The sequence below is a fragment of the Streptomyces pilosus genome (genome assembly GCF_014649835.1).
Lineage (GTDB): Bacteria > Actinomycetota > Actinomycetes > Streptomycetales > Streptomycetaceae > Streptomyces > Streptomyces pilosus.
Genome location: NZ_BMTU01000011.1, coordinates 114,708 through 171,233 on the forward strand (window position 1 = coordinate 114,708; position 56,526 = coordinate 171,233).

Annotated in this window: 54 protein-coding genes and 7 tRNA genes (2 of these 61 running past the window's edge); 14 read left to right on the top strand and 47 right to left on the bottom strand. The window is 71.4% G+C overall.

Going from position 1 to position 56,526, the window contains the following annotated elements; all coding sequences use genetic code 11:
* From mltG to IE118_RS24790, 10 genes are all read right to left on the bottom strand, one after another.
* A protein-coding gene (mltG, locus tag IE118_RS24745; protein ID WP_189560240.1) for an endolytic transglycosylase MltG crosses the window boundary here: on the bottom strand, positions 1-872 show its 5' portion. 823 nt of this gene lie to the left of the window's left edge; only the first 872 of its 1,695 coding nucleotides appear in the window; its start codon is at positions 870-872; its stop codon lies off the left edge, out of view.
* A gap of 127 nt (positions 873-999) precedes the next feature.
* Positions 1,000-1,464 (bottom strand): Holliday junction resolvase RuvX, encoded by a 465-nt coding sequence (gene ruvX, locus IE118_RS24750; protein WP_189560372.1) that lies wholly within the window; start codon positions 1,462-1,464, stop codon positions 1,000-1,002.
* A gap of 35 nt (positions 1,465-1,499) precedes the next feature.
* Complete coding sequence (gene alaS / locus IE118_RS24755) at positions 1,500-4,169, bottom strand: alanine--tRNA ligase (protein WP_189560241.1); 2,670 nt, start codon at positions 4,167-4,169, stop codon at positions 1,500-1,502.
* A complete protein-coding gene (locus tag IE118_RS24760) occupies positions 4,169-4,540 on the bottom strand; it encodes a hypothetical protein (RefSeq protein WP_189560242.1) in 372 nt (123 codons plus the stop codon). Before IE118_RS24760 ends, alaS begins: the two co-directional genes overlap by 1 nt.
* 7 nt (positions 4,541-4,547) lie before the next feature.
* Entirely contained in the window at positions 4,548-5,000 is a 453-nt protein-coding gene (locus IE118_RS24765; protein WP_189560243.1) for a DUF948 domain-containing protein, read from the bottom strand.
* A 217-nt stretch (positions 5,001-5,217) separates the two neighbouring features.
* Positions 5,218-5,832, bottom strand: coding sequence for a 30S ribosomal protein S4 (gene rpsD, locus IE118_RS24770; protein ID WP_189560244.1), 615 nt, complete (start codon positions 5,830-5,832; stop codon positions 5,218-5,220).
* Positions 5,833-6,132: 300 nt separating this feature from the next.
* A complete protein-coding gene (locus tag IE118_RS24775) occupies positions 6,133-7,488 on the bottom strand; it encodes a replication-associated recombination protein A (protein WP_189560245.1) in 1,356 nt (451 codons plus the stop codon).
* 43 nt (positions 7,489-7,531) lie between these two features.
* Positions 7,532-8,200, bottom strand: coding sequence for a vitamin K epoxide reductase family protein (locus IE118_RS24780; protein ID WP_189560246.1), 669 nt, complete (start codon positions 8,198-8,200; stop codon positions 7,532-7,534).
* Positions 8,201-8,451: 251 nt separating this feature from the next.
* Positions 8,452-9,714 (bottom strand): histidine--tRNA ligase, encoded by a 1,263-nt coding sequence (gene hisS / locus IE118_RS24785; RefSeq protein ID WP_189560247.1) that lies wholly within the window; start codon positions 9,712-9,714, stop codon positions 8,452-8,454.
* Positions 9,715-9,726: 12 nt separating this feature from the next.
* Complete coding sequence (locus tag IE118_RS24790; protein ID WP_189560248.1) at positions 9,727-10,443, bottom strand: MBL fold metallo-hydrolase; 717 nt, start codon at positions 10,441-10,443, stop codon at positions 9,727-9,729.
* Positions 10,444-10,627: 184 nt separating this feature from the next.
* On the opposite strand from IE118_RS24790, the gene IE118_RS24795 reads away from it, so the two are divergent.
* The gene (locus IE118_RS24795; RefSeq protein ID WP_189560249.1) at positions 10,628-11,449 is read left to right on the top strand and encodes a peptidylprolyl isomerase; all 822 of its coding nucleotides are present in this window, start codon (positions 10,628-10,630) and stop codon (positions 11,447-11,449) included.
* A 138-nt stretch (positions 11,450-11,587) separates the two neighbouring features.
* Positions 11,588-12,817, top strand: coding sequence for a DUF349 domain-containing protein (locus tag IE118_RS24800; protein ID WP_189560250.1), 1,230 nt, complete (start codon positions 11,588-11,590; stop codon positions 12,815-12,817).
* A gap of 77 nt (positions 12,818-12,894) precedes the next feature.
* Here the strand turns inward: IE118_RS24800 and relA are convergent, their stop codons facing one another.
* From relA to pgsA, 15 genes are all read right to left on the bottom strand, one after another.
* On the bottom strand, positions 12,895-15,423 hold the full coding sequence (gene relA, locus IE118_RS24805) for a GTP pyrophosphokinase (protein ID WP_189560251.1): 2,529 nt from the start codon (positions 15,421-15,423) through the stop codon (positions 12,895-12,897).
* A 307-nt stretch (positions 15,424-15,730) separates the two neighbouring features.
* Entirely contained in the window at positions 15,731-16,279 is a 549-nt protein-coding gene (locus IE118_RS24810; protein WP_189560252.1) for an adenine phosphoribosyltransferase, read from the bottom strand.
* The gene (gene secF, locus IE118_RS24815) at positions 16,276-17,397 is read right to left on the bottom strand and encodes a protein translocase subunit SecF (RefSeq protein WP_189560253.1); all 1,122 of its coding nucleotides are present in this window, start codon (positions 17,395-17,397) and stop codon (positions 16,276-16,278) included. Before secF ends, IE118_RS24810 begins: the two co-directional genes overlap by 4 nt.
* 3 nt (positions 17,398-17,400) lie before the next feature.
* Entirely contained in the window at positions 17,401-19,176 is a 1,776-nt protein-coding gene (gene secD, locus IE118_RS24820) for a protein translocase subunit SecD (RefSeq protein WP_189560254.1), read from the bottom strand.
* Between the two features lie 132 nt (positions 19,177-19,308).
* Positions 19,309-19,797: a preprotein translocase subunit YajC gene (yajC, locus tag IE118_RS24825; protein ID WP_189560255.1), complete on the bottom strand. Its 489-nt coding sequence runs from the start codon at positions 19,795-19,797 to the stop codon at positions 19,309-19,311.
* Positions 19,798-19,962: 165 nt separating this feature from the next.
* Entirely contained in the window at positions 19,963-21,036 is a 1,074-nt protein-coding gene (gene ruvB, locus IE118_RS24830) for a Holliday junction branch migration DNA helicase RuvB (RefSeq protein WP_189560256.1), read from the bottom strand.
* A 27-nt stretch (positions 21,037-21,063) separates the two neighbouring features.
* Entirely contained in the window at positions 21,064-21,669 is a 606-nt protein-coding gene (ruvA, locus tag IE118_RS24835) for a Holliday junction branch migration protein RuvA (RefSeq protein ID WP_189560257.1), read from the bottom strand.
* On the bottom strand, positions 21,666-22,250 hold the full coding sequence (gene ruvC, locus IE118_RS24840) for a crossover junction endodeoxyribonuclease RuvC (RefSeq protein ID WP_189560258.1): 585 nt from the start codon (positions 22,248-22,250) through the stop codon (positions 21,666-21,668). Before ruvC ends, ruvA begins: the two co-directional genes overlap by 4 nt.
* Before the next feature lie 107 nt (positions 22,251-22,357).
* On the bottom strand, positions 22,358-23,110 hold the full coding sequence (locus IE118_RS24845) for a YebC/PmpR family DNA-binding transcriptional regulator (RefSeq protein ID WP_189560259.1): 753 nt from the start codon (positions 23,108-23,110) through the stop codon (positions 22,358-22,360).
* A gap of 48 nt (positions 23,111-23,158) precedes the next feature.
* Positions 23,159-23,767 carry a pyridoxal 5'-phosphate synthase glutaminase subunit PdxT gene (pdxT, locus tag IE118_RS24850; protein ID WP_189560260.1) on the bottom strand — a complete coding sequence of 203 codons (609 nt, stop codon included), beginning with the start codon at positions 23,765-23,767 and terminating at the stop codon, positions 23,159-23,161.
* 7 nt (positions 23,768-23,774) lie between these two features.
* Entirely contained in the window at positions 23,775-24,686 is a 912-nt protein-coding gene (pdxS, locus tag IE118_RS24855; protein WP_189560261.1) for a pyridoxal 5'-phosphate synthase lyase subunit PdxS, read from the bottom strand.
* Between the two features lie 141 nt (positions 24,687-24,827).
* Positions 24,828-25,370, bottom strand: a complete 543-nt coding sequence (locus IE118_RS24860; RefSeq protein ID WP_189560262.1) for a LemA family protein — start codon at positions 25,368-25,370, stop codon at positions 24,828-24,830.
* A gap of 154 nt (positions 25,371-25,524) precedes the next feature.
* Positions 25,525-26,688: a glycosyltransferase family 4 protein gene (locus tag IE118_RS24865; protein WP_189560263.1), complete on the bottom strand. Its 1,164-nt coding sequence runs from the start codon at positions 26,686-26,688 to the stop codon at positions 25,525-25,527.
* A complete protein-coding gene (locus IE118_RS24870; RefSeq protein WP_189560264.1) occupies positions 26,685-27,629 on the bottom strand; it encodes a phosphatidylinositol mannoside acyltransferase in 945 nt (314 codons plus the stop codon). The genes IE118_RS24865 and IE118_RS24870 overlap by 4 nt, the downstream gene beginning before the upstream one ends.
* On the bottom strand, positions 27,626-28,408 hold the full coding sequence (gene pgsA, locus IE118_RS24875) for a phosphatidylinositol phosphate synthase (RefSeq protein WP_373298428.1): 783 nt from the start codon (positions 28,406-28,408) through the stop codon (positions 27,626-27,628). The genes IE118_RS24870 and pgsA overlap by 4 nt, the downstream gene beginning before the upstream one ends.
* A gap of 213 nt (positions 28,409-28,621) precedes the next feature.
* Between pgsA and IE118_RS24880 the strand changes: the two genes are divergently transcribed.
* Both IE118_RS24880 and IE118_RS24885 read left to right on the top strand, forming a co-directional pair.
* Positions 28,622-30,820 carry an elongation factor G-like protein EF-G2 gene (locus IE118_RS24880; protein WP_189560265.1) on the top strand — a complete coding sequence of 733 codons (2,199 nt, stop codon included), beginning with the start codon at positions 28,622-28,624 and terminating at the stop codon, positions 30,818-30,820.
* 219 nt (positions 30,821-31,039) lie between these two features.
* On the top strand, positions 31,040-32,695 hold the full coding sequence (locus IE118_RS24885; RefSeq protein ID WP_189560266.1) for an AbeC-like domain-containing protein: 1,656 nt from the start codon (positions 31,040-31,042) through the stop codon (positions 32,693-32,695).
* Between the two features lie 132 nt (positions 32,696-32,827).
* Here the strand turns inward: IE118_RS24885 and IE118_RS24890 are convergent, their stop codons facing one another.
* The 4 genes from IE118_RS24890 to IE118_RS24905 form a co-directional block, all read right to left on the bottom strand.
* Entirely contained in the window at positions 32,828-33,376 is a 549-nt protein-coding gene (locus IE118_RS24890; RefSeq protein WP_189560267.1) for an HIT family protein, read from the bottom strand.
* Between the two features lie 82 nt (positions 33,377-33,458).
* Positions 33,459-35,435: a threonine--tRNA ligase gene (gene thrS, locus IE118_RS24895; protein WP_189560268.1), complete on the bottom strand. Its 1,977-nt coding sequence runs from the start codon at positions 35,433-35,435 to the stop codon at positions 33,459-33,461.
* A gap of 93 nt (positions 35,436-35,528) precedes the next feature.
* On the bottom strand, positions 35,529-36,764 hold the full coding sequence (locus IE118_RS24900; protein ID WP_189560269.1) for a hypothetical protein: 1,236 nt from the start codon (positions 36,762-36,764) through the stop codon (positions 35,529-35,531).
* Entirely contained in the window at positions 36,761-37,327 is a 567-nt protein-coding gene (locus IE118_RS24905) for a DUF4365 domain-containing protein (protein ID WP_189560270.1), read from the bottom strand. Before IE118_RS24905 ends, IE118_RS24900 begins: the two co-directional genes overlap by 4 nt.
* Before the next feature lie 167 nt (positions 37,328-37,494).
* On the opposite strand from IE118_RS24905, the gene IE118_RS24910 reads away from it, so the two are divergent.
* Positions 37,495-38,220, top strand: a complete 726-nt coding sequence (locus IE118_RS24910) for a 3'-5' exonuclease (protein ID WP_189560271.1) — start codon at positions 37,495-37,497, stop codon at positions 38,218-38,220.
* 58 nt (positions 38,221-38,278) lie between these two features.
* Here IE118_RS24910 and IE118_RS24915 read toward each other — a convergent pair.
* From IE118_RS24915 to IE118_RS24955, 9 genes are all read right to left on the bottom strand, one after another.
* Positions 38,279-38,350 (bottom strand) — tRNA-Val (locus IE118_RS24915).
* A gap of 39 nt (positions 38,351-38,389) precedes the next feature.
* Positions 38,390-38,839 carry an SRPBCC family protein gene (locus tag IE118_RS24920; RefSeq protein WP_189560272.1) on the bottom strand — a complete coding sequence of 150 codons (450 nt, stop codon included), beginning with the start codon at positions 38,837-38,839 and terminating at the stop codon, positions 38,390-38,392.
* Between the two features lie 36 nt (positions 38,840-38,875).
* On the bottom strand, positions 38,876-41,614 hold the full coding sequence (locus IE118_RS24925) for an exo-rhamnogalacturonan lyase family protein (RefSeq protein ID WP_189560273.1): 2,739 nt from the start codon (positions 41,612-41,614) through the stop codon (positions 38,876-38,878).
* A 95-nt stretch (positions 41,615-41,709) separates the two neighbouring features.
* Positions 41,710-42,309 (bottom strand): hypothetical protein, encoded by a 600-nt coding sequence (locus IE118_RS24930; protein WP_189560274.1) that lies wholly within the window; start codon positions 42,307-42,309, stop codon positions 41,710-41,712.
* A 10-nt stretch (positions 42,310-42,319) separates the two neighbouring features.
* A complete protein-coding gene (locus tag IE118_RS24935) occupies positions 42,320-43,195 on the bottom strand; it encodes a carbohydrate ABC transporter permease (protein ID WP_189560275.1) in 876 nt (291 codons plus the stop codon).
* Positions 43,192-44,148 carry a carbohydrate ABC transporter permease gene (locus tag IE118_RS24940; protein ID WP_189560276.1) on the bottom strand — a complete coding sequence of 319 codons (957 nt, stop codon included), beginning with the start codon at positions 44,146-44,148 and terminating at the stop codon, positions 43,192-43,194. Before IE118_RS24940 ends, IE118_RS24935 begins: the two co-directional genes overlap by 4 nt.
* A 14-nt stretch (positions 44,149-44,162) precedes the next feature.
* Entirely contained in the window at positions 44,163-45,452 is a 1,290-nt protein-coding gene (locus tag IE118_RS24945; protein ID WP_189560277.1) for an ABC transporter substrate-binding protein, read from the bottom strand.
* A gap of 367 nt (positions 45,453-45,819) precedes the next feature.
* Positions 45,820-45,891: transfer RNA gene (locus IE118_RS24950), tRNA-Val, on the bottom strand.
* A gap of 79 nt (positions 45,892-45,970) precedes the next feature.
* Positions 45,971-46,429 (bottom strand): TIGR02611 family protein, encoded by a 459-nt coding sequence (locus tag IE118_RS24955; protein ID WP_189560278.1) that lies wholly within the window; start codon positions 46,427-46,429, stop codon positions 45,971-45,973.
* Positions 46,430-46,620: 191 nt separating this feature from the next.
* On the opposite strand from IE118_RS24955, the gene IE118_RS24960 reads away from it, so the two are divergent.
* The gene (locus IE118_RS24960; RefSeq protein ID WP_004002642.1) at positions 46,621-47,034 is read left to right on the top strand and encodes an SsgA family sporulation/cell division regulator; all 414 of its coding nucleotides are present in this window, start codon (positions 46,621-46,623) and stop codon (positions 47,032-47,034) included.
* 378 nt (positions 47,035-47,412) lie between these two features.
* Positions 47,413-47,973: a CGNR zinc finger domain-containing protein gene (locus tag IE118_RS24965; protein ID WP_189560279.1), complete on the top strand. Its 561-nt coding sequence runs from the start codon at positions 47,413-47,415 to the stop codon at positions 47,971-47,973.
* A 69-nt stretch (positions 47,974-48,042) separates the two neighbouring features.
* Here IE118_RS24965 and IE118_RS24970 read toward each other — a convergent pair whose 3' ends face one another.
* Both IE118_RS24970 and IE118_RS24975 read right to left on the bottom strand, forming a co-directional pair.
* A complete protein-coding gene (locus IE118_RS24970) occupies positions 48,043-48,216 on the bottom strand; it encodes a hypothetical protein (protein ID WP_156698612.1) in 174 nt (57 codons plus the stop codon).
* A gap of 131 nt (positions 48,217-48,347) precedes the next feature.
* Positions 48,348-48,794, bottom strand: coding sequence for a hypothetical protein (locus IE118_RS24975; RefSeq protein ID WP_189560280.1), 447 nt, complete (start codon positions 48,792-48,794; stop codon positions 48,348-48,350).
* A 195-nt stretch (positions 48,795-48,989) separates the two neighbouring features.
* On the opposite strand from IE118_RS24975, the gene IE118_RS24980 reads away from it, so the two are divergent.
* The gene (locus IE118_RS24980) at positions 48,990-49,508 is read left to right on the top strand and encodes a DsbA family protein (RefSeq protein ID WP_189560281.1); all 519 of its coding nucleotides are present in this window, start codon (positions 48,990-48,992) and stop codon (positions 49,506-49,508) included.
* A gap of 24 nt (positions 49,509-49,532) precedes the next feature.
* Here IE118_RS24980 and IE118_RS24985 read toward each other — a convergent pair whose 3' ends face one another.
* The 3 genes from IE118_RS24985 to IE118_RS24995 all read right to left on the bottom strand — a co-directional run bounded on the left by IE118_RS24985 (position 49,533) and on the right by IE118_RS24995 (position 52,324).
* Positions 49,533-50,357, bottom strand: coding sequence for a GNAT family N-acetyltransferase (locus IE118_RS24985; RefSeq protein WP_189560282.1), 825 nt, complete (start codon positions 50,355-50,357; stop codon positions 49,533-49,535).
* A gap of 96 nt (positions 50,358-50,453) precedes the next feature.
* Positions 50,454-51,275, bottom strand: a complete 822-nt coding sequence (locus IE118_RS24990) for an aminotransferase class IV (RefSeq protein ID WP_189560283.1) — start codon at positions 51,273-51,275, stop codon at positions 50,454-50,456.
* On the bottom strand, positions 51,272-52,324 hold the full coding sequence (locus IE118_RS24995) for a chorismate-binding protein (protein WP_189560284.1): 1,053 nt from the start codon (positions 52,322-52,324) through the stop codon (positions 51,272-51,274). Before IE118_RS24995 ends, IE118_RS24990 begins: the two co-directional genes overlap by 4 nt.
* 177 nt (positions 52,325-52,501) lie before the next feature.
* On the opposite strand from IE118_RS24995, the gene IE118_RS25000 reads away from it, so the two are divergent.
* From IE118_RS25000 to IE118_RS25020, 5 genes are all read left to right on the top strand, one after another.
* Positions 52,502-52,574: transfer RNA gene (locus tag IE118_RS25000), tRNA-Gly, on the top strand.
* Positions 52,575-52,611: 37 nt separating this feature from the next.
* Positions 52,612-52,685 (top strand) — tRNA-Cys (locus IE118_RS25005).
* Between the two features lies 1 nt (position 52,686).
* Positions 52,687-52,758: transfer RNA gene (locus IE118_RS25010), tRNA-Val, on the top strand.
* 19 nt (positions 52,759-52,777) lie between these two features.
* A tRNA-Val gene (locus tag IE118_RS25015) sits at positions 52,778-52,849 on the top strand.
* Between the two features lie 43 nt (positions 52,850-52,892).
* Positions 52,893-52,964 (top strand) — tRNA-Val (locus IE118_RS25020).
* Between the two features lie 47 nt (positions 52,965-53,011).
* Here IE118_RS25020 and IE118_RS25025 read toward each other — a convergent pair.
* From IE118_RS25025 to IE118_RS25040, 4 genes are all read right to left on the bottom strand, one after another.
* Positions 53,012-53,311 carry a TFIIB-type zinc ribbon-containing protein gene (locus IE118_RS25025; RefSeq protein ID WP_189560285.1) on the bottom strand — a complete coding sequence of 100 codons (300 nt, stop codon included), beginning with the start codon at positions 53,309-53,311 and terminating at the stop codon, positions 53,012-53,014.
* A gap of 101 nt (positions 53,312-53,412) precedes the next feature.
* Positions 53,413-54,411: a phosphotransferase gene (locus IE118_RS25030; protein WP_189560286.1), complete on the bottom strand. Its 999-nt coding sequence runs from the start codon at positions 54,409-54,411 to the stop codon at positions 53,413-53,415.
* A gap of 410 nt (positions 54,412-54,821) precedes the next feature.
* A complete protein-coding gene (locus IE118_RS25035) occupies positions 54,822-55,001 on the bottom strand; it encodes a hypothetical protein (protein WP_189560287.1) in 180 nt (59 codons plus the stop codon).
* A 197-nt stretch (positions 55,002-55,198) separates the two neighbouring features.
* Positions 55,199-55,474: a DUF8836 family protein gene (locus IE118_RS25040; RefSeq protein WP_189560288.1), complete on the bottom strand. Its 276-nt coding sequence runs from the start codon at positions 55,472-55,474 to the stop codon at positions 55,199-55,201.
* Between the two features lie 195 nt (positions 55,475-55,669).
* On the opposite strand from IE118_RS25040, the gene IE118_RS25045 reads away from it, so the two are divergent.
* A protein-coding gene (locus tag IE118_RS25045) for a serine/threonine-protein kinase (RefSeq protein WP_189560289.1) crosses the window boundary here: on the top strand, positions 55,670-56,526 show its 5' portion. It continues 424 nt past the right edge of the window; only the first 857 of its 1,281 coding nucleotides appear in the window; its start codon is at positions 55,670-55,672; its stop codon lies beyond the right edge, outside the window.

The window sequence follows — 56,526 nt, forward strand, 5'->3', positions numbered from 1 at the left end:
GGGTTGGACGCCTGGGCCGCGACGAACGCGTCGACGCTCTTGATGACGCCGGCCTTCTTGAGCTCCTGGCCGATGGCGTAGCCGCCGGAGCCCTTGGGGATCGTGACGGTCACCTGCGTGCCGTTGCCGCCGCCCGCGTAGTCCTCGGGGCTGCCGAAACGATCCTGGTAGAACTGGTAGCCGAAGTAGCTGACACCGGCCAGGCCACCACCGAAGACCACGACCACCACGAGGCAGGCCAGACCGCTGCGTCGTTTCTTCTCCTTGCCGCCGCGGCGGTCACCGCGTCCGCGCCGGTCGGCCGGTTCGTCGTCGTCGTCGCCACCACCCGCGAAGAAGGCGTGTTCGCCCTGGTCGGGGCCCGGGTCCCAGTCGCCGTCCGGCTCGGGTTCGGGTTCGGCGCGGCGGCGGTTGGGCGGTTCGGGCGGCGGATAGGCCTCGGGGGTGCCGTAGTAGTCGTTCGCGTCGCCGCCGTAGCCCCCGGCCTGCTGCCCGTACGGGTGCGCCGGATCGGCGGCATAGGGGTCCTGCGGGTGCTGCGCGCCGACGGGCCAGCCGTTCTGGTCGTACTGCTGCTGCGGCTGCTGGTGCTGGTGCTGCTGCTGGGGGGCGTACTGCTGGTCGTACTGCGGGTACTGCTCCTGGTGCCCGTAGCCCTGCTGGTCGTGCTGCTGCCCGTAACCCTGCTGCTCACCGGTGCCCCAGTCGCCGTACTGCTGCGCCTGCGGCTGCTGCGGGTACTGCTGCGGCTGGCCGCCGTAGGGGGACGGCTGACCCTGCTGGGCCTGCTGTCCTCCCCATCCGCCGTCCCCGTACAACGGATCGTCCGGATGCCACGGTTCGGAGCCTTGGCCCCGGCCATACTCAGTCATCGATCCCCTAGAGCCGCGAGGCGGCGGTCGCCCGGCCACCTGAAGACCACGGCTTCCGTCCCGTCTCTCTCTGTGCGCCGGCTGTTCGAACACCGCCCGCATCGCGCGGAACGTTACCGTATCGCGATCAGATGACCACTTCGACGCCCTCGCCGGGTGGTCTGCCTGACACCCGTTCGGATTCCAGTGCCTGCTGGAGGATGATCACCGCGGCCGCCTGGTCGATGACGGAGCGGCCCTTCCTGGACTTCACACCGGAGGCGCGCAACCCCTGACTGGCCGTCACCGTCGTCATGCGTTCGTCGACCAGGCGCACCGGAACGGGCGCGATCAGGCGGGCCAGTTCGAGGACGAAGCCGCGGACCTTCGCCGCGGCGGGCCCCTCGCCCCCCTTGAGGGAGCGGGGCAGGCCGACGACCACCTCGATGGGCTCGTACTCCTCGACGAGCTGCCTCAGTCTGCGGTGCGCGGCCGGTACGTCCCGGCCGGGCACGGTCTCGACCGGTGTGGCGAGGATCCCGTCGGGGTCGCAGGAGGCGACCCCGATACGGGCGTCCCCGACGTCGACCGCGAGACGGCGGCCGCGGCGCATCGCCGGGCCGTCCGTCCGCTCGTTCGCCGGTCCGTTCACTTGGCGGTGTCCGCCACGAGGCGCTCGACGGCGTCGACGGCCTCGCCCACGGCGGCCGGGTTCTGGCCGCCGCCCTGGGCGACGTCCGGCTTGCCGCCGCCACCGCCGCCGAGCGTCTTGGCGGCGGTGCGGACCAGGTCACCGGCCTTGAGGCCGCGCTCGCGGGCGGCCTCGTTGGTGGCGATGACGGTGAGCGGCTTGCCGTTGCTGACCGCGAAGAGGGCGACGACGGCGGCCCGTCCGCCCTGGATGCGGCCGCGCACGTCGAGGACCAGCTTGCGCAGGTCGTCGGCGGCGGTGCCGTCCGGGACCTGGCCGGTGACCAGCGCGACGCCCTTGACGTCCTTGGCGGACTCGGCGAGACCGGCGGCGGCCTGGAGGACCTTCTCGGCGCGGAACTTCTCGATCTCCTTCTCGGCGTCCTTCAGCTTGCCGAGCATGGCGGAGACCTTCTCCGGAAGTTCCTCCGAGCGGCCCTTGAGCAGTTCGGTGAGCTGGTTGACCACCGTGTGCTCACGGGCGAGGAAGTTGTAGGCGTCCACGCCGACCAGGGCCTCGATGCGGCGCACCCCGGAACCGATGGACGACTCGCCGAGCAGCTTCACCAGGCCCAGCTGGGCGGTGTTGTGCACGTGGGTGCCGCCGCACAGCTCCTTGGAGAAGTCGCCGATGGTGACGACGCGGACGCGCTCGCCGTACTTCTCGCCGAACTCGGCGATGGCGCCCTGCTTCTTGGCCTCGTCGATGCCCATGACGTCGGCGCGCACGTCGAGGTCGCGGGCGAGCACCTCGTTGATCTTCTGCTCCACGTCGAGCATGACCGTCTGCGGTACGGCGGACGGGGAGCCGAAGTCGAAGCGGAAGCGGCCGGGCTGGTTCTCGGAGCCGGCCTGGGCGGCCGTCGGGCCGAGGGCGTCGCGCAGCGCCTGGTGGGTGAGGTGGGTGGCCGAGTGGGCGCGGGCGATGGCCTTGCGCCGGCGGTCGTCGATCGAGGCGTGGGCCCTGGCACCGACGGTGATCTCGCCGACCTGGACGACACCCTTGTGGACGTAGACGCCGGGGACCGGCTTCTGGCAGTCGCGGATCTCGATGACGGCGCCGGAGTCGGCCCTGATCCGGCCGGTGTCGCCGATCTGGCCGCCGCCCTCGGCGTAGAAGGGGGTGCGGTCGAGGACGATCTCGACCTCGTCGCCCTCGGTGGCGGCGGGCGAGGAGACACCGTCGACGAGGATGCCGACGACCGTGGACTCGCCCTCGGTGTCGGAGTAGCCGATGAAGTCGGTGGCCCCGGCCCGGTCGGCGATCTCGCGGTAGGCGCCGAGGTCGGCGTGGCCGGTCTTCTTGGACAGGGCGTCGGCCTTGGCCTTCTCCCGCTGCTCCTTCATCAGGCGGCGGAAGCCGTCCTCGTCCACGGAGAGCCCCTGCTCGGCGGCCATCTCCAGGGTGAGGTCGATCGGGAAGCCCCACGTGTCGTGGAGCAGGAAGGCCTTGTCGCCGGGCAGCACGGTGGAGCCGGCGGACTTGGTGTCGGTGATGGCCGTGTCGAGGATGTTGGTGCCGGCCTTCAGCGTCTTCAGGAAGGCGTTCTCCTCGGCGAGGGCGACCTTCTCGATCCGCTCGCGGTCGGTGACCAGCTCGGGGTACTGCTGCCCCATCATGCGGATGACGACGTCGATCAGGTCCCTGACGACCGGGCCGGTGGCACCGAGCAGGCGCATGTTGCGGATGGCGCGGCGCATGATGCGGCGCAGCACGTAGCCGCGGCCCTCGTTGCCCGGGGTGACGCCGTCACCGATGAGCATCACGGAGGTGCGCATGTGGTCCGTGACCACGCGCAGGGAGACGTCCGAGGCCTGGGCGTCGCCGTAGCGGACGCCGGTCAGCTCGGTGGCCTTGTCGATCACGGCCATGGAGGTGTCGATCTCGTACATGTTCTGCACGTCCTGCAGAATCATGGCGAGCCGCTCGAGGCCGAGACCGGTGTCGATGTTCTTGCTCGGCAGGTCCCCGAGGATCGGGTAGTCCTTGCCCGGGCCCTCGCCCCGCTCGTACTGCATGAAGACGAGGTTCCAGATCTCCACGTACCGCTCGTCGTTGACGGCGGGGCCGCCCTCGGCGCCGAACTCGGGGCCGCGGTCGTAGTTGATCTCGGAGCAGGGACCGCAGGGTCCGGGGACGCCCATGTCCCAGAAGTTGTCCTTCTTGCCCAGGCGCTGGATGCGTTCGGCGGGCACGCCGACGACGTCGCGCCAGATCTGCTCGGCCTCGTCGTCGTCCTGGTAGACGGTGATCCACAGGCGCTCGGGGTCGAGGCCGTAACCGCCCTTGTCCTGGGCGCCGGTGAGCAGCTCCCAGGCGAGCTTGATGGCGCCTTCCTTGAAGTAGTCGCCGAAGGAGAAGTTGCCGCACATCTGGAAGAACGTGCCGTGGCGGGTGGTCTTGCCGACCTCTTCGATGTCGGGGGTGCGCACGCACTTCTGCACGCTGGTGGCACGCTCGAAGGGCGGCTTGACCTCGCCCAGGAAGTACGGCTTGAAGGGCACCATGCCGGCCGGGACGAGCAGCAGAGTCGGGTCGTCCGCGATGAGCGACGCCGAAGGGACGACGGTGTGCCCGCGCTCCTCGAAGAAGCTCAGCCAGCGGCGGCGGATCTCGGCCGACTCCATCAGTGGTCCTCATTCCGGTTGTACGGGTACGTCGTGTACGTCGGCTTGTGCGCGGGGCCCTCGACGTACTTGGGGCTGGTGCGGTTCTCGATGACGGCGTAGCCCCGGGGCGGGGGGAGTTCGCGGTCGACGGGGGCGTTGAGCCCGAGCGCGTCGCTCAGTTCGGCCTCGCGCCGGGCCATGTTGTCGCGGACCTCGAGCGCGAAGTCGACCGCGCGGTCCCGGAGCCGGCCGCCGGCCTCGATCGCCTTGTTCGCCGCGGTGACGGCGAGGTGCTCGGGCGTCAGCTGCTTGATCTTGCGGTTGACCTTGGTGGTGGCCCACACTCCGGCGGCGACGCCGCTGGTGAACCAGAACGTTCGGCGGAACATCGCTGGGTCAGTCCCTCTTTCCCCGGGTCCGCTTGTCACGCCGCGCGCCCGGGACGGTGCGGCCCACGATCACGGAACGCCGCGGCTCCCCGGCCGGGGCGTCGTCCTTGCGGCCGCTGACGGCCCGGCGCACGCCGTAGCCGAAGGCGGCGACCTTGACCAGCGGGCCGCCGAAGGTGGAGGCCACGGTGGTCGACAGCGCGGAGGCGTTGGAGGTGACCTCCTGGACGTCGGAGGCGATCGCGTCGACCCGCTCGATCTGGGTCTGCGCGGACCGCACCGCCGTGGAGGCGTCCGCCAGCAGCGGGACCGCCTGGTCGGTCACCTCCGCCACGAGCCTGGTGGTCGCCCGGAGCGTCTGGGCCAGCCTCGCCAGCGCGACGGCGAGGAAGGAGACCAGGATCGCCCAGAACACGGCCACCAGGATTCCGGCCACCTCGCCACCGGACACTGTGTGCACCCGCTCCCTTTTCACGCGCCTGAACATCGAGAAAGTCGTGTACCCGAGCCTATCGCGCCGAAGACACCCCTCCGTACCGGATTACCGCGCGCCACCGGCCGGCTCGTCCGGGGAGGTCCCGGGCGGCGACCAGCCCGGGCGAAGACGAGCCCGCCGCCTCGTCCGCCCGGAGGGGGCGGGGAGACGGCGGGCTCGGGATACCGCGTGCCTGCTGGGATCAGCGGGCGTAGTACTCGACGACGAGCTGCTCGTCGCAGATCACCGGGATCTCCTTGCGGTTCGGCTCACGGTCCAGGCGGAACGCCAGGGCCTTGAGGTTCACCTGGAGGTAGCGCGGGATCTCACCGTCGGGGGCGAAGCCACCCTCACGAGCGATCGTGAAGAGGGTCTTCTCCTTGCTGCGCTCACGGACCTGCACGACGTCGTCCGGGCGGACACGGAAGGAGGGCTTGTCGACCTTCTTGCCGTTGACCTGGATGTGGCCGTGCGTGACCATCTGGCGGGCCTGGTAGATCGTGCGGGCGATGCCCGAACGCAGGACCAGCGCGTCGAGACGGCGCTCGAGCTCGATGACGAGGGCCTCGCCGGTCTTCATCGAGGTCTTGGAGGCGCGCTCGTAGGCGCGGACCAGCTGGCGCTCGGAGAGGTCGTACTGCGCGCGCAGACGCTGCTTCTCCAGCAGACGGACCTTGTAGTCCGAGTTCTGCTTGCGGCCACGGCCGTGCTCACCCGGCGGGTAGGGGCGGGCCTCGAAGTACTTGACGGCCTTCGGGGTCAGCGCGATGCCGAGGGCACGCGACTTCTTGACCTTGGGGCGGGACTGGTTCGCCACTTCTTTTCCTTTTCCTTTTCGGCTGCCTCAGGGTTACGGGAGGTCGCATCCGCAGCCGGGGATTCCCATCGGGTCCGGTGGGACCTGGTGGGCAGCCGCTCCCCTGGTCTGGGCACATACGTGCAGCACACGAACGGCCCACCGACCGGTCCCCTTGACGTGCGGGTGGTGGTGGGCTGCCCGCGACACCTACGACGGTGCGCGACGCTCCTGGATCGAAGATCCGGCTGGGTGTCCCGCCTGAGGCGCCGACCGGAGCCGGACACGGGACTCAGCACTGGGCCCGAGTCTACAGGGTGGTCAGGAGCGCTTCCGACCTAGGTGCTTCCTGGTCCACTCCACCGCGTCCGCGTAGCGCGCCTCCGCGCCGTGCCGGGTGGGCTCGTAGTACTCGCGGTCCTTCAGCGCGTCCGGCGCGTACTGCTGGGCGGCGATCCCCTCGGGCAGGTCGTGCGGGTAGGTGTAGCCCTTCCCGTGCCCCAGCTTCGTCGCGCCCTTGTAGTGGCTGTCGCGCAGGTGGGACGGCACCGGCCCGGCCAGGCCCTTGCGCACGTCGTCCAGGGCGGCGCCGATGGCGGTGGTCGCCGCGTTGGACTTGGGGGCGAGGGCGAGGGCGATGGTGGCGTGGCTGAGGGTGAGGGCGGCCTCGGGGAAGCCGATCATGGCGACGGCCTGGGCGGCGGCGACCGCGATCGGCAGGGCGTTCGGATCGGCGAGGCCGATGTCCTCGCTGGCGGAGATCATCAGCCGCCGGGCGATGAAGCGGGGGTCCTCGCCGGCCTCGATCATCCGGGCCAGGTAGTGCAGGGCGGCGTCCACGTCGGAGCCGCGGATCGACTTGATCAGTGCGCTGGCGACGTCGTAGTGCTGGTCGCCGTCCCGGTCGTACTTCACCGCGGCCCGGTCGACCGTCTCCTCCAGCGTGGCCAGGGTGATCTCGGCCTCGCCCTTGTCGAGGGCGGCGCCCGCAGCGGCCTCCAGGGCGGTGAGCGCGCGCCGGGCGTCGCCGCCCGCGATCCGCTGGAGGTGGTCCGCGGTGTCCTCGGGGAGCGTCAGGGCGCCCTTGAGGCCCCGCTCGTCGGTGAGGGCCCGCCGGAGCAGGTCCCGGATGTCGTCGTCGGTGAGCGGTTCGAGGGTGAGCAGCAGGGACCGGGAGAGCAGCGGGGAGATGACCGAGAAGTAGGGGTTCTCGGTGGTCGCGGCGATCAGGGTGACCCAGCGGTTCTCCACGGCCGGGAGCAGGGAGTCCTGCTGGGCCTTGCTGAAGCGGTGGATCTCGTCGAGGAAGAGGACGGTCTCCTGGCCGTAGCCCCCGGAGGCGCGGCGGGCTCCGTCGATGACGGCGCGGACCTCCTTGACGCCCGCGGTGATCGCCGACAGTTCGACGAAGCGCTTGTTCGTGGCCTTGGAGACGACGTAGGCGAGGGTCGTCTTGCCGGTGCCGGGCGGGCCCCAGAGGATCACCGAGGAGGGTCCCGCGGGGCCCGAGGCGCCCTCCCCGACCAGTCTGCGCAGCGGGGCGCCCGGCTTCAGCAGGTGCTGCTGGCCCACCACCTCGTCGAGGGTGCGCGGGCGCATCCGGACCGCCAGGGGGCTGCCGGTCGGGTCCTTCTCCTGGCGTTCTTCTGCTGCGGCGGTGAACAGGTCGGGCTCCACGCTGAAACCCTAAGGCACCGCGCCGACAGCCCGGGGCGGGCGGTCAGCTGGTCCAGAACTCCCACCAGCGGGTCAGGATCAGCATGCCGATGATGCCGATGTGCAGGACCGGCAGGACCCAGGTGAACTCGCCGAAGAAGCCCTTCAGCCAGCCCGGCGCGGGCAGGAAGCCCTTGCGGACGTTGAACGACGTCACGTACCAGAACATGACGATCGTGGCGACCCAGGCCAGGCAGCACCACAGGCACAGGGCGTTGATCCGGTACAGCGACTGGAACGTCAGCCAGGCGCAGAAGACGACGCCGAAGAGCATGCCGGCGTTGAGGGTGAGCCAGTACCAGCGGGGGAAGCGGGCGCGGGCGAGCAGGCTCATGCCGACGCAGACCACGATGCCGTAGGTGACGAGGCCGAGCATCGGGTTGGGGAAGCCGAAGACGGAGGCCTGGTCGCTCTCCATGACGCTGCCGCAGGAGACCACGGGGTTGAGGCTGCACCCGGGGACGAACGTCTCGCCCGCGACCTTGGCCTCGAGCAGCTTGAACTTGTCGAGTGTGATCACCCACGCGGCGAGCACACCGGCGGCGCCGGTGATCACCAGGAGCAGGGCCAGGGCCCGGCTCGCGCCTTCGGTGCGGAGCGCGGAGGCGGGGCGCTCCGGCGAGGCCGGGGGTTCGGGCTCCATGTCGACGTCCCTGACTGTCGTCTTGCTCATCACGCCGATTCCGTCACTAGAGAGTGTGGACCTGCTTCGGGCTGGGGGCCATTGTGCCGTACGGGGCTGTGGATGTGCCGTTGAGCGGACACATGGCCATACCGGTGTTCGCCCGGAAGCGTCGCGTTCCGGCCGACGCGTGTCGGGGCGTCGTACAGGTGCTCGCCGCCGGTTCCCCCGCCGGGGTGCCGCGCGGCCGACGCGACGGGCGCCGGACACCCCGGAGGGCACCCGGCGCCCGTCGCGCGCGGTCAGCCGAGCCGCGACTCCAGCTCGGCCACGATCTCGTTCACGCCGACCGCCGTCTGCTCGCCGGACTGCATGTCCTTGAGCTGGACGACGCCTTCGGCGAGGTCGCGTTCGCCGGCCACGATCGTGTAGCGGGCGCCGCTGCGGTTGGCGTTCTTCATGGCGCCCTTGAGGCCCTTGCCGCCGTAGGCGAAGTCCGCGGCCACGCCGTTCTTGCGCAGCTCGGTGACCTTCGCGAACAGCACCCGGCGGGCCTCCTCGCCGAGCGGCACGGCGAACACGCTGGTGGTGGCGGGGAGTTCGAGCTGCACGCCCTCCGCCTCCAGGGCCAGCACCGTGCGGTCGACGCCGAGGGCCCAGCCGACCGACGGCAGCGCCGGGCCGCCGATCATCTCGGACAGGCCGTCGTAGCGGCCCCCGCCGCCCACCGCGGACTGCGAGCCCAGACCGTCGTGGACGAACTCGAAGGTGGTCCGCGTGTAGTAGTCCAGGCCGCGCACCAGCTTGGCGTCGTCCTCGAAGGTGACGCCCGCCGCCGTGATCAGCTCGCGCACCTCCTCGTGGTACGCCTTGCAGGCGTCGCAGAGGTAGTCGCGCAGCAGCGGCGCCCCGGTGAGCTGCTTCTGCACCGACTCCCGCTTGTCGTCCAGGACGCGCAGCGGGTTGATCTCCGCACGGCGCAGGGTGTCCTCGTCGAGGTCGAGGCCGCGCAGGAAGTCCTGCAGCGCGGCCCGGTACACCGGGCGGCACTCCTGGTCGCCGAGGCTGTTGAGCAGGATGCGGAAGTCTCGCAGGCCCAGCGAGCGGTACGCCTGGTCGGCGAGGATGATCAGCTCGGCGTCCAGCGCCGGGTCCTCGGCGCCGATCGCCTCGGCGCCGACCTGGGAGAAGTGGCGGTAACGGCCCTTCTGGGGGCGCTCGTAGCGGTAGTAGGAGCCCGAGTACCAGAGCTTGACCGGGAGGTTGCCGACCTTGTGCAGGTTGGCCTCCAGGGCGGCGCGCAGCACGGAGGCGGTGCCCTCGGGGCGCAGGGCGAGCCGGTCGCCGCCCTTGGTCTCGAAGGCGTACATCTCCTTGGTGACGATGTCGGTCGACTCACCGACACCGCGGGCGAACAGTTCGACGTTCTCGAAGCCGGGCGTCTCGATGTAGCCGTAGCCCGAGCCGCGCAGCGGGGCCGCGATGGCCTCGCGGACGGCGAGGTACTGGGCGCTGTCCGGCGGGATCAGGTCGTACGTGCCCTTGGGGGCCTTGAAGGTGCTCACGGAAGTCTCTCGTCACATTCCTCGTCGGGGAGCCTCGGCGGCGCCGCGTCCTTGGCGGTCCGCCGCCACCTGCCGCAGGTAGGGGTTGGTGGCGCGCTCCTGGCCGATGGTCGTCTGGGGGCCGTGGCCGGACAGCACCACGGTCGAGTCGTCGAGCGGCAGGCACACGCGGGCCAGCGAGTCGAGCATCTCGGCCATGTCACCGCCGGGCAGGTCGGTGCGTCCGACGGAGCCGGCGAACAGCAGGTCGCCCGAGAACATGACCGGCGGGATGTCCGCCGCCTCGGGCAGCCCGAAGGTCACCGACCCCTTGGTATGGCCCGGCGCGTGCGCGACGGAGAACTCCAGGCCCGCCAGGGCCAGCCGGGAGCCGTCGGTGAGTTCCCTGACGTCGTCCGGCTCGCCCACGGTCAGCTCGCCCATGAGCGGCATGCCGATGGCGCGGCCTATGCCCTTCTCGGGGTCGCTCATCATGTAGCGGTCCTCGGGGTGGATCCAGGCCGGTACGTCGTGCGCCCCGCACACGGGGACGACGGAGGCGACGTGGTCGATGTGGCCGTGGGTGAGGACGACGGCCACGGGCTTGAGCCGGTGCTTGGCGACCGCCTCCGCGACGCCGTCGGCGGCCTGGTGGCCGGGGTCGATGATCACGCACTCCTCACCGGCGGCGGGGGCGACGAGATAACAGTTCGTCCCCCAGGCCCCGGCGGGGAACCCGGCAATGAGCACGATCGTCCTTCGTTGTGTCGGTAAGGGAGGGCTTGCGACGGGGCTGCGCCCGTGGTCAGAGCCTACCGGCGCTGCCGATTCCTCAGCGAACCCATATACGGTACGGGGCACACGCAGGCGGTCGGCTCACCGCACGCTCGCACGCGTACCGGCCGGCACACGAGACGCATGAGGAGAGAACCCGGTGGTCAGCCAGGAACAGCGGCGGCGTCAGCTCGCCCGGGAGAAGTTCTTGCGGCAGCAGCAGCGGCGCACCGAGGCGCGCCGCAAGTCGCGGACGCGCAACTCGGTGATCGCGGCCGTGCTCGGTGTGGTCCTCGTGGGCGGCCTCGGCCTGTACACGACCGGGGCGCTCGAGGGGGACGACGACAAGAGCAACGCGAACGCGGAGGCCACGCCCAGCACGCCGCCGACCAGCAAGGCTCCGGACCCGTGCGACAAGCCCGCCGAGGGCGCGGTCAAGTCGCAGACGTGGAAGAAGGAGCCGGCCCTGTCGATCGACAAGTCGGCGAAGTACACCATGAAGCTGGACACCACCTGCGGGGCGATCGACGTGGCGCTGAAGGCGTCGGCGGCGCCGCACACCGTCAACTCCTTCGCGTTCCTCGCGGACAAGGGCTACCTCGACCACACCAAGTGCCACCGGCTCACCACCAACGGCATCTACGTGCTGCAGTGCGGTGACCCGACGGGCACCGGCACCGGCGGCCCCGGGTACACCATCCCGGACGAGAACCTGAAGGACGCGAGCCTGAAGGACAACACCTACCCGGCGGGCACGGTCGCGATGGCCAACACCGGGCAGAAGAACAGTGGTGGCAGCCAGTTCTTCCTGGTCTACCAGGACAGTCAGCTGCCGCCCAACTACACACCGTTCGGCACCGTGTCGGAGGCCGGCATGGCGGTGCTGAAGAAGATCGCGGGAGCCGGGGAGAACACCGGAGCGGGTGACGGGGCGCCCAACGCGACGGTCGTGATCGACAAGGCGACCGTCACCGAATCCTGAGCCCCAACTGCGTAATTTCGGTCGCGCGGGATGCGGACAGGCATCCCGTCGGTCGCCTATGTTGGCCGTGACGAAACTGTGGACGATGCCCGGGGGAGCTCGCAGGCCCCTTCGGCGGCATCATGTGGAGGAGGCGCTGTGAGCAGCGACCCGTGGGGCCGCGTCGACGAGACGGGGACCGTGTACGTGCGTACGGCCGACGGCGAGCAGGTCGTCGGTTCCTGGCAGGCAGGCTCCCCCGAGGAGGCGCTGGCCTACTTCGAGCGCAAGTACGAGGGCCTGGTTGTCGAGATCGGCCTCCTCGAGAAGCGAGTGAAGACCACCGACCTGTCGTCCAAGGACGCCCGGACCGCGATCGACCACCTGCGCGAGCAGGTCGACGCCCATCACGCGGTCGGTGACCTGGACGCCCTCAGGGCCCGGCTGGACAAGCTCGTGGAGCTGGTGGAAGCGCGTCGTGAGGAGCGCAAGGCGCAGCGGGCCCGGCAGTCCGACGAGGCGCGCCACGCCAAGGAGGCGCTGGTCGCCGAGGCGGAGGAGCTGGCGCGGTCGGACCAGTGGCGGGCGGCCGGTGAGCGGCTGCGCGCGCTGGTGGACACCTGGAAGGGCCTGCCGCGGCTGGACCGCAAGTCCGACGACGAACTGTGGCACCGGTTCTCGCACGCGCGGTCGGCGTTCTCCAAGCGGCGCAAGCAGCACTTCGCGCAGCTGGACGCACAGCGCGAGGAGGCCCGCAGGACCAAGGAACGGCTGGTCGCGGAGGCCGAGTCGCTGTCGGGCTCGACGGACTGGGGTCCGACGGCCGCCCGCTACCGCGATCTGATGACGGAGTGGAAGGCCGCGGGCCGCGCCCAGCGGGAGCACGAGGACGACCTGTGGAACCGCTTCCGCGGCGCCCAGGACGTCTTCTTCGCCGCCCGCAGCTCGGTCTTCGCCGAGCGGGACGCCGAGCAGGCCGAGAACCTCAAGCTCAAGGAGGAACTGGCCGGGGAGGCGGAGAAGCTGCTGCCGATCACCGACCTGAAGGCCTCCCGGGCCGCCTTCCGTGCGATCAACGAGCGCTGGGAGGCCATCGGCCACGTGCCGCGGGACGCCCGCCCGAAGGTCGAGGGGCGGATGCACGCCGTGGAGCGGGCCCTGCAGGAGGCCGAGGAGGCCGAGTGGCGCCGGACGAACCCGGAGGCACGCGCGCGTGCGGCGGGTCTGACCGGTCAGCTCCAGGCGGCCGTGGACAAGCTGAAGGGCCAGATCGAGCAGGCGCGCGCGCAGGGCAACACCGCCAAGGCGGAGAAGCTCGAGCGTGAGCTGGCGGGCCGCCAGGCCCTGCTGGACCAGGCGCTGAAGGGTCTGCAGGAGTTCGGCGGCTGAGACCGCCTCAGGAGACCGCCTCAGGTGAAGGAGGGGCCGCCGTACCTCGGGTACGGCGGCCCCTCCTTCATGTGTCCCTACGTGCGGTTGCGGGCCGAGGTGACGCGGTAGACGTCGTACACGCCCTCCACGCCGCGTACGGCCTTCAGGACGTGACCGAGGTGCTTGGGGTCGCCCATCTCGAAGGTGAAGCGGGAGGTGGCGACGCGGTCCCGGGAGGTCTGCACCGCCGCGGAGAGGATGTTGACGTGCTGGTCGGACAGGACACGGGTCACGTCCGACAGCAGCCGGGAACGGTCCAGGGCCTCGACCTGGATGGCGACCAGGAACACCGACGACTGGGTGGGCGCCCACTCGACCTCGAGGATCCGCTCGGGCTCGCGGGAGAGCGAGTCGACGTTGACGCAGTCGCTGCGGTGCACGGACACACCGCTGCCCCGGGTGACGAAGCCGATGATGGGGTCCCCGGGGACCGGGGTGCAGCAGCGGGCGAGCTTGACCCAGACGTCCTCGACGCCCTTGACGATGACACCCGGGTCGGAGCCCGCGCGGCGCTTGCGGCTGCGGCCGCGGGCCGGCGGGACGCTCTCGTCGATCTCCTCGGTGGCCGCCTCCTCGCCGCCGAGGGCCTGGACGAGCTTCTGCACGATGTTCTGCGCGGAGACGTGGCCCTCACCGATCGCCGCGTACAGGGCGGAGATGTCCGAGTAGCGCATCTCGTGCGCGAGGGTGACCAGCGAGTCGCCGGTGAGGATGCGCTGGATGGGCAGGTTCTGCTTGCGCATCGCGCGGACGATGGAGTCCTTGCCGTGCTCGATCGCCTCGTCCCGGCGCTCCTTGGAGAACCAGGCGCGGATCTTGTTGCGGGCCCGCGGTGACTTGACGAAGCCGAGCCAGTCGCGGGAGGGGCCGGCCCCGGCCGCCTTGGAGGTGAAGACCTCCACCAGGTCGCCGTTGTCGAGGGTGGACTCCAGCGGTACGAGACGGCCGTTGACGCGTGCCCCTATGGTGCGGTGGCCGACCTCGGTGTGGACGGCGTAGGCGAAGTCCACGGGGGTGGCACCGGCGGGCAGCGCTATGACGTCGCCCTTGGGGGTGAAGACGAAGACCTCGTTGCGGGAGAGGTCGAAGCGCAGGGACTCCAGGAACTCGCCCGGGTCCTCGGTCTCCTTCTGCCAGTCCAGGAGCTGCCGCAGCCACGCCATGTCGTTGACGGCGTCCTTGTCCTTGCCGGAGCCCTTGGGCACGTCGGTGCGGACCTTGGAGGCGCCGGCGACGGCCTCCTGCTTGTACTTCCAGTGCGCGGCGATGCCGTACTCGGCGCGGCGGTGCATGTCGAAGGTGCGGATCTGCAGCTCGACGGGCTTGCCGCCGGGCCCGATGACCGTGGTGTGCAGCGACTGGTACATGTTGAACTTGGGCATCGCGATGTAGTCCTTGAACCGGCCGGGGACCGGGTTCCATCGCGCGTGCACGGTGCCGAGGGCCGCGTAGCAGTCGCGGACGGTGTCCACGAGGACGCGGATGCCCACCAGGTCGTAGATCTCCGCGAAGTCACGGCCGCGGACGATCATCTTCTGGTAGACGCTGTAGTAGTGCTTGGGGCGGCCGGTGACGGTGGCCTTGATGCGGGCGGCCCGCAGGTCCTGCTGCACCTCGTCGGTGACGATGGCGAGGTACTCGTCGCGCTTGGGGGCGCGCTCGGCGACCAGGCGGACGATCTCGTCGTACATCTTGGGGTAGAGGATCGCGAAGGCGAGGTCCTCCAGCTCCCACTTGATGGTGTTCATGCCCAGCCGGTGGGCGAGCGGCGCGTAGATCTCCAGGGTCTCGCGCGCCTTCTTCTCCTGCTTCTCGCGCTTGAGGTAGCGCATGGTGCGCATGTTGTGCAGGCGGTCAGCGAGCTTGATGACCAGGACGCGCGGGTCCTTGGCCATGGCGACGACCATCTTGCGGACGGTCTCGGCCTGGGCGGCCTCGCCGAACTTGACCTTGTCGAGCTTGGTGACGCCGTCGACGAGGAGGGTGACCACGTCACCGAAGTCGCGGCGGAGGTCCTCCAGGCCGTACTCGGTGTCCTCGACGGTGTCGTGCAGCAGTCCGGCCATGAGTGTGGCCGGGTCCATGCCGAGCTCGGCGAGGATGGTGGTGACCGCGAGCGGGTGCGTGATGTACGGGTCGCCGCTCTTGCGCTTCTGGCCCCGGTGCCAGCGCTCGGCGACCTGGTAGGCGCGCTCGATCTGGCGCAGCGTGGCGTTCTCGATCTTGGGGTCGTTGCTGCGGACGATGCGCAGCAGCGGCTCCAGGACCGGGTTGTAGGGGTTGGCGCGCTGGACGCCGAGCCGGGCGAGGCGGGCCCGTACGCGGTTGGAGGAGCCGGAACGGGCGGGCTGGCCGGTGTTGGGGCGGGCCACGGCGGCCGAGCGGTCGGGCGGGGAAGGCTTGGGGCGCGTCTGCTCGGGCTTGTCGACGGGAGCGGACTGGGCGTGCTGGACCGGCCCACGCGCGTCGTTCTTCGCGTGGGGCGCGCTCGGCGCGGGCTTCGCCGCGGCCGCCGAGGCGGACTCGGGCTTGGCGGCGGTCAGGTGCTGGGCCTCGTCTGGCAAGAGGACTCCTCGTGCGCGATCCGGGTCCCCCGGTCAGGCTCCGGAGACCCCATGGTAGCGATCCCCTGCCCACGGATCGCCTGCGGAGCGGTGTGAGGACCGTCTACCCGGGAAACGCACGGGACGGACACCGGATTCCTCCGGAACCGGCCCATGCCGCACACGGGACCCGTCCGGCCCAGGCCCCACGCCGCGCACCGGGCCCGTCCGGTCGGTGCCCCGTGCCGCGCCCCGGGCCCGGGGCGGGCGACGCAAAGGGCGCCCCGGAACGGGTTCCGGGGCGCCCTTTCGTGTCCCGGGTGATCTGTCACACGGCGATGAGGGCTTCCAGCGGTGCCGCGCCCAGCGCGGTCTCCAGCCGCTGCCGTCCGCCGAGGAACGTCAGCTCCATCAGGACCGCGAGACCCGCGACCTCGGCGCCCGCCCTGCGGATGAGCTGCACCGACGCCTCGGCGGTGCCGCCGGTGGCGAGGACGTCGTCGATCACCAGGACGCGGTCGTCAGCGGTCAGGTCCTCCGCGTGGACCTCGATCTCGGCGGAGCCGTACTCCAGGTCGTACGCCTGGCTCAGGGTGGCTCCGGGGAGCTTGCCCGCCTTGCGCACGGGGATGAAGCCCAGGCCCGCCCGGACGGCCACCGGGGCGCCGAGGATGAAGCCCCGGGCCTCCAGGCCGACGATCTTGGTGGCACCGGTGCTCCGGGCGATGCCCGCGAGGACGTCGCTGAGGGCGGAGAACGCCTCGGGGTCCGCCAGGAGCGGGGTGATGTCCTTGAACATCACGCCCGGCTCCGGGTAGTCCGCCACGTCCCGGATGCGGCTGAGCAGCAGCGCCGGGACGTCCGTCAGCTCGGTCATCGTCGCCTCCCCGAGGGACGGCCCCGGCCGCGGTTGCGGGCCGCGGCCTGGCGCGGTCCGACCACCGCCGCGGCGCCGTCGTCGTCCCCGGGGTCGTCCCCGTGATCCCCTGCGGCGACCGTGGCCATCTGCGGGTCGCCCGGGTCCGCGCCCTGGGCACGCTTGGCCAGGACCCTCTTCCTGAGGGACTTCATCCCCGGCTCCAGCTCCTTCAGGTCGGCGACGAGCGGCGTCGCGATGAAGATCGAGGAGTACGCACCGGCGGCGAGACCGACGAACAGCGACAGCGAGATGTCGTTGAGCATGCCCGCGCCGAGGACGCCGCCGCCGATGAACAGCAGACCCGCCACCGGCAGCAGCGCGACCACCGTGGTGTTGATGGAACGGACCAGGGTGCTGTTGATGGAACGGTTGGCGATCTCGCTGTAGGTCCAGCGGGTCTGCTTGGTGATGTCCTTGGTCTGTTCCTTGAGGCTGTCGAAGACGACGACCGTGTCGTACAGCGAGTAGCCGAGGATGGTCAGCAGACCGATCACCGTGCCGGGTGTGACCTCGAAGCCGACGAGGGCGTAGATCCCGACGGTGATCGTGATGTCGTGGATCAGCGCGACGAACGCGGCGACCGCCATGCGCCACTCGAAGGCGATCGCCAGGTAGATCACCACGAGGATCATGAAGATGGCGAGGCCCTGCCACGCCTTGTTGGCGATCTGTTCGCCCCAGCTGGGCCCGACCAGTTCGGCGTTGATCTGCTCGGCGTTGACCTCGAGGTCCTCGGCGAGCGTGTCCTTGATCTTGTCCGAGGTGCCGGTGTCGATGCCGGCGACCTGGATGCGCAGGCTGCCGTCACCGAGCTTCTGGACGATGGCGTCGTGACCGGAGGCCTCCTCCGCGTACTCCTCGGCCGTGGAGACCGAGACGCTCATGTTCTTCGGGGTGGTGAAGACCGCTCCGCCCTGGAACTCGATGCCCATGTGCAGGCCGCGCACCGCCAGGCCGACGATGGCCAGGATGGTGATCAGGATGGAGACGCCGTACCAGATCTTGCGGTTCTTGACGAAGTCGTAGCCGACCTCGCCGTGGTGGAGCCGGGCTCCGAGGGTGCCGAGTTTCGACATCGCTCACGCCTCCTTCGACAGCGCGGGGGCGGCGGGACGGCGGGTGCGGCGCAGCGGTGGTTTGGCGCCCAGCGCCTTCGGGTCGAGCCCGGACCACTTGTGACCGCTCGCGAAGAACTTCCGGCGGGCCATCAGCGTCAGCAGCGGCTTGGTGAAGAAGAAGACCACCACGACGTCCAGCACGGTGGTCAGCCCGAGGGTGAAGGCGAATCCCTGCACCTTGCCGACGGTGACGACGAAGAGCACGGCGGCGGCGAGGAACGACACGAAGTCGGAGACCAGGATGGTGCGCCGGGCGCGCGGCCAGGCCCGCTCCACGGAGGGGCGCAGCGTGCGGCCCTCGCGGATCTCGTCCCGGACCCGTTCGAAGAACACGATGAACGAGTCCGCCGTGATGCCGATCGCGACGATGGCACCGCACACGGCCGGCAGGTTCAGCGCGAAGCCGATGGTCGGGCCGAGCAGCGACATGATCACGTAGGTGAGGGCCGCGGAGATCAGCAGGGAGGCGATGGCGATGAAGGACAGGCCCCGGTAGTAGACCAGCAGGTAGAGGACGACCAGGGCGAGGCCGATCGCACCGGCGATCAGGCCGGCCTCGAGCTGCTCACCTCCGAGGGCTGCGGTGACGGTGGTGACGCTGTCCTCGCGGAAGGTCAGCGGCAGGGCGCCGTAGGACAGCATGTTGGCCAGTTCCTGGGCCGACTGCTGATTGAAGTTGCCGGAGATCTCGGCGTTGCCGCCGGTCAGCGCCTGGCTCACGTACGGGTCGGAGACGACCTCGTTGTCCAGGACGATGGCGAACTGGTTCTGGGGCGACTGCTGCTGGGCGAGCCGGCCGGTGATGTCGGCGAACTTCTTGGAGCCGGCGTCGCTGAACTTCATGGTGACGGTCCAGCCGGCACCGGTCTGGGTGTTCAGGACGGCGTCGGCCTCGTCGACGTCCGTGCCGTCGACCGCGGCGGGGCCGAGGATGTACTTCTGCCACTGGCCCTGGGAGTTCTGGCCGCAGGCGACGGTGGAGTCGGTGGCCTTGGCGCCGTCACCGGCCTTGGCGCGGACGCTCTCCTTGGTGCAGTCGAGTGCCGCGTACTGGGCCTGGAGCTTGCTGTCGTCGCCGGAGGGGCCGCCGGTCGCGGACGGGGCGGGCTCGGCGGTGTCGCCGGCCTTGCCGCTCGGGGACGCGGAGGGGGTCTCGTCGGCCTTCAGGGCGTCGGTGACCGCGCGGCCCTGGGTGGTGGCGCTCGCCGAGGGGCTGCCGGAGGCGGACGGGGACGCGCCGTCGGTGGCCTTCTCGGTGGCCTCGTCCTTGCCGGAGTCCTGCTCCGAGCCGTCGCCGGTGGCGCTGGGCGTCGGAGCGGCGCCGCCGGCGGCGAGCTCGGTGGCGACGACGGGGCGGAAGTAGAGCTTGGCGGTGGTGCCGACCTGTTCCCGGGCCTGCTTGGAATTCGTGCCCTTGGGAATGTTGACGATGATGTTGCGGGTGCCCTGCGTCTGGACCTCGGCCTCGGAGACACCGAGACCGTTGACACGCCGCTCCATGATGGAGACCGCGGTGTCCATGTTGGTCTTGTTGATCGCGGACTCCTGGCCGGCCTCGGGGACCGCGGCCAGGGTGATGCTCGTGCCGCCGGCCAGGTCGATGCCGAGACGCGGAGTGGTGTGCCCTGAGGCGAACATTCCCCCGGTGAGCGCCACGATGGCGATAAGGATCAGAGCCAGCGAGCGCCACGGCTTACTCGTGGCGCTCGCGTTCTTTCCCTTTTTGAGTGCTGCCACCTTCTCGTACTCCCTCTCGGGCCGCCCCGCTCCCGGTCGAGGTGCGGGCGGCCATGACGTGGTGTCGGGATTCCGTGCGAGCTGGGCATGTCCCGGCGCGCGCGGGCAGCACCCGCGCGCCCCGGGACATGACTACTTCGCGTCGGAGTCGCCGTCGGACTTCTTCGGCTGCGCGTCCGCCGTGGCCTCGTCGGCGGTGTCGGCCGGCTTGTCGGCCGCGTCCTTCTTGCCGAGGTCGACAGGCGTGTCGTCGGAGGCGGCGGCAGCGTCGGAGGAGTCGTCGGTCTCGGTGAGGGAGGAGGCGTCGTCGGGGACGACGTCGGACTTCAGGTCGTGCTCGATCCCGTGGACGATGCGGTTGTACTCGTCGTCGGACAGGACGGCACCGATCGAGTTCTTGGCGAACAGCAGCTCGACGCCCGGGCCGGCGTCGAGGAGGACCGTGTCCTCGTTGACCTCCTTGACCGTGGCGTACATGCCCCCGATGGTGCGGACGCCGGAACCGGGCTGCATCTGGTTCCGCATCTCGATGGCCTCTTGCTGCTTCTTCTTGGCCGACCGGGTCATCAGGAACATGGCCCCGATGAGCACAATGAACGGGAGGAGGGTCAGGAGACTCACGGGTCGGAACTTCCTTCACACGACCGCGCTGGTGAACGGCCTGATGGTTGGGGGTATGTGATGCCGCCGGCAACGGTGGCATCGGCGGAGTCTAAGCGAGTCCGCGTCAACGGAACAACGCTCAGCATGGCACCCAGGTTCCTGCCTGGGCCAACGCCCTCGCCGTCACGTCCCGAACAGGTCCCCTTGTCCGTTTCCAGGGGTCTGTGAGCGGGGCGGTGCGAGGCCGAGGTGCGCCCACGCCGCCGGGGTGGCGACCCGTCCGCGGGGGGTGCGGGCGAGCAGTCCCTCCCGAACCAGGAAGGGCTCGGCCACCTCTTCCACGGTCTCACGCTCCTCCCCCACCGCGACAGCGAGCGTGGACAGGCCGACCGGTCCGCCGCCGAAGAGTTTGAGCAGTGCCTCCAGCACCGACCGGTCCAGCCGGTCCAGGCCCCGGGCGTCGACCTCGTAGACGGCGAGGGCCGCCGCGGCGATGTCCCGGGTGATCCGGCCGTCGGCCTTGACCTGTGCGTAGTCCCGGACGCGGCGCAGCAGCCGGTTGGCGATCCGGGGCGTGCCGCGGGAGCGGCCGGCGATCTCCGCGGCGCCGTCGGTGTCGATCTCCACGTCGAGCAGGCTCGCCGAACGGTGGACGACCCGCTCCAGCTCGGCGGGCTCGTAGAACTCCATGTGCGCGGTGAAGCCGAAGCGGTCGCGCAGCGGGGGCGGCAGCAGGCCGGCCCGGGTGGTGGCGCCGACCAGGGTGAAGGGGGGCAGTTCGAGGGGGATGGCGGTGGCGCCGGGGCCCTTGCCGACGATGACGTCGACGCGGAAGTCCTCCATGGCCATGTAGAGCATCTCCTCGGCGGGCCGGGACATGCGGTGGATCTCGTCGAGGAAGAGGACCTCGCCCTCCTGGAGGGAGGAGAGGATCGCCGCGAGGTCGCCGGCGTGCTGGATGGCGGGGCCCGAGGTGATGCGGATGGGGGCTTCCATCTCGGCGGCGATGATCATCGAGAGGGTGGTCTTGCCGAGGCCGGGGGCGCCGGAGAGCAGGACGTGGTCGGCGGTGGCGCCGCGTGCCCGGGCGGCGCGCAGGACGAGGTCGAGCTGTTCACGGACCTTCTCCTGGCCGATGAACTCGCCGAGGTCCTTGGGGCGCAGGGCGGCCTCGACGGCCTGGTCCTCGTGGTCGGCGACAGGGCCCACCAGCCGCTCGCCGGTGGCGTCGGTGTCGGTGGTGTCGTCCCAGTTCATGTGCGTTGCCTCGGCTCTCGGTGCGGGCTATCGGGCGCGGTTCAGCGTCTGGAGGGCGGCCTTGAGGAGCCGGCCCACCTGCGGGGTCCCCCCGGCGGCCTCCGCCTGCGGCGCGACCGCGGACACGGCCTCGTCGGCCTCGCGGGTGGCGTAGCCGAGGCCGATCAGGGCGGCGTGCAGCTGGTCGCGCCAGCCGGCGGTGACCGGTGCGCCGACGGCGGGGGCGCCGACCGGCTCGCCGAGGCGGTCCTTCAGTTCCAGCAGCAGCTTCTGGGCGCCCTTCTTGCCGATGCCGGGAACGGCGGTCAGCGCCTTCTCGTCGCCGGTGGAGACGGCTCTGCGCAGGGCGTCGGGGGCGTGCACGGCGAGCATCGCCTGGGCCAGCCGGGGGCCGACGCCGCTGGCGGTCTGGAGCAGCTCGAAGACCTGGCGCTCGTCGTCGTCGGCGAAGCCGTACAGGGTCAGGGAGTCCTCACGGACGACGAGCGAGGTGGCGAGCTTCGCGGGCCGGCCCACGCGGAGCGTGGACAGCGTGTTCGGCGTGCACTGCACGGCCATGCCGACACCGCCCACCTCGACCACCGCGGTGTCGGGGGCGAGGGCGGCGACCGTGCCGCTGACGAAGGCGATCATGTCGTACGGCCTTTCGATGCGTGCGGGGAGCGGGGCGTGCGGGCCGTCCCCGGCACCCGGGCGGTGGCGGCGGCGTGCCGGGCGGCGGCCTGCTGGAGCCGGTTCTGGGCGGGGGCGCGCCAGATGTGGCAGATGGCGAGCGCGAGGGCGTCGGCGGCGTCGGCGGGCTTCGGCGGCGCGTCGAGCCGCAGCAGCCGGGTGACCATGGCGCCGACCTGGGCCTTGTCGGCGCGGCCCGATCCGGTGACGGCGGCCTTGACCTCGCTGGGCGTGTGCAGGGCCACGGGGATGCCGCGGCGGGAGGCGCACAGGATGGCCACCGCGCTGGCCTGTGCGGTGCCCATCACGGTCCGCACGTTGTGCTGGCTGAAGACGCGCTCCACGGCGACGAACTCGGGCCGGTGCTCGTCCAGCCACTGTTCGAGGCCCTGCTCGACGGCGACGAGCCGGTGGCCGAGGTCGGCGTCCGCCGGCGTGCGGACGACGCCCACGCCGATCATGGTGAGGGGCCTGCCCGCGACCCCCTCGACGACGCCCACACCGCACCGGGTCAGTCCCGGGTCCACCCCCAGTACGCGCACGCGCCGGCCCTCTCCCTCGATCACCTGTTTGTGCAGGCTATCGGGTGCCACTGACAGAGCGACGGGCCGGCGGAGGTGTCCCGCCGGCCCGCTGGGCAGTGGACGCGTTACGCGTCGACCTTCTCCATGATCTCGTCGCTCACGTCGAAGTTGGCGAAGACGTTCTGCACGTCGTCGCTGTCCTCCAGGGCGTCGATGAGCTTGAAGATCTTCCTGGCGCCCTCCTCGTCCAGCTCGACCTGCATGGTCGGGACGAAGTTGGCCTCGGCGGAGTCGTAGTCGATCCCGGCGTCCTGGAGGGCGGTGCGCACGGCGACGAGGTCGGTGGCCTCGCTGAGCACCTCGAAGGACTCACCGAGGTCGTTGACCTCCTCGGCGCCGGCGTCCAGGACGGCGGCGAGGACGTCGTCCTCGGTCAGCTCGCCCTTGGGGACGATCACCACGCCCTTGCGGTGGAACAGGTACGACACCGAGCCCGGGTCGGCCATGGAGCCGCCGTTGCGGGTCATGGCGACGCGCACGTCGGAGGCGGCACGGTTGCGGTTGTCGGTGAGGCACTCGATGAGCACCGCGACACCGTTGGGACCGTAGCCCTCGTACATGATCGTCTCGTAGTCCGCGCCACCGGCCTCGAGACCGCCACCGCGCTTGATGGCGGAGTCGATGTTCTTGTTCGGTACCGACTGCTTCTTGGCCTTCTGGACGGCGTCGTAGAGCGTGGGGTTGCCGTCCAGGTCGACGCCGCCCATACGCGCGGCGACCTCGATGTTCTTGATCAGCTTCGCGAAGAGCTTGCCGCGCTTGGCATCGATCACGGCCTTCTTGTGCTTCGTCGTGGCCCATTTAGAGTGGCCGGACATCTGCCTGTCTCCTTCGCGTAACCCATCTCTGCAACGAACGCAGGAATCCTACAAGGACTCGGCCGCCCGCTTCGCCCTCGTCATGTCGACGAAGAGGGCGTGCACGCGGTGGTCGCCGGTCAGTTCCGGGTGGAACGACGTGGCCAGCGCGTTGCCCTGGCGGACCGCGACGATGTGACCGGCGTGTTCGGCGAGCACCTCGGCCCCGGCTCCGACGGACTCCACCCAGGGTGCCCGGATGAAGACGCCCTCGACAGGGTCGCCGGGGACGCCCTCGACGTCGACCGCCGCCTCGAAGGACTCGTTCTGCCGTCCGAAGGCGTTGCGGCGCACGATCATGTCGATGCCGCCGACGGTCTCCTGGCCCGAGCGCGGGTCGAGGATCTTGTCAGCCAGCATGATCATGCCCGCGCAGGTGCCGTAGACCGGCATGCCGTCGCGCACGCGCGCGCGGAGGGGCTCCATCAGGCCGAAGAGGACGGCCAGCTTGGAGATCGTGGTCGACTCGCCGCCGGGGATGACCAGGCCGTCGACCTCGGCGAGTTCCCCGGGCCGCCTGACCGGCCTGGCCACGGCGCCGGCCGCGGCCAGGGCGGTCAGGTGCTCCCGTACGTCGCCCTGGAGTGCCAGGACGCCGATGACAAGGGCGTCGCTCATCAGCGGACTACCAGCCGCGGTTGGCGTAGCGCTCGGTCTCGGGGAGGGTGTCGCAGTTGATGCCGACCATGGCCTCGCCGAGGTTGCGGGACGCGTCCGCGATGATCTTCGGGTCGTCGTAGAAGGTGGTCGCCTTGACGATGGCGGCGGCACGCTTGGCCGGGTCGCCGGACTTGAAGATGCCGGAGCCGACGAAGACGCCCTCGGCGCCGAGCTGGCGCATCAGAGCGGCGTCGGCCGGGGTGGCCACACCGCCGGCGGAGAACAGCACGACGGGCAGTTTGCCCAGCTCGGCGACCTCCTTGACCAGTTCGTAGGGGGCGCGCAGTTCCTTGGCGGCGGCGTACAGCTCGTTGTTGTCGTAGCCGCGCAGGCGGGCGATCTCGTTCTTGATCTGGCGCAGGTGGCGCACGGCCTCGACGACGTTGCCGGTGCCGGCCTCGCCCTTGGAGCGGATCATCGCGGCGCCCTCGGCGACGCGGCGCAGCGCCTCGCCCAGGTTGGTGGCACCGCACACGAAGGGGGTGGTGAAGGCCCACTTGTCGGAGTGGTTGACCTCGTCGGCCGGGGTGAGGACCTCGGACTCGTCGATGTAGTCGACGCCGAGCGACTGGAGCACCTGGGCCTCGACGAAGTGGCCGATGCGGGACTTGGCCATGACGGGGATGGAGACCGCGTCGATGATGCCCTCGATCATGTCCGGGTCGGACATGCGGGCCACGCCGCCGTCCTTGCGGATGTCGGCCGGGACCCGCTCCAGGGCCATGACGGCGACGGCTCCGGCGTCCTCGGCGATCTTCGCCTGCTCCGGAGTGACGACGTCCATGATCACGCCGCCCTTGAGCTGCTCGGCCATGCCGCGCTTCACACGGGCGGTGCCGGTCTCGGGACCCTGGTTTTCGGAGAGCGTGCTGGACACGAATGACCTCGCTGAGGGGGAAGGGGGGGTTTCTGCAGCACTGAGGAAACGTGAACGGAGCAGGCCACAGCAAGGGCCAATGAGAAGCCGGTGGATCGTTTTCGAGCGGAGCGGTGCCCGGTGCGGGGCGGACAAGGGCCGTCAGGCGGCCCGCTCGATCAGGGCGGCCGGGGGCTCGTCGTCCATCTCGAAAGCCATGGGGAAGGGCGCGTGCCCGGCCAGCCGGAACCAGCGCACCTTGCGGTGGCGGCGCAGGGCGCGTGCGGCGCGTACGGCGTCGTTGTGGAAGCGGCGGGCCATCGGCACCCTGCGCACCGCTTCGGCGAGTTCCAGGGTCGCGTCCTCCCCTCCGGGCACCTCCCTGACCGCGTCCACCTGCTGCGGCTCGGCGAACACCGCGCGCAGGGCCTGGGTCAGCTCGCTCTCGGCCACCTCGCGCTGTTCCTCCACCGCCTGCCGCGCGGCGTGCGCGGCCTCGTACAGGACGATCGAGGCAGCGGGGTCGAGCACCCCGGAGGTGGCCAGTTCCTGGGCCACGGAGGCGCGGCGCAGCAACTGGGCGTCGAGCGCGGCGCGGGCGGCGTCGATGCGGGCGTGCAGCCGGTCCAGCCTCCCCGCCGTCCAGCTCAGGTAGAGACCGATGGCGACGAGGGCGACGAGGATCCAGATGAGGGTTGCGGTCACGGGCGGCAAGGCTAGTACCGCCGGCGCCGGCCGCCGTCCCTGGGGCGCGCCCCGTCCCCCTCGGCCCGGAGCTCCGCGGCCCGGCGCCCGGATCCCCCGGCTCCGGACGGGCCGTCACCCGCCCGCCCTCCGGGCGGGCCGTGCGGGCCCGCGCTCAGTCCCTGGCCAGGCCCAGGCGGGCCCTGAGCCCGGTCGCGCGGTCGTCCGCCGCGACCGCCGCCGCCCCGGCCGTCACCGTCTCGTAGACGGACAGGATGTCCGCGCCGACCGTCGACCAGTCGAAGCGGCGGACGTGGGCGCTGCCGCGCCCGCTCAGCTCCGCGCGGCGCCCGGGGTCGCCGAGGAGCCGCAGCGCGGCCCCGGCGAGCGCGTCCGCGTCCTCGTTGGCGAACAGCTCGCCCGCCGCGCCCCGGTCGAGGACCTGGGCGAAGGCGTCGAGGTCGGAGGCGAGCACCGGCGCGCCCGCGGACATCGCCTCGACCAGGATGATGCCGAAGCTCTCCCCGCCGGTGTTGGGTGCCACGTACACGTCGACGCTGCGCAGCAGGCGGGCCTTGTCCTCGTCGCTGATCATGCCGAGGAACTCCACACGCGGCCGGAGCTCCGCGGGCAGCGACTCGACGGCCTCCTCCTCGTCGCCCCGGCCCGCCACCAGCAGCCGCGTCTGCGGACGGGCGGCGAGGATCTTCGGCAGCGCCTTCATCAGCACCGGCAGGCCCTTGCGGGGCTCGTCGATGCGGCCGATGAAGCCGATGGTGTCCCCCTGCCACTCCGGTCTGGGCTCGGCCCCGGCGAAGAAGTCGACGTCGACGCCGTTGGGGATGACCACCGCGTCGCCACCCAGGTGCTCGACGAGGGTGCGGCGGGCGTACTCGCTCACCGCGATCCGCGCGCTGATCTTCTCCAGGGCGGCCTGCAGGATCGCGTACGCGGCGATCATCGCGCGGGAGCGCGGGTTGGACGTGTGGAAGGTGGCGACGATCGGCCCCTCGGCCGCCCAGCAGGTCAGCAGGCCGAGCGAGGGCGAGGTCGGCTCGTGGATGTGGACGACGTCGAAGGCGCCCTCGTGCAGCCAGCGCCGCACCCGCGCGGCCGACAGGAAACCGAAGTTGAGCCGGGCCACCGAGCCGTTGTAGGGCACGGGCACCGCGCGGCCCGCCGAGACCACGTACGGCGGCAGGGGGGTGTCGTCGTCGGCCGGGGCGAGGACGGACACGTCGTGGCCGAGGCGGATGAAGTACTCCGCCAGGTCCCGGATGTGGAACTGGACGCCACCCGGCACGTCCCAGGAGTACGGGCAGACGATGCCGATCCTCACGACGTGGTCCCCTCCTGGCCCGCGGCCGGGGACGTCGCGGGGTCCCGCGCGGGGTCGAGGTCCTTCAGCCACAAGCGCTGCAGCATGTGCCAGTCCTCCGGATGGTCGGCGATCCCCGTGGCGAAGGCGTCGGCCAGCGCCTGTGTCATGACGGACGTCTTCTCGGCGCGCGTGCCCGACGGCGGCACCTCGACCGGCGGATGGACCCGCCCCCGCATCACCGGCGAGTCGTCGTACCAGAGCGTGACCGGCAGCAGCCGGGCCCCGGTGTGCTGGGCCAGCAGGGCGGGACCGGCCGGCATGCGGGCGGTCTCGCCGAAGAAGCCGACCTCGACGCCGGAGGAGGACAGGTCGCGGTCGGCGACCAGGCAGACCAATCCGCCGTCGCGCAGCCGCCGCGCCAGGGTGCCGAAGGCGGTGCCGCCGGTGTGCGGGAGCACCTCCATGCCGAGGCCCTCGCGGTAGGCGACGAACCGGTCGTACAGCGTCTCGGGCTTCAGCCGCTCGGCGACGGTGGTGAACGGTATGCCCAGCTTCGTGGTGACCCAGGCTCCGGCGAGGTCCCAGTTGGCGAGGTGCGGCAGCGCGAGGACGACGCCCTTGCCGGCCGCCATGCCGTCGGTCAGATGATGGAGGTCCTTGACGTCGAGGCCGGACGCGATGCGCTCGGCGCTCCAGGCGGGCAGCCGGAACGACTCCATCCAGTAGCGCAGGTACGACCGCATGCCCGCACGGGACAGCTCCGCGAGCCGCTCCGGTCCGGCGTCCGGCACCACGCGCGCGTAGTTGCTCTCCAGCCGCAGCACGCCCTTGCCGCGCTGCTTCCACGCGACATCGGCGATGGTCCTCCCCAGGCGCACGGCGACCGGCTCGGGGAGCTTCTTGACGGTGCCCCAGCCGGCGCCGTACAGGGCGTCGGTGAGCCGCTCCTGGGCGCTCATTTCGCGGCCTCGCTCCCCCGGGTCTCCGGCGACTCCGCGCCGGCCGCGTCCGCCTCGGCCGCCTCGGCCGCCTCGGCGTCGGCGGCCTCCGCCTCGGCGGACTCCCGGCGCACGGTGACGACCCGCTGGATCAGCGTGACGAGGCTGCCGACGGCGACGATCCACAGGGCGACGGGCAGCAGGTACTGGATTCCCGGCACGCCGAAGGCGTGCAGCCCGGCGAGGCCGGCCGCGACCAGCGAGATCACCAGCCGCTCGGCCCGTTCGACCAGGCCGTTGACGGCGACCGGCAGCCCGATCGACTCGCCGCGCGCCTTGGTGTACGACACCACCTGGCCGCTGGCCAGGCAGAAGATCGACACCGCGCACAGGACGTTGTTGTCGCCCTCTCCCGCGTACCACAGGGCGAAGCCGCCGAAGACGGCCCCGTCCGCGACCCGGTCGAGGGTGGAGTCCAGGAAGGCCCCCCAGCGGCTGGACCGGCCGAGCTGGCGGGCCATGTTGCCGTCGACGAGGTCGGAGAAGACGAACAGCGTGATGACGATCGTGCCCCAGAAGAACTCGCCCATGGGGTAGAAGACCAGCGCCCCCGCGACCACACCGGCGGTGCCGATGAGCGTGACCGTGTCGGGGCTGACCCCCCGCCGGATGAGAAACGCGGCGAACGGTGTGAGGACACGCGTGAAGAATGCACGCGCGTACTTGTTCAGCATGGCCTTCCCGACGGTCGGTGTGGCCGCGCGGCCCTGCTGGCCACCGGCGGGCCCAATCGTAGCCACGCGCACGGGTGGGCGACGGGCGTACCCCCGCGGCGGGGGCGGCGTCCCCGCCCACCGCGGGCGGGGACGCCGCCGGGATCGCGTCGTTCGTATGGACGCACCGTGGCGGGAGTGGAAAGCTCGAATGACCGCGGGCGTCGCCGGAGCCGCACCGCACGCGGATTCCGCGGGTCCGCGCCCACAGTGACCTCACCGTGCACGGGAGGCAGGATCATGGGCGACAAGGCGCATGCACACCCCGGGGCCGCCGGCAGGGCGCGAGCGGCCGACCACCCCACGTCCATACGGAATGTGGTGCTGGTCGGCCACTCCGGATCGGGCAAGACGACACTGGTGGAGGCCCTCGCGCTGGCCGCGGGGGCGGTGAACCGGGCGGGCCGTGTGGAGGACGGCACCGCCGTCTCCGACTACGACGACATCGAGCACCGCCAGCAGCGCTCGGTACAGCTCTCGCTGGTGCCGGTCGAATGGGACGGCATCAAGGTCAACCTGCTGGACACCCCCGGGTACGCCGACTTCGTCGGGGACCTCAGGGCCGGTCTGCGAGCGGCGGACGCGGCCCTCTTCGTCGTCTCCGCCTCGGACGGCGTGGACGGCTCGACCCGCATGGTGTGGGACGAGTGCGCGGCGGTCGGCATGCCGCGCGCCATCGTCGTCACGCACCTGGAGGCCGCCCGGGCGGACTTCGACGAGATGACCCGCGTCTGCGCGGAGGCGTTCGGCGGGGACGACCCCGACGCCGTGCTGCCGCTGTACCTGCCGCTGCACGGACCGGAGGGGCCCGACGGGCACGCGCCCGTGCACGGTCTGATCGGCCTGCTCACCCGGAAGCTGTTCGACTACTCCGGCGGCGAGCGCAAGGAGTCCGAGCCCGGCGAGGAGCAGCTGCCCCTCATCGAGGAGGCCCGCGGCCGGCTCATCGAGGGGATCATCTCCGAGAGCGAGGACGAGACCCTCATGGACCGCTACCTCGGCGGTGAGGAGGTCGACGTCGGGACGCTGATCGAGGACCTGGAGCGGGCCGTCGCACGGGGGGTGTTCTTCCCCGTGCTGGCCGCCGCCCCCGCCGCCGAGGGCGCCCGCCAGGGGCTCGGCACGGTCGAGCTGCTGGAGTTGATCACCGGCGGCTTCCCGACCCCCCTGGAGCACGGTACGCCGACGGTGACCACGGTCGACGGCAGGCCCCGCGAGCTGAAGCCGTGCGACCCGGACGCCCCGCTGGTCGCCGAGGTGGTGAAGACGTCGTCCGACCCCTACGTCGGACGGATCTCCCTGATCCGTGTCTTCTCCGGCACGCTGCGCGCCGACCAGACCGTCCACGTCTCCGGGCACGGGCTGGGCGACCGGGGTCACGAGGACCACGACGTGGACGAGCGGATCGGCAACCTGTCCACCCCGTTCGGGAAGCAGCAGCGGCCCGTGTCGCACGTCATCGCCGGGGACCTCGCGTGCGTGGCGAAGCTGAGCCGCGCGGAGACCGGCGACACGCTGTCCGCCAAGGACGACCCGCTGCTCGTGGAGCCCTGGGAGATGCCCGATCCGCTGCTGCCGCTCGCCATCGAGGCGCACAGCAAGCCGGACGAGGACAAGTTGTCCCAGGGCCTGGCGCGGCTGGTCGCCGAGGATCCGACGATGCGGCTGGAGCAGAACCAGGACACCCACCAGGTGGTGCTGTGGTGTCTGGGCGAGGCGCACGCCGACGTGGCCCTGGAGCGGCTGCGCAGCCGCTACGGCGTCCAGGTCGACGTCGTACCGCACCGGGTGTCGCTCAGGGAGACCTTCGGCGGCAAGGCGGCCGGGCGCGGCCGGCACGTCAAGCAGTCGGGCGGGCACGGGCAGTTCGCCATCTGCGAGATCGAGGTGGAGCCGCTGCCGAACGGCTCGGGCATCGAGTTCGTGGACAAGGTGGTCGGCGGCGCCGTCCCCCGGCAGTTCATCCCCTCGGTCGAGAAGGGCGTCCGGGCGCAGGCCGTCAAGGGTGTCGCGGCGGGTCACCCGCTCATCGACGTGCGGGTGACGCTGCTGGACGGCAAGGCGCACTCGGTGGACTCCTCCGACGCCGCGTTCCAGACGGCGGGCGCGCTGGCGCTGCGCGAGGCCGCCTCCGGGACGAGGATCCACCTGCTGGAGCCGGTGGCCGAGGTGAGCGTCCTGGTGGGCGACGAGTACGTCGGCCCCGTGATGAGCGACCTCTCCGGCCGGCGCGGCAGGGTGCTGGGCACCGAGCAGTCCGCCGGGGGGCGCACCCTGATCAGGGCCGAGGTCCCGGAGATCGAGATCGACCGCTACTCCGTCGACCTGCGCTCCCTCTCCCACGGCACCGCCCGCTTCAGCCGCCGGTACGCGCGGCACGAGCCCATGCCGCCGCAGGTCGCGGAGCGGGTCACGGAGGAGGCGCGCACGGCCTCGTAGTCCGCGCCGGGCGCTCGCCGGACGAGCCGGTGGGCGCCCGCGTACGCCGTCCGTGCCGCGACGGGCCGGGAGTGCTTCACTCCGTGCCGGTGGGCAGCTCCCGCGGTCCGGCCACGGATGTCCGCGGCTGCGGATACGCTGAAGACCTGATCAACAGGTGTGCGGAGCAAGGAAGTCGGGAAGGCCGCAAGACGACAGTCGCGGCGATCGGGGGCGGGAATGACCGTGGAGAGCGGCTACGCGGATTTCTTCGGTCCGCAGGTGCCGCGCACCGGCGACGAAGGACAGACGCCGACGTTCGCGCTGGCCTCGGCGGCCTACCGGGACAACGAGGCCGACGAGATCCTCAAGGCCAACAACGAGTGGCACAAGTCGGAGGTCGGCAGGCCCCGCATCAAGCTGTTCCGGCCCAATCTGGGTGAGGCGTTCTCCCGGGCGGTCATCGACCGCATGCTGGGATCCGGCCGCGCGCCGCTCATCCAGTCCTTCGGCACCCAGCCGCAGGTCGTGGTCGAGCACGCGCTGGCGGCGCACCGCATCCGCCGTGAGCGGGACAACTGGCTGAGCGCCGTGATGGTCCTGTGCGGGCTGCTCTTCCTGCCCGGTCTGATCGTATGGCTGCTGGTCTTCCAGATCCGTACGACGATGACCCGGCGCGAGGACAAGCGGGCCGGCGCGCTCGCCACCGTCCTGCTGGTCGGGGTGGCCGCGCTCGCCGTGCTCTTCCTGCTGCGCATGCCGTTCGACGGGTTCTGGGGCTGGTACGCGCGCGCATCGGTGATCGCCCCGGTGGTGGGCTGGTTCTGGGCCAAGCGGATCTGCGAGCGCACGGCGAGGGATCTGCGCGAGCGGTGGAGCAGTCTGCTCTCCGGTGGCAGCGTCGGCGCCAAGGTGCCCGAGGCGGTCCCCTCCAGCCCCGGCGAGACGGCGGCCGAGCAGCTGCGCCAGTCCCTGGCCCGGCTCAGCGCCGAGCAGCAGTCCAACTCCGTGTTCTACGCCGGTCCCAAGGGCATACTCGGCATGGGTACGCGCTGGGGCAGCTGGCAGCTCGCCGAGGAGCTGGTGCCGGCCGACGCCGGCCGGGAGATCAACCCGTTCCGCAGCTGGGACGTCGTCAGGGCCATCCACGACCGGCTGCGGATGCTGGAACGCGGCCCGCTGCACACCGGGGGCTTCCCCAAGCCGTCGGTACGGCACTGGATCGTCACGCCGATCGGGGAGAACGCCACGGCGGTGTCCCGTCCGGAGGGCACGGACGTCGAGGCGTACCAGATCAAGTCGCACGCCATACAGGACATCTGCAACAAGCAGCAGTTCGGCGCCGGTGACCGGCACTACCTGGGCGTGCAGTGGACGCTGTGGGACGGCCAGCTGGTGATCACCATGCTGATCACCGTGACGGTGCTCCACGAGACGCTGCGCATCGAGGTGACCGGCCACGCGCTGGGCCCGGTGCACTCCCTGTTCACCAGCGCGCCCGCGGCCAAGGAGAAGGAGGTCCAGAAGTCGATCAGGTTCTGGGAGACCCGGAAGGTGAAGCTCCCGCTGGTCGACGCGGACGAGGTGGTACGCCTGGCGGCCCGGGCGCCGCTGACCTGGTACCCGCCGCTGCTGTACTGGCTGGGCGGAAAGCTCAGTCTGCCGGAGCCGTTCGGTCTGCGGCACGCGTGGGCGGACAAGCCGTGGCGGCACCGCTTCATGGCGGACGACGCGTTGCGTGCGGCGGCGCCGGTGCTGCGGGTGGTGCACTCGGCGGCGATCAAGGTGCTGGAGGAGAACGGGGTGGACACGGAGAAGTTCGGTTCGCGGTCGTCGTTCCTCAGCACGGCGGTGCAGGACGCCTCGCCGAGGAAGGCGGACGTGTACGACGCGTAGGCCTCCGGCGGTGGGGCGGGGACAGGGCGTCGTGGTCGCCGGCGGCTCGCTCCCGGACCCCCGGCGGCCTGGACGGCCTCGCCCCGGAACGCCGGGCGGGCCGGTCGGTGCCGGCCCGCGCGGGCATCGTCGTCAGTCCGTCGGCCAGGCCTCCGCGAGCATCTTCCTCGTGTCTCCGAGGAGCTGCGGGAGTACCTTCGTGTGTCCGACCACCGGCATGAAGTTGGTGTCGCCGCCCCAGCGCGGGACGACGTGCTGGTGCAGGTGGGCGGCGATACCGGCGCCCGCGACCGTGCCCTGGTTCATGCCGATGTTGAACCCGTGCGCACCGGACGCCGTCCGCAGCGCGGTCATCGCCTGCTTGGTGAGGGCGGCGAGCTCCGCGGTCTCCTCGGGCGTGAGCTCCGTGTAGTCGGCGACGTGCCGGTAGGGCACCGTCATCAGGTGACCGCCCGTGTACGGGTACAGGTTGAGCACCGCGTACACCAGTTCACCGCGCCGCAGGACCAGTCCGTCCTCGTCGGACTTGGCCGGGATCGAGCAGAAGGGGCAGCCGTCGTCGGCGCCCGGGCCGGTCGGCTTGTTCTCGCCCTGGATGTACGCCATCCGGTGAGGCGTCCACAGACGCTGGAACGCGTCCTGCGTGCCCACTCCCGACTGCTGCTCCGGCTCACTCGTCATGTGTGCAGCATATGGCGTGAGCCGGGGACCGCGGAAAAGGCCCCCGGGATCGCTCCCGGGGGCCGTTCGGTCGTTTCCGTGGTCAGACCTGCGTCCGCTCCCCGACGACCTTGGCGATCTTCGCGATGGCCTCGTCCACCGGGATGCCGTTCTCCTGCGAGCCGTCGCGGTAGCGGAACGACACCGCACCGTTGGTCATGTCCTCGTCGCCCGCGATGACCATGAAGGGCACCTTCTGCTTCTGGGCGTTGCGGATCTTCTTCTGCATGCGGTCCGAGGAGGAGTCGACCTCGACGCGGAGGCCCTGCTTGCGGGCCGCGTCCGCGAACTTCTCCAGGTACTCGACGTGCGCGTCGCCGATCGGGATACCGACCGCCTGCACCGGGGCCAGCCAGGCCGGGAAGGCGCCCGCGTAGTGCTCGAGCAGTACCGCGAAGAACCGCTCGATCGAGCCGAACAGCGCGCGGTGGATCATGACCGGGCGGGTCTTGGAGCCGTCCGCGGCCGTGTACTCCAGGTCGAAGCGCTCCGGCAGGTTGAAGTCGAGCTGGATGGTCGACATCTGCCAGGTGCGGCCGATGGCGTCCTTGGCCTGGACGGAGATCTTCGGACCGTAGAACGCGGCGCCACCCGGGTCCGGGACCAGGGGCAGGCCCTGCTTCTCGGCGACCTGGCGCAGCGTCTCGGTGGCCTCTTCCCACGCCTCGTCGGAGCCGACGAACTTCTCCGGGTCCTTGGTGGAGAGCTCCAGGTAGAAGTCGGTCAGACCGTAGTCGCGCAGCAGGTTCAGGACGAAGGTGAGCGTCTTGTCGAGCTCCTCCGACATCTGCTCACGGGTGCAGTAGATGTGCGCGTCGTCCTGGGTGAAGCCGCGGGCGCGGGTCAGGCCGTGCACGACGCCCGACTTCTCGTACCGGTACACCGTCCCGAACTCGAAGAGGCGCAGCGGCAGTTCGCGGTAGGACCGGCCGCGCGCGTCGAAGATCAGGTTGTGCATCGGGCAGTTCATGGGCTTGAGGTAGTAGTCCACGCCCTCGTCGAGCTGCATGGGCGGGTACATGCCGTCGGCGTACCAGTCCAGGTGGCCCGAGGTCTCGAAGAGCTTCCCCTTCGTCGCGTGCGGGGTGTAGACGAACTCGTAGCCCTCCTCCTCGTGGCGGCGGCGCGAGTAGTCCTCCATGACCCGGCGGACGATGCCGCCCTTCGGGTGGAAGACGGCGAGGCCGGAACCGATCTGCTCCGGGATGGAGAACAGGTCCAGTTCGCTGCCCAGCTTGCGGTGGTCGCGCTTCTCGGCCTCGGCGAGGAACTCCAGGTGCGCCTTCAGCTCGTCCTTGGACGGCCAGGCGGTGCCGTAGATGCGCTGGAGCATGGGGTTCTTCTCGCTGCCGCGCCAGTAGGCGGCCGCGTTGCGCATCAGCTTGAACGCCGGGATGTTCCGGGTGGTGGGCAGGTGGGGACCGCGGCAGAGGTCCTTCCAGCACAGCTCGCCGGTCTTGGCGTCCAGGTTGTCGTAGATCGTCAGCTCGCCGGCGCCGACCTCGACGTCCGCGCCGTCGTCGTGCGAGGCGGAGCCCTTGAGACCGATCAGCTCCAGCTTGTACGGCTCGCCGGCGAGTTCCTCGCGGGCGGCCTCGTCGGTCACCACGCGGCGGGAGAAGCGCTGGCCGCGCTTCTGGATCTCCTGCATCTTCTTCTCGACGGCCTTGAGATCCTCGGGCGTGAACGGCTTGTCCACGTCGAAGTCGTAGTAGAAGCCGTCCCGGACCGGCGGGCCGATGCCCAGCTTGGCCTCGGGGAACAGCTCCTGCACGGCCTGGGCCATGACGTGCGCGGTGGAGTGGCGCAGGATGTTCAGGCCGTCCTCGGAGGAGATCTCGACCGCCTCGACGGTCTCGCCGTCCCCCACCTCGTAGGCGAGGTCCTTGAGCTCACCGGCCACGCGTGCGGCGACGACCGTGCGCTCACCGGCGAAGAGCTCGGCGGCCGTGGTGCCCGTCGTCACCACGCGTTCTTCCCGCTCGGAATCGCGCTGGATGATCACACGGACGTCTGACACCGGTCTCTCCTGACTGAAGGCTGTGGTCGCGGCGCCATACCGGAGCGCACGCATGGGTGCGATCGTACCGACCCGGGCGGGTGCTCCGCGAAATCACGGTCCGTCGTCGGGGCCGCAAACCTCGCCGAAGGGGGCCACGGTCCCGGCGTTCGCCCGGAGCGCCTTGAGCAGGCGGTCCCGCTCGGCGTCGTCGACCTGGACCGGCGCCAGGTCCGTGGCGCCGGTGAGCCGCCGGAAGCCGCCCCGGCTCTCCAGCCGGCCCCGCACACGGACCGGCAGTCCGACGAGGTGGGCGTGTCCGGCGACGCGGTAGTCCTCCTCGCCGAGCACGGCACGGACCTGGCCGATCTCGGCTCCGGCGAGCACCCGCAGCCGGATCACACCCTCGCCGCGGGGTCCCGGCCGGTGCATCCGTACCACGGTGCCGGTGATCCGTACGGTGACGGGCGGCTCCGCCCGCCGGTAGCGCGGGCCGGCCTCGCGCAGGACGGGCAGGTCACCGGGTGAGAACTCGACGGGTTCCGGTGCGGCGGCGCAGCCGCCGGGCACTCCGGCCGCGGGAGCCCAGGCGACGCCGACCCGGGCGCCCTCGGTGCCGCGGACCAGGGCGACGAGGGCCTCGGTGAGCTCGTGGCTGGCGCCCGCCGCGACGGCGGTGTCGAAGGCGTCCATGCCGCCGGTGGCGCGGCGGTAGTCGATGGCCTCGCGGACGGCGTACAGGGCGTGGTGGAGGCACACGGCGAGGGAGCGGCCGGTGGTGACAGGCGCGAAGGCGGTGAGCCGGCGTCCGCCCGGCGCGGGCCCGACCAGGACGGTGTCCAGCGCGGCGGCCGCCGGGCGCCGGTGCCGGGCGCCGTGGAATCCGGTGCGGGCGCGGGTGGCGAGGGCGGCGGCGAGCAGGATGCGGCGGGCGGCGGAACGCAGGTGCTCCTCCGCGGTCCACGCGGTGGCACCGCCGGGACCGGCAGGTATGTCGCGCCACCAGTGGATCTCGTCGCTGGGCACGGCCAGGGCCAGCAGGATCTCGCGGGCGCGGGGGGTGCCGCCGCGGGCGAGGGCCTGCAGGGCCTCGCCGAGCAGGTCCTCGCTGTCGGGGAAGGCGCGGCTCTCCGGCACGAGGAGACTGGTGCCGGTGCCCGGTCCGGGCGGGATCCACCGTCCGTAGTGTCCGGTGACGCCGCCGCGGCGCTGCCAGCCGTGCCGCTGGAGCAGGGCGGTCAGCACGGCGGGGTCGGTGTCGGCGGCCTGGGGCGGGCGGCCGCCGAAGGGGGTGCCGGCGGGGTGGGGGCGGGCGGACCGCGGGGGTTCCCCGGTCGGGAGGTGCGTCACGGTGTCCCTCCGGTCCCGACCCGCGTCATGATCTCGCACAGCGCCCGGTCGTCGAAGATGCGTGAGGTGGGGACGCGCACGGTGGTGCGGTGCCGGCCGGTGACCGGGTGCCCCGCGAGGTTGGTCCAGTAGCAGCAGTGCCGCAGGTCGAGGCGGTCGTGGCCGGCGCGCAGCCAGTCGTCCCGGGAGCGCGGCACGATCATCACGACGAGGATCTTGTGCACGGCGACCGGGGTGCGGGCGAGTTTGGCGAGGTGGGCGTTGTCGAGCGTGAAGGAGAAGAACCGGCCGGGCGGGCCGGGTGCCACCTGGTAGGTAGCTTTCAGCTGCACCTTGATGGTGACCTCGTCGTCGACGGTGTGACCGGCGGCGCTGTGGCTGACGTGCCAGTCGATGCCGTTGTCCGGGAAGGGCTGGGAGAGCGAACAGCCCGCCGCGGCGGCGACGGCGTGCAGATAGCCGACCTGCAGGGTCTCCATGCAGGCGGTGGTGGCGAGGGTGCCGCGAGAGGCCGGCGTGCGCTCGGGCAGCAGCCCGCCCCGTTCGGGCTGCGCGATGGCCATGGCCAACAGCCTTCCAGAACAGTGTTTTCCCCGTGCGGGTCACTGAACTGCGAAGACCCGTACTCCTGTTGTCTCCTTCCGGCGTACGGCGCAAACAGCCCGGGTATCACCGCTTCGGGCAGTGGACTCCGTGTCAACTGCCGATGGTGGACGAGGGGTTGTTGGGTATGGGGAGCTGGTACGAAGGGCCGTTGGCCGCTTTCGACACGGAGACGACGGGTGTGGACGTCGAGACCGACCGCATCGTGTCGGCCGCCCTCGTCGTCCAGGACGCACCGGGCAGCCGGCCCCGGGTGACGCGCTGGCTGGTGAATCCGGGGGTGCCGGTGCCGGCCGCGGCGACACGGGTGCACGGGCTGACCGACGAGCACCTCCAGCGCAACGGGCGCTGGCCGGCGCCGGTGATGTACGAGGTGGCCCAGGCGCTGGCGGAACAGGCGCGGGTGGGCCGGCCGGTGGTGGTGATGAACGCGCCGTTCGATCTGACGCTGCTGGACCGGGAGTTGCGCCGGCACCGGGCGTCGTCGCTGGGCCGGTGGTTCGAGCGGTCACCGCTGCTGGTGCTGGATCCGTGGGTGCTCGACAAGCACCTGGACCGCTACCGCAAGGGGCGCCGCACCCTGACCGACCTGTGCGCGTACTACGAGGTGCCGCTGGAGGGGGCGCACGAGGCGGCGGCGGACGCGGTCGCCGCGCTGGAGGTCGCCCGGGCGGTGGGGCGTCGTTTCGCGTCCCGTCTCGAGCGACTGTCCCCCGGTGAGCTGCACACCCTGCAGGCGCTGTGGCACGCGGCGCAGGCGCGGGGCCTGCAGTCGTGGTTCGCGCGCACCGGTACGGAGGAGGTCGTCGACCCGGCCTGGCCCCTGCGCCCGGATCTTCCGGCGGCGGCGTGAGGGAGTGCCGCGGGGCGCAAAAAAGCCGGTCCGTCGGGGACGGACCGGCTTTTCCCGGTGGGCGATACTGGGTTCGAACCAGTGACCTCTTCGGTGTGAACGAAGCGCTCTCCCACTGAGCTAATCGCCCGGGAACGCACTGAACCATACAGGTCCGGGCGGCCTTCCTTCAAACCGCTTGCAGGTGCGCGGCCAGTCCCCGCCGGCCGGCCCGCATCATCGCCGCGTGGTTGAGGCGGAAGACGGGCCGGGCGGGCACGGCGAGCAGGCGCAGCAGCCGCTTGCGGACGTCGACCTCCTGCTCGTAGTGGGCGAGGCAGCCGTGGTCTCCCAGGCTGGTGACCGTCCAGCGGGCCCAGCCGTCGATGTCGCCGGACAGGCCCGCCTCCAGGACGCCGGTCTCCCGGTCGCGCCGGCCCTCGCGCACGGTGGAGGTCAGGTCGTAGGGCAGGAGGGAGCGGATGGTGACGATCCCGCTGGTGTCGTCGAGCCGGGTGAACTCGCGCACCTGGGGCCACCACAGGGGGTAGTCCTCGATCCGCTCCAGTGCGCCGTACACCGTCGCGGCGGGCGCGGACAGGGTCCACAGAGTGCGGAAGCGGTAATGGTTCCAGTCCATGTACGGAGTGTGCCCGCCCGCGCCCGGGATGTGCGGCTACGGCATCCGGTCTCCGAGCAGTGCCAGGTTCTCGATGGCGGCGAGGCCGTAGAGGGCGGTGTCGTTGGTGGAGACCCAGGTGGCCTCCGCTCCCGCGACCAGGGCGGCCGGGCCGCTCACCCTCTCGGTCTTCCAGGGTGCCGATTCCCTGTACCCGTCGGAGTCGTAGAACTTCCGCCAGGCCCGCTGGGCGAGCTTCTCGTCGCCGGTCCGTACGGCGGCGTAGGCGTCGAGGCGGGAGTGGCCCTGGAAGAGGATGAGGTTGCCGAAGTCGGCGCCGTAGCGCGCCGCCTGTTCGCTCTTGCTCGCGTTGAAGTAGCGGCAGTAGTCGTAGTAGGCCTCGGCGAAGTCGGGCATGTCGACGAGGTCGATGAGTTCGGCGCACAGTTCGTTCAGGCCGAAGACGGCCGAGAGGTGGGAGACCTCGACCTTCGGGGTGCCGGCGACGGCGAACCTGCCGGTGTCGAGGTCGTACAGGCCGCTGCCCTGGACGAAGCCGTTGGGCTGGGCGGCGATGGTCTCCATGGTGGAGAGCACGCGGTCCCTGGCCTTCTCCCACTTGGGGCCCTTGCGCTCCCACTCGGTGAGCCAGGCGGAGACCAGTCCGCTCCAGTCGGTGCCGAAGCCGATGGACAGGGCGTTGCGGTCGGGTGTGTAGGGCTCGGTGCGGATCTTGCGCAGGGGGTCGAGGGCGAGGAAGGTCTCGTCGGAGTCGACGCACGCGTGCATGAGGTCGCCGACGCGTTCGTCGGCGGTGAGGAAGTAGTAGTAGCGGCGGTAGGTGGTGTTGGCGATGCGCTGCTGTTTGGCGCTGTCGGCGTAGTGCTGGACCCCGTGCCGGGTGCCGAGCCCGGCCCACTCGCCGAGGTGGTAGACGTCGACCTCGCCGGTGTGGCGGGTCATGGCCTCGGCGAAGCGGAAGATGTCGGCGCGGCCGGAGCGCAGGTAGGCGTACCAGAGCCACAGGTCGGGTGAGAGTTCGGAGTTGTCCCAGGCGTAGCCGCCGACGTCGTAGCGCCACTGGTGCCGGACGGTGTCGTAGGTGTGCATGATGTCGCCGTAGTCCCAGAAGCCGTACCAGCGGCGCTGCTCCACCTGGTCCTTGTAGTAGGTGAAGAGGAAGTCGAGGTGGTCCTCGATCCTGGCCTTGGCCGGTGTGGAGCGGTCGGGTTCGGCGTACAGGCCCTTGCCGAAGACGCCGGCGCGGAGGAGCTGCCGCGGCGGGGCGGCGAGCTGCGGGAGGACGCGTACGGCTCTGACCTGTTCGGCGAGCGTCTCGGCGGCCGGGGTGGACGCGTTGGCCCAGAAGAGGAGTTCGGAGGTTCGGGCGATGCCGTAGGGGGTGCCGAATCCGGATTCGTAGTCCTCGTAGGTGATGTTGAGGCCTTCCAGCTGTTCGGGGAAGGTGTCCTGGCCCAGGCCGTCGTGGTAGAAGCGCAGGTCCATGGGCTGTGCCTCGGGCGACCAGAGCCAGAGGGTGACCTCGGCCGCGTCGGTGTGGGCGTCGCGGACGTCCAGCTGGGCGGGGTACTTCTCCCAGAAGTCGCGCAGGCCGAAGGAGAGGCCGCCGCCGGCGCCGCCGACGTAGCCGAAGCCGGAGGCGCGCCGGCCGCCTCCGGCGCCGATCCAGCCGTGGCCCTTCCTGGTGCGCTTGCGCAGGGTGAAGCCGTCGGCGGAGAGCTGGGAGAGGGTGTAGTCGCCCCATGCGGGGATGTACTGGAGGCGGGTGGTGACCCGCTGGTCCCAGGTGGCGGGGTCGGGCAGTCTCTCGCCGGCGAACTGGGCCGCCTGGACGGCCGCGCCCGGGTCGCGGCGCAGTCCGGTGATGCCCTTGACCGCCTCGCGCAGCAGACCGGTGCCCTCGCCGCCGAGGCGGATGTGGCGGTCGTAGGAGGCGTCGCGCAAGGGCACGGTGAAGCGGACGCCGAGGCCGCGGACGAAGTCACCGCTCGCCCTGCCCGGTTCCTGCTTCCCGTCGTAGGTGACGGTGTGCACCATGCGGAAGGAGTCGGCGCCCGCGTAGAAGTAGAGGCGGACCGAGAAGGGCAGCAGGTCACGGCGGCCCTTGCGGTGCTTCCCGTCGATGCGGACGACCGCGCGGACGGGGCCCTCCTGCTCGACCGTGACCGCGGAGACGGTGCCGTCGAAGCGTTCGGTCCTGACCGTGGTCCGGTCGCCGTCCTCGTACTCGGGCTGGCGCAGGAGGACGAGGCGGCCGTCGCGGGCGATCTCGGTGGAGCCGCGGCGGACCGACTGGACGAGGGTGGCGCCGGACGTGCGGATCCGGGCGCTGATGACACCGGTCGAGATGTCGACGGTGCCGCCGCGCCGGTCGACGGTGACCTTCGTGCCGGGCGGCGCGGCGGGCGCCCCGGGGGTCAGGGTGAGCTGTCCGGAGCCGGAACCGACGGCGTGCGCCGTCCACTTGAGGGATCCGTCGGGCCAGTAGGCGATCGGCCAGGACTGGACGGGGACGGACGTCCCGTCGGCGTCGGTCAGCCCGAAGGTCTGGTCCTCCCGGTGGACGCCTCGGGGCCAGGGCACGCCGACGGTGGAGCCGGGGGCCGCGCCGAGGCCGCCCTCCTCCAGCCAGTCGAGGGTGACCGGGTCGGAGTCGGCGGCTTCCGCGCGGGGCGCGGCGGCGGCGCTCCGCGCTCCCGGGGCCCAGCCGGCCTGGGCGGCGGCTCCGGCGACGGCGGCCGCCTTGAGCAGGGTCCTGCGGGGGATGGGGGACATGGCCTTTCCTTTCCGTTCCGAGGTGCAAGGTGATGTCAAGGGCATGACAGGCAAGCCGTGCGGGGGCGCCGGCCCCAGTGGGAGGGGGCGGCCGGTCAGCGGTGCCGGTACCGCTCCTCCACGGCGACGGCCGCCGCCGCGACGGCTCCCAGGACGGGAACCGCCAGCGGCGGGACGAATACCGCGGACAGGGCCACGACGGCCAGGCCGCACACGACCAGGAAGGACCCGGCGGGGTCGAGCACGGTGCGCCGCCCGGCGTCCGCGAGCGCGGTCCGCCAGGCGGTGCCGGGCGCCCAGACGGCGGCCGCCCGCAGCAGGGCCACGGCGGCCCCGATCAGCGCGACGACGCCGACGGCACCGACGACCGGACCACCCGGAAGTCCGGCCCGTACGGCGAGGACGTCCACCCACACCGCGCCCGCCACGGCCCACCCGGCGAGCCCGACGACCCACCCGCCGCGCAGCGCCGTACGGAAGTCCCGGGCGAACTCCCCGAGGCCACCGCCCTGATGGGTGGTACGGCGCCGCAGGTGCCGGGCGCCGGCGGCGAAGGCCGCGGGATAGCTGACGACCCCGAGACAGGCCACGGCGATCCAGACGCCGGTCAGCAGGCACTCGGCGAAGACCGCGAAGCGCTCCCCGGACACGGACTCCCTGCGCGAGGTGCGTGCCTTCACGCGTGCTTGCGCCATGACGGCGGCCTCAGCCCTTCAGTCCGGAGGTCGCCATGCCGTCGATCAGGTAGCGCTGGAAGGCCATGAAGAAGGCGATGACCGGCACCAGCGCCACCAGCGACATCGCGATCATGCTGCCGTAGTCGGAGATGCCCTCCTGGTCGCGGAACATCATCAGGCCGAGCGAGACGGTGTACTTCTCGGGGGTGTTGAGGTAGATCAGCGGCCCCATGAAGTCGTTCCAGGCGTTGATGAAGGTGAAGATCGCGCTGGTGATGATCGCGGGCCGGCTCAGCGGCAGCACGATCGACCAGTAGGTGCGCAGGTGCCCGCAGCCGTCGAGCCTGGCCGCCTCGTCCAGTTCCCTGGGCAGTCCGCGCATGAACTGCACCATCAGGAAGACGAAGAAGGCCTCCGTGGCCAGGAACTTGCCCGCGACGAGCGGCACCAGGGTGTCGGTGAGCTCGAGGTTGCGGAAGAGCACGTACTGCGGGATGAGCAGGACGTGGTACGGCAGCAGCAGCGTGCCGATCATCAGCGTGAAGAGCAGGTTCCGCCCCGCGAAGCGGATCTTGGCGAAGGCGTAGGCGGTGAGCGAGCTGGACAGGACGACACCGGCCACGGCGAGGACCGCGTACACCAGGGAGTTCCAGAAGAAGCTGCTGATGGAGATGCCGGAGATGCCGTCGGCGAGGCCGGAGAAGTTCTCCCATACCGGCTCGGCCGGCAGCAGGTCGAGGCCGGCGATGATGTCCTTGCTCGGTTTGAAGGAGGCACCGACCACCCAGATCACGGGGTAGAGGACGACCGCGAGGACGGCGAGCGCGCCCACGTGCCAGGCGATGGACCCGGAGCGCCGCCGCTCGCTCGCGGCGGGCAGGGCGGGGCGGGTGGCACTGGTCACTTCGCGGCCTCCTCGTAGTGCACCCACTTCTTCTGCGACCAGAACAGGACCGCCGTGACCAGCGCCACCGCGATCACCAGCGTCCACGCCATCGCGGAGGCGAAGCCCATCTGTGCCTCCTTGAAGCCCTTCTGGTACAGGTAGCAGGTGTAGACGAGCGTGGCGTCGGCGGGCCCGCACCGGGTGTCGGAGACGACGTAGGCGGAGCCGAACACCTGGAACGCGTGGATGGACTCCAGCAGCACGTTGAAGAACAGCACCGGGGAGATCATGGGCAGGGTGATGTTCCAGAACCGGCGCAGCGGGCCGGCCCCGTCCACCTCGGCGGCCTCGTACAGCTCCCGCGGGACCTGCTTGAGGCCGGCCAGGAAGATGACCATGGGGGCGCCGAACTGCCAGATGCTCAGGGCCACCAGGGCGTAGATGACGTAGTCCGGGTTGCCGATCCAGCCGCCGGCGTCGAAGCCGAGGACCTTCTGGGTGCGGTCCACGACCGCGTCGTCGGAGAACAGCGCCCGCCATACGAAGCCGACGGAGACACTGGCGCCGATGAGTGAGGGCAGGTAGAACGCGGCCCGGTACAGGCCCTGTCCGCGCCGCCGCTGCGCGAGGAGCAGGGCGACGCCGAGCGCCAGCAGCAGCTTCAGGGGGGTCGCGACGACGACGTACTCGAGGGTGACCTCCACCGACTTCTGCCAGCGCGGGTCCTGGAACATCGTCGTGAAGTTGTCCAGCCCGGTCCACCGGGGCGGCGTGAACAGGTTGTAGCTGGTGAACGCGTAGTAGAGCGACGCGATCATCGGCCCCGCCGTGAGCAGCAGGAACCCGGCGATCCAGGGCGACATGAAGAGGTAGCCGGCGAGATTCTCGCGGCGCCGGCCGTGCCGCGCGGCCGCGGGCGGGAAGGGCCGCTCACCGGCCGGGCGCACGGGCGCATCCTTGACGAGCGTCATCGTGGTACGTCCCCTCAGCCGGCGAACGCGGCCTTGGCCTCGCTGAACAGGGCCTTGGCGGCGTCGGCCGGCCTGGTCCTGCCCTGGGCGACCTCGCCCCCGATGCGCAGGAAGGCCGCCTCGATGACGTCGGCGCCCGACGGGTGCGGGGTGATCTTCCCGAGGACGCCGGCCGCGGCGACCTCTTCCTCGTAGGCCGCGACGCCTTTGTTGCTGGGGTCGGTGGGCTCGAACGCCTCGTACTGCTCGGTGGTGGCGAGGAGGCCGCGGTCGTAGCCCATGATCTCGCCGACCTCGGGGTCGTGGACCATGAAGTCGATGAACTGGGCGACCTCTTCGGGGTGCTTGGTGCCGGAGAAGCCGCTCAGCATCAGCGACCCGAGGTACTGGCCGGTGTTCTTGCCGTCCGTGGTGGGGATCGGCGCGAGACCGTAGTCCGATTCGCCCTCGCCCTCGTAGCGGATGGAGAAGTTGTCCCAGGTGAACTCGGACGCCGCGAGGCCCGCCGAGAGCGCGGACTTGGGCTTGACCTGCTCGACCTTTTTCGGGTCGGCGACGAGTCCGGACTTCACCCGCTTGAAGCCGTCCTCCCACCACTCGGTCAGGTCGTCCTCGGTGAAACCGAGATCGGTGTCCGTGAAGAAGGCCTTGCCGTTCTGGCGGAGGTAGAGGTCGTACAGGTACATGATGCTGAAGTAGCCCGTGTCTCCGGCGATCTTCAGCTTGTCCTGGATGGTCTGCAGCGCGTCGAAGTACTCGTCCCAGGTCCAGCCGAACGTCGCGTCCACCCCGGCCTTTTCGAAGGCGTTGAGGTCGATGACGAGCGCCATCGTGTTGGCGCCGACGGGGACGGCGATCTGCTTGCCGTCGACCTGACCGTTCGCCAGGACGCCGTTGCGGAAGTTCTCCAGGCTCAGATGCCCGGCGTCCGCCTGCGTCTTGAGATCCAGCAGGACACCGCGCTTGTCGTACTTGCGCAGGAATCCGACGGCATTCTGGAAAACGTCCGGAGGATTCCCGCCGGAGGCCTGGGTCTGGAACTTCTCCCAGAAGGCTTCGTAGTCGGTGAATTCCGGCTTGACCTTGATCTTCGGGAACTTCTTCTCGAAGAGCGCGATCGTCTTCCTGATGGCGATGGTGCGCGGCTCCCCGCCCCACCAGGCGTAACGGATCGTCACCGTTCCGTCGCCCGATCCGCTGCCACCACCGCAGGCGGTGGCCGTCGCACCGAGCCCCGCGACGGCCAGCGAGGCGCCCGCCGCTTTGAGGATCGTGCGCCTCTCCACATTCCCACCCTGCTGCATGTGAGCCTCCCCGCGACGTTCGCGTCCGCCTCATGAATCGTTTCAAGTAAGCGCTTGCTGGCACAAGCTACGGAGGGCCTACGAGCACGTCAATGATGCGGACAGGAATTCATGACCGCCCCGCGCCGCGCGAGGACGGGGGCGGCTCCGCCCGAAGGGCCCGGCGGGGCGGGAGACGCCCAGGTCGGCGCCGCGCGGCCGACGGACCGAACACCGGGGAGCCGGCCGGGGCGGACACGCGGCGAGGTCACGGTTGGGTGAAGGCGACCGGAAGCGGAACGACCGGGCGGGAGCGGGGTGACGGTCCGGCCCCCGAAACACGGCGGCCCGGCTCACGGTTCGTGAGCCGGGCCGTCCGATGATCCGGTGGGCGATACTGGGTTCGAACCAGTGACCTCTTCGGTGTGAACGAAGCGCTCTCCCACTGAGCTAATCGCCCGGACGCAGGAAGAACATTACCCCATGTCAGGGGGTGCCCCTGACCAGCGGGGGCCGGTCGGCCCGACCCCCGCCGCGGGTCACTGGTTCTCGATCTTCCAGGGCATCACGAGACCGAACTTCCACAGATAGAAGCCGGTCACCGCGGCCACGATCACCAGCCCGACCGAGGTCAGGATGATGTTGCGACGCCGCACCTTGGGGTCGAGGGCACGCTGGGCCGCCTCGGTGACCTTGCGCTTGGTCCAGCGCAGCACCAGCTGGGCCCAGGCGAACTCGGTCGCCCAGATGGCCATGCCGCCGAAGATCACGACCCACCCCGGGCCCGGCAGCACGAGCATCGCGGCACCGGCCGCCACGACCGCGAGGCCGACGACGAAGACGCCGACCTGCCAGCTGAGGTGCAGCGCGCGGCGTGCCTTGACGAATTCCGGCGCCCTGGACCCGAGTGCCCGCTCGTCCCGGCTCTCGCTCTCGTCCACCGTCACCCCGTGAGCCGCCGCCGTGGCCTCGACGGAACTGCTACTCCCCGTGTTCATACGGCCAAACACTACCCGAGCGAAACACATCACCGGAATGGGTGCACGAGGCGAACGATCTTACGGCCGGAAGAGTTACGTAAACGCACGCAAAACACGCAGAGGGGTTTACAACGGCACCGTAGGTGGCATGTCGATTTCGCCGACGTGCGAATCCCCGAGCGCACACTGAGCGAAAGGCCCTGGCGCTTATGAACACCACGGTCAGCTGCGAGCTGCACCTGCGCCTCGTTGTGTCGAGCGAGTCCTCCCTGCCTGTCCCCGCAGGCCTGCGGTACGACACGGCCGACCCCTACGCCGTGCACGCCACCTTCCACACCGGAGCCGAGGAAACCGTCGAGTGGGTGTTCGCCCGCGACCTCCTCGCCGAGGGACTTCACCGCCCCACGGGCACCGGCGACGTCCGTGTCTGGCCGTCGCGCAGTCACGGCCAGGGCGTCGTGTGCATCGCCCTCAGCTCACCGGAGGGGGAAGCCCTGCTCGAGGCCCCGGCCCGGGCCCTGGAGTCCTTCCTGAAGCGCACAGACGCCGCCGTGCCGCCCGGTACGGAACACCGGCACTTCGACCTCGACCAGGAGCTCTCGCACATCCTGGCGGAAAGCTAGGCGAGGCTCACCAAGCCGCCCGGCGCCGTCGACTCGGGGTGACGGCTCGGGCCCGGACAGCCGCCTGCGGACAGCCGCACGCGGCTCGCACTCAACGGCGCCGGCGCCGCGGTTCTCCGCGGGTCGGCGCCGTTGCGCGTGTGCGCTCCGCAGGCGGCGTGCGTGCGCGCTCCGTAGGCGTGGTGCGACGCGGTGACGCGGGTGGTGTGCGTGCGCGCTCCACCAGGCGCGGGACGGGGCCCGGCGGGCCTCGGTGTGGGGGGTGCGGCGTCGATTCGAAGCCATGTGCGGAGGGCAGGACGCACGGCGCACGCCGGAGCCACTACCATCGGCCAGCATCGGCGGGCGCCCGCCCGTCCCCAGGCCAGGGAGCGAATCGTGCTGATCACCCACGACACCCGGTGCGCGCTCGACACCGTGGTGGATCTGGTGAATTCCGCCCCGGAGGACGACGCGGGTGCGGACGGACTGCCGGACGTCGCGGCCCTGGAGGCCTTCGTGCGGGAACACGAGGTCAGCGAGGTCGGGGTGCTCGGGGAGGCCGATCTCGCCGCGGTGCGCAGGCTCCGTTCCCGGTTCGCGGCGGTCTTCGCGGCGCCCGACGCCCGCAGTGCGGCCGGTCTGATCAACGAGCTGATCGCGGCCGCGGGTACCACCCCCCGGCTCACCGACCATGACGGCTACGACTGGCACGTGCACTACTTCGCGCCGGGCGCCTCCGTGGCCGACCATCTCGCCGCCGACTGCGGGATGGCGCTGGCGTTCTTCGTGGTCGCCGGGGAGCAGGAGCGGCTGAGGCGCTGCGAGGCCCCGGACTGCCGGCACGCCTTCGTCGACCTCTCCCGCAACCGCTCACGCCGCTACTGCGACAGCCGCACCTGCGGCAACCGCCTCCACGTCGCCGCCTACCGGGCCCGCCGCAAGGAGGCGGCACGCTGAGAGGCGGCCCCGGGCCGATGCCGTGCCGACGCGGTCCCGACGGGTGACGCCGGGTACCGCGGGTACGGCTCACAGCCACAGCAGGTCGTGCAGGGCAGCCGTGAGCAGCAGACACCCGATCACCGCAAGGAAGATCATCAGCGGTGGCTGGGAAAGGGCGAAGAGGCATCCACGCGGCTCGTCCTGCTGCGGCGCGGCATCGCTCTGTGTCGTGTCCAGCATCTCGCCGCGATGATGACGCATCGGAAGCTCCCGACGCGATCAACACTCACGGAAAGCGTGGGAGCTCGCGGAATACGCGATCTTCGTTCCCTTATGTGATCACTTGCGGGCGTTCCGGGGCGTCCTGTGACGTTTCCGCCGTCCCGCGGGCTTCAGATGCCGTGCTTCTTGAGGATGGCCTCGATGTCGCTGAAGTCGTCCTCGCTTCGCGACGCCGGCGCCTGTTTCGCCTGCTTGGCCGCCGGGCGGGAGCCCTGCCCCAGGGCGGGCGCCGATGCGCCGGGCGCCACCGCGTCGGAGGACCCGGCGGCCCTGGCGGCCTTGCGCTCCTTGCGGGTGCCGCCCCGGCGGCGCTCCACCATGCGCGTGGTCGTGAACAACACCCAGGACAGGCCCAGCAGTCCGAAGCCCGCCCAGGCCGTCGGGCTGAAGGCGGTGTCGGCCAGCCATTCGACGATGCCGGTCATCACCAGGGCGACGGGCACGAGCGAGTAGGCGGCGATACGGACGGCGGCCAGGAAGCGTTTGCGGTAGGCCGTGACCACCGCGATGCCCAGGCCCGCCGCGGAGACGGCGGAACAGACGGTCTCGGCAATCATCCGGTCCTCCAGGCGGCGTGCGGTCGCGGCGGTGCTGCGTTCCCCTCCATCCTGCACCTGCCGGGCCCCGCGGGGCCATGTTCCCGCCCGACATCAGGGACATCTCCGGGTCGGCTCCTCCCCAGGTCCCGGTGCCGGCCGGGGCGGGACGGTCCGGCTTGGGCGGTCGGCGGCCGGGCTGGAAGACTGTGGTCCATGAGCGACTCCTCCCCCGTCCGTACCGCCGCCGCCCCCGTCCTCGACGTCTGGTGCGAGCTGCAGTGCCCCGACTGCCGAAGCGCCCTCGACGACGTCCGTGCCCTGCGGGCCCGTTACGGCGACCGGCTGGAGCTGCGCCTGCGGCACTTCCCGCTGGAGAAGCACAAGCACTCCTTCGCCGCCGCCCAGGCCGCCGAGGAGGCGCTGGAGCAGGGTCAGGGGTGGGCGTACGTCGAGGCCGTGCTGGGGCGGGTCGAGGAGCTGGACCGCCGCGGTGAGGCGTTCCTCGTCGAGGTCGCCGGGGAACTCGGCCTGGACGCCGAGGAGTTCGACACCGCGCTGATCGACGGACGGCACATCCTGATCGTCGACGCCGACCAGGCGGAGGGCAAGGCGATCGGGGTGACCGGCACGCCGACGTACGTCGTCGGCGGTGAGCGCCTCGACGGCGGGAAGAGCCAGGAGGGGCTGCGCGAGCGCGTCGAGGAGATCGTGGACCGGCTGCTGGCCGGGTAGCGGGGCCGGCCCGGGCGCCGGCCGCTACACCAGCGCCTTGTACACGGAGTACCGGGTCGTGCCGTAGCCGAGCGAGTCGTAGAGCCGCTCGGCCGGTGTGTTGCCGGCGAAGACGTTGAGCGCGAGGACCCTGTGGCCGGCGGCGGCCGCCTGGGCCTCGGCGAGCAGCATGAGGGTGCGGCCGTGCCCCCGGCCGCGGTGCGCGGGCTCCGTCCGGACGTCGAAGACGTAGGCCTGTTCCCCGTTCACCGCGAGCCACAGGGTGCCCACGGGGGTGCCCCGGTGCTCCAGGACGCTGAAGAGCATGCCCTCCGTGGTGCGGCCGCGGGGCAGCAGCGCGGCGTTGTCGTTCGCCGCCTTGGTCCGCGCCTCGGCCTCGGGCACCCCGCGCTCGGTCCAGTTCCGCGCGTACTCCTCCTGGCCCCTGGCCGTCCACGGCCCGAACTCCGCCTCGGTCATGGGCCGGCCCACGCTGCCCTCCGGCAGGGCGGGCGGGGTGTCGCCGAGGGGTTTGTCCATGTTCCGGTTGCGGACGACGTAGCCGAGGGCGGTGGCGAGCCCGAGGGCGGTGGCGGACCCGGCGGGGACCGTCGCTTCGATCCGCCGGCAGCCCCAGCCGCGGGCCACTTCCTCCGCCGCCAGCGCCGCCACCGTGCCCCGGCCGCGCCGCCGGTCCGGTTCCTCGATGGTCAGGCTCATGATCCGGGCCACGGAGTCGCCGAAGACGGGGTGCGTGCCGAGGTGGACGGCCCCGACGGGACGGCTGTTCACACAGACCTGGTAGCGGCGCGAACGCGTGCCGTCGGGATTCCGCTGGAGCGGCTCGGAAGGCCGCAGGGTGGTGGTCATCACGGAAGTTCTACCCGCCTGCCCCTCGCCCACCACTCTCGGGTCAGTGCTCTGCCCCCTTCGTCCGCAGCCCGGTTCAGCGCACGTGCCCGGCCGTCACGGATCGAGGTCGGCGCCGGAGCGCTCGTCGAAGATCCGCATCGCCTTGGCGGTCACCGGGCCCGGCGCGCCGGGCAGTTCACGGTCGTCGACACGGTGCACGGCCTGCACGTCGCGCAGGGTGGAGGTCAGGAAGACCTCCTCGGCCCGCTCCAGCACGTCCAGCGGCAGGTCGGTCTCCTTGGCGCCGGTCCACTCGACGGCGAGGGCCCGCGTGATGCCGGCGAGGCAGCCGGAGGCGAGCGGCGGGGTGTGGAGCTCGCCGTCGAGCACGACGAAGACGTTCGACCCGGTGCCCTCGCAGAGCTGCCCGACGGTGTTGCCGAACAGGGCCTCCGAGGCGCCGTGTTCGTGGGCGCGGGCGAGGGCGACGACGTTCTCGGCGTACGAGGTGGTCTTCAGGCCGGTGAGCGCGCCGCGCTCGTTGCGGGTCCAGGGGACGGTGACGACCGCGGTGGAGTCGGGGCGGCGGGTGGTCCCGCCGAGGGCGACGACGAGGGTGGGGCCGCGGTCGCCGCGGTCGGAGCCGAGCGGGCCGTACCCGCCGGTGTAGGTGAGCCGCAGGCGCCCGAGCGGCATGGGGTTGGCCTCGAGGACGGCGGCGCAGGCGCGGCGGACCTCGTCCAGGTCGGGGTCGGGCAGGCCGAGTCCGCGGGCGGACCGGGTCAGCCGGTCCAGGTGCCGGGTGAGCGCGAACGGGCGTCCGTCCACCGCCTTCACGGTCTCGAAGATGCCGTCGCCCACGGTCAGTCCGTGGTCGAAGACGGAGACGCGGGCGGACTCCGTGTCCTGCAGCCCGCCGTCGAGCCAGATCTTCACGTCCAGGTCCCTTCACTCACCTCGTACGTCCCCGACGCTACCGCGAGCAGCCGGGAGGCCTTCAGCTCGGTCTCCCGCCACTCCCCCTCGGGGTCGGAGCCCCAGGTGATGCCGGCGCCGGTGCCGAAGCGCAGCACGGCGGCGCCGGACGCTTCCCGGTCGATCCAGAAGGTGCGGATGCCCACCGCCAGCACGCCGGTGCCGCGGTCGGCGTCCACCCAGCCGATGCCGCCGCAGTAGGGGCCGCGGGGCGCGGTCTCCAGCGCGTCGATGATCCGCAGGGCGCTCGACTTCGGCGCGCCGGTGACGGAGCCGGGCGGGAACGCGGCCGGGAGGAGTTCCGGCCAGCCGGCGCCGGCACGCAGTTCGCCGCGCACCGTCGAGACCAGGTGGACCAGGCCCGGGTGCTTCTCGACGGCGCACAGGTCGGGCACCGTCACCGTGCCGGCGGCGCAGACCTGTCCGAGGTCGTTGCGGACCAGGTCGACGATCATGACGTTCTCGGCGTAGTCCTTCTCCAGCAGGTCGGCCTCGGTCCTGCCGGTGCCCTTGATCGGTCCGGACTCGACGGTCCGGTCCTCGCGGCGCAGGAAGAGCTCGGGCGACGCGGTGGCGATCTCCACCCCGTGCTCCGGCAGCCGAAACGTTCCGGCGTAGGGGGCGGGGTTTCCCCGGGCCAGCAGGGCGGTGAGGGCGTCCACGTCCGCCTCGGACGGCACGGGCGCGGACAGGACGCGGCAGAGGTTCGCCTGGTACACCTCGCCGGCGGCTATGTGCTCGCGGACGCGGCGGACGGCCGCCGTGTACGCGGCGCGGTCGAGGGAGGACGTCCAGTCACCGGCGGCCGGTCCCCGCCAGGCGCCCGGCACCGGCGCGGGAACCGGCCGCTCGCGGACCTCGCGGAAACGGGCGCAGGTCAGACGGCCCTCGAAGTCGGCGGCGACGGCCCAGAAACCGGCGGACTCCAGGGCGGCGGGGTCGTCGGTGACGTCGGCGAGTCCGGTGGCGACGAGGTCGCCGAAGCGGGCGAGAGGTGGGAGGTCCAGCACGTGTCGAGTCTATGGCGGGCCCGGTTCCGGTGCCGTAGACGTGCCGGTCGGGGGCCGCCGGCCACGTCCGCGAGCAGGCGCAGCGCAGCACGCTGCACAAACGGGTTTTTGTGCTGGCCCCGGAATCCGCTAGAGTTCAGTTCGTCGCCGGGAAGCGCAAGCCGACCGAACCGACAGGCGGACGTAGCTCAGTTGGTAGAGCGCAACCTTGCCAAGGTTGAGGTCGCGAGTTCGAACCTCGTCGTCCGCTCGAAGGAAGAGGGGACATCCCGGTCCCCTGCACTCCTGGTGGAGTGGCCGAGAGGCGAGGCAACGGCCTGCAAAGCCGTCTACACGGGTTCAAATCCCGTCTCCACCTCCAAGGACGATTAGCTCAGCGGGAGAGCGCTTCCCTGACACGGAAGAGGTCACTGGTTCAATCCCAGTATCGTCCACTGGATCCCTGGATCCCCCGCGCGATTAGCTCAGCGGGAGAGCGCTTCCCTGACACGGAAGAGGTCACTGGTTCAATCCCAGTATCGCGCACGCAGTGCCCATGATCCGCTCCGCGGAGTGGTCGTGGTCCCGAGGACGATTAGCTCAGCGGGAGAGCGCTTCCCTGACACGGAAGAGGTCACTGGTTCAATCCCAGTATCGTCCACACACCATCCGAAGCCCCCGGTTCCCGACCGGGGGCTTCGGCGTATGTCAGCTGGAGAAGAGCATGTGGCCGAAGCTCTTGTGGCGGCGGTGGCCGTAGTGGCCGGCGTGCGGCGCGCCCCACGCGGGCGGCTGTGGGGCCGCGGGGTACGCCTGCGGGGCGGCCGGGGCGGCCGGGGCGGCCGGCGGGGCGGGAGGCGCGGGCTGGGCCCACTGGGACTCCAGGCGGGTCAGCGACTCCAGCTCGCCGTAGTCGAGGAAGATGCCTCGGCACCCGCTGCACTGCTCGATCTGGACACCGTTGCGGTTGTAGGTGTGCATCGGGGCACGGCACTTCGGACACTGCATGATCGGTTCAACTCCTCGCCGGTCGTTCCCTCTTCGCGTATCGCCAGGACAGACTCCGTCCGGCCGCGGGTCGGTTGCACCCTACGTCGCGGAACTTCCGCTCAGTCCGGCGGGGACGAGGGCCGGACGGCCTCCATGCGCGCGCAGGCGTCGACCAGCGAGCGCTCCACCTCGTCCAGCGGCCGGTCCGCCGCGACCGCCTTCGCCACGGCACGGGCCGCGGTCTGCGCGGTGAGGGCCCGCGCCGGCACGTCCAGCGTGGTCCAGGGGTCGCCGTCCGGCGGTACGGCCGGTCCGCGGGCCGTGCGGTAGGCGGTGAGGAAGCGGTGCCACTCGTCGGGCGCGAGCAGTCCGCAGGCGTACCAGGCAGCGGGGCGGGCCAGGTCCCACGCCGGGACGCCGGTGCCGAGGTCGTCGATGTCGATCAGCAGCCAGGGGGCTTCGCGAGCGGGGGCGGGGGCGGGGGCGAGGGCGGGCGTCGGGGTCACCGCCGGGGGGCGTACGAGCTGGCCGAGGTGGAAGTCCCCGTGGCAGAGGGTGGCGGTGTCGGGCATGGGGGCCACGCCGCGGGCCCAGGCGGGGAGGGTGGCCCAGGCGTGCAGCACCGGCGCGGTGGCGGGGTGGCCGGGTGCGGTGGCCCGGAGGGCGGCGACGGCGTGGGCGGCCTTCGCGGGGCCGCGCATGGGGGGCACGGGGACGGGGGGCGGAGTGCGGTGGAGGCGGGCGAGGAGGGTGGCCGCGGCCTCCCAGGGGGCGGCGTCGGGGTCGTCCGGGTCCACGGGGGTGCCGTGGGGCCAGTGGGTGACGAGCCGTCCGCGCAGGTCGACGGGCGTCGGGGCGAGAGGGGGGAGGAGGATGCCGGGGAGGTGGGCGGCGGTGCCGAGGCGGGGGGTGAGGTGGTCGCGGTCGGTGCCGGGGGCGTGGGCTTTGGCGACGGTGCCGGCGTGGTGGACGACGGTGGTGTCGTCGCGGGCGGTGAGGGTTCCTGCGGGGCAGGGGCAGGGGCGTTCTGTGTCGCTGACGCTGACGCTGTCGCGGGCGTGGGCGTGGGCTGTTGCCGTGACGTGCGCTGTCAGGGCGCGGAGGAGGTCCGGGGGCACGGGGCGAGGGTACGGGGTGCTGGTGGGGCGCCGTGTGCCGGTGCTGTGCAGCCCGGTGCTTGTGGTGTGCCGAGCGTCGGTGCGGGCCGGCGGTGTTCGCGCTGCCCGGCGCTTGCGGGGTGCCGTCGCGCCCACCCGTGCCGCCCCAGCGGCACGACTGCCCGCGGAGGCGGTGGAGTGGCGGGCGCGGGAGACGCGGAGGCGGCGGAGGGGCGGGCGCGGAGGGCGGCTGGGAAACGGGACGTGCGGAGGTGGCGGAGGGGGCGTGGAGGATTGGGGGTGGAAGGGCAATGCCGGCGCAGCTCCCCAGCTGCGCCGGCATTCTTGCCGTCCGCCGCACCCCCGTCCCCACGGGGTTTCATGGGTGGATGTCCCCGCCCGGACCGCTCATCCGGGCCTGGGGTCGCCGCTCAGCGCCCCAGCATCTCTCCCACGGACGACGCCTGTATGGCCACCGTCTCCCACCCGTCGAAGACGAGAAGGAGCAGGACCGCCAGAGGAAGGGCCATCAGCGTCGCCACCAGCGGGTGGCGACGGCTCTCACCGTGTTCCCGCGTGCGGACGACGGTCCGCGGTGCCGAGTACGCCATGGTCCCTCTCCTGGCCGTTTCTGTTGACTTTGGCAGCGGCGGGCGTCTGACCTCGGGGGACGAGTACCGCACCCGCCGCTTGACCTCAAATCTAGGGGCCCGGCACCGCCGGGGCGTCATGCCCTCGTACCGATTGCCGGGCCTCCCGGAGGATGAGCCTCGTCCTGCCCCGTACTCCCCTGGGTGGAGACGGAGTCCTAGGTCTCGGGGTCATCCCCGAAGGGCCGCCCGCTCTGCCCCTGTTTCTCCGATCCGTCCTCCCGCGGCACCGGCTGTTCCACCAGTGCGAGCACACGGTTCGCCATGAAACGGGCCGTTCGTACGACCGCACCGGTACGGGTGACTTCGCTCACTTCGACCACCCCCCGGCGCACCGCGGTCTCCACCCTGCGTCCCGCCCTGCTCGCCACCACCTCGTACGTGCGCGTCGTGTCCCCGGCGTCCACGACGATCTCCACGCGGTCACCCTTCACGCGATCAATCCCCCTTCACCGTCAGTTGGTTGGGATCATCCGGCGGGCGAACCCGGCCTGTCCGCCAGCCCCCTGACCACCCTTCAAGTCTCCCACCCGGCACTGACAATCGATCGGTTCGAGAGGGCGCGGCCTCTGCGCACGGGCCGCTGTGGAAACGTAAGCTGTGGCACGTCACAGGACCGGGCAGCGGGGATGAACATGGCGATGATGCGCCTGAGGCGCGAGGACCCGCGCGTCGTCGGCTCTTTCAGGCTTCACCGACGGCTCGGCGCGGGCGGGATGGGCGTGGTCTACCTGGGCTCCGACAAGAAGGGGCAGCGGGTCGCGCTGAAGGTCATCCGGCCGGATCTGGCGGAGGACCAGGAGTTCCGTTCACGGTTCGCGCGGGAGGTGTCGGCGGCCCGGCGCATCCGCGGCGGCTGTACGGCCCGGCTGGTGGCCGCCGACCTGGACGCGGACCGGCCGTGGTTCGCCACGCAGTACGTGCCCGGCCCGTCGCTGCACGACAAGGTCGCCGGCGAGGGGCCGCTGCCGGCCGCCGACGTCGCGGCGGTGGGCGCTGCCCTCTCGGAAGGGCTGGTCGCCGTGCACGAGGCCGGTGTGGTGCACCGGGACCTCAAGCCGTCCAACATCCTGCTGTCCCCGAAGGGGCCGCGGATCATCGACTTCGGCATCGCCTGGGCCACCGGCGCCTCGACGCTCACCCACGTCGGCACGGCGGTCGGCTCGCCCGGCTTCCTCGCACCGGAGCAGGTGCGCGGGGCGGCCGTCACACCGGCCACGGACGTGTTCTCGCTGGGTGCCACGCTCGCCTACGCGTCGATGGGCGACTCCCCCTTCGGACACGGCAGTTCGGAGGTGATGCTGTACCGCGTGGTGCACGAGGAGGCCCAGCTGCACGGCGTCCCCGACGCGTTGGCACCGCTCGTCCGCGCCTGCCTGGCCAAGAACCCCGACGAGCGGCCCAGCACGCTGCAACTGTCGCTGCGGCTCAAGGAGATCGCCGCGCGGGAGGCCCAGGGCCTGGCCGACGTCCGCCCGCCCGCCCC

Bases quoted from the DNA above. Each gene is read 5' to 3' on its own strand.
- ruvX (WP_189560372.1), bottom strand. From the start codon at position 1,464: ATGCGCCGCGGCCGCCGTCTCGCGGTCGACGTCGGGGACGCCCGTATC.
- alaS (WP_189560241.1), bottom strand. From the start codon at position 4,169: ATGGAGTCGGCCGAGATCCGCCGCCGCTGGCTGAGCTTCTTCGAGGAG.
- IE118_RS24760 (WP_189560242.1), bottom strand. From the start codon at position 4,540: ATGTTCCGCCGAACGTTCTGGTTCACCAGCGGCGTCGCCGCCGGAGTG.
- IE118_RS24780 (WP_189560246.1), bottom strand. From the start codon at position 8,200: ATGAGCAAGACGACAGTCAGGGACGTCGACATGGAGCCCGAACCCCCG.
- IE118_RS24810 (WP_189560252.1), bottom strand. From the start codon at position 16,279: ATGACCGAGCTGACGGACGTCCCGGCGCTGCTGCTCAGCCGCATCCGG.
- secF (WP_189560253.1), bottom strand. From the start codon at position 17,397: ATGTCGAAACTCGGCACCCTCGGAGCCCGGCTCCACCACGGCGAGGTC.
- ruvB (WP_189560256.1), bottom strand. From the start codon at position 21,036: ATGAACTGGGACGACACCACCGACACCGACGCCACCGGCGAGCGGCTG.
- ruvA (WP_189560257.1), bottom strand. From the start codon at position 21,669: ATGATCGCCTTCGTCAGCGGCACGGTCGCCGCCCTCGCCCCCGACACC.
- IE118_RS24845 (WP_189560259.1), bottom strand. From the start codon at position 23,110: ATGTCCGGCCACTCTAAATGGGCCACGACGAAGCACAAGAAGGCCGTG.
- pdxT (WP_189560260.1), bottom strand. From the start codon at position 23,767: ATGAGCGACGCCCTTGTCATCGGCGTCCTGGCACTCCAGGGCGACGTA.
- IE118_RS24870 (WP_189560264.1), bottom strand. From the start codon at position 27,629: ATGAGCGCCCAGGAGCGGCTCACCGACGCCCTGTACGGCGCCGGCTGG.
- IE118_RS24880 (WP_189560265.1), top strand. From the start codon at position 28,622: ATGGGCGACAAGGCGCATGCACACCCCGGGGCCGCCGGCAGGGCGCGA.
- IE118_RS24885 (WP_189560266.1), top strand. From the start codon at position 31,040: ATGACCGTGGAGAGCGGCTACGCGGATTTCTTCGGTCCGCAGGTGCCG.
- IE118_RS24890 (WP_189560267.1), bottom strand. From the start codon at position 33,376: ATGACGAGTGAGCCGGAGCAGCAGTCGGGAGTGGGCACGCAGGACGCG.
- IE118_RS24905 (WP_189560270.1), bottom strand. From the start codon at position 37,327: ATGGCCATCGCGCAGCCCGAACGGGGCGGGCTGCTGCCCGAGCGCACG.
- IE118_RS24910 (WP_189560271.1), top strand. From the start codon at position 37,495: ATGGGGAGCTGGTACGAAGGGCCGTTGGCCGCTTTCGACACGGAGACG.
- IE118_RS24920 (WP_189560272.1), bottom strand. From the start codon at position 38,839: ATGGACTGGAACCATTACCGCTTCCGCACTCTGTGGACCCTGTCCGCG.
- IE118_RS24925 (WP_189560273.1), bottom strand. From the start codon at position 41,614: ATGTCCCCCATCCCCCGCAGGACCCTGCTCAAGGCGGCCGCCGTCGCC.
- IE118_RS24930 (WP_189560274.1), bottom strand. From the start codon at position 42,309: ATGGCGCAAGCACGCGTGAAGGCACGCACCTCGCGCAGGGAGTCCGTG.
- IE118_RS24940 (WP_189560276.1), bottom strand. From the start codon at position 44,148: ATGACGCTCGTCAAGGATGCGCCCGTGCGCCCGGCCGGTGAGCGGCCC.
- IE118_RS24945 (WP_189560277.1), bottom strand. From the start codon at position 45,452: ATGCAGCAGGGTGGGAATGTGGAGAGGCGCACGATCCTCAAAGCGGCG.
- IE118_RS24955 (WP_189560278.1), bottom strand. From the start codon at position 46,429: ATGAACACGGGGAGTAGCAGTTCCGTCGAGGCCACGGCGGCGGCTCAC.
- IE118_RS24960 (WP_004002642.1), top strand. From the start codon at position 46,621: ATGAACACCACGGTCAGCTGCGAGCTGCACCTGCGCCTCGTTGTGTCG.
- IE118_RS24970 (WP_156698612.1), bottom strand. From the start codon at position 48,216: ATGCGTCATCATCGCGGCGAGATGCTGGACACGACACAGAGCGATGCC.
- IE118_RS24975 (WP_189560280.1), bottom strand. From the start codon at position 48,794: ATGATTGCCGAGACCGTCTGTTCCGCCGTCTCCGCGGCGGGCCTGGGC.
- IE118_RS24980 (WP_189560281.1), top strand. From the start codon at position 48,990: ATGAGCGACTCCTCCCCCGTCCGTACCGCCGCCGCCCCCGTCCTCGAC.
- IE118_RS24985 (WP_189560282.1), bottom strand. From the start codon at position 50,357: ATGACCACCACCCTGCGGCCTTCCGAGCCGCTCCAGCGGAATCCCGAC.
- IE118_RS25025 (WP_189560285.1), bottom strand. From the start codon at position 53,311: ATGCAGTGTCCGAAGTGCCGTGCCCCGATGCACACCTACAACCGCAAC.
- IE118_RS25035 (WP_189560287.1), bottom strand. From the start codon at position 55,001: ATGGCGTACTCGGCACCGCGGACCGTCGTCCGCACGCGGGAACACGGT.